This is a genomic window from Trebonia kvetii (assembly GCF_007827045.1).
GTDB lineage: Bacteria > Actinomycetota > Actinomycetes > Streptosporangiales > Streptosporangiaceae > Trebonia > Trebonia kvetii.
Genome location: NZ_RPFW01000003.1, coordinates 115,344 through 172,082 on the forward strand (window position 1 = coordinate 115,344; position 56,739 = coordinate 172,082).

A 56,739-nucleotide genomic window follows, 5' to 3' on the forward strand; every position below is an offset into this window, starting at 1 on the left:
GAGGTGGCCGACCGGATGTGCGCGGGTCCGGGCAGCCGCGTCTACGGCGTGCCGTCGGCCAAGCTCGCCTGGTACGCGGAGGCACGGCCGGCCGGCACGGTGCCGCGCAGCGTCTTCTGGCCGGTGCCGAACGTCGACTCGAAACTCGTCTCGTTCACCAGGCGCGACCATCCCGAGACGAGCGCGAGCCGCGAGGCGGTCTTCGCGGTGATCGACGCCGCGTTCGGGCAGCGGCGCAAGACGCTGCGCGCCGCGCTCGCGGGCTGGGCCGGCTCGCCGGCCGACGCGGAACGCACCCTGCGCGCCGCCGGGATCGACCCGGCGGCCCGCGGCGAGACGCTGGGCATCACCGACTTCGCCCGCATCGCCCAGGCAGCCACGAAGTAGGCTTGGTTTCTCGTGACGAGTGTGACCGTGCGGGTGCCCGCGAAGATCAACCTTCAGCTGGCGGTGGGCCCGCCGCGCCCCGACGGCTATCACGGGCTGGTGACCGTGTTCCACGCCATCTCCCTCTTCGATGAGGTGACCGCGGTCCAGGCGGACACGGACCGCGTGACGGTCAGCGGCGAGGGTGCGGAGCACGTGCCGGAAGACGCGGACAACCTGGCCCTCCGCGCCGTCCGCGCGCTCCGCGCCGAGCAGGAACGCCGCGGTCTTGCCCCCGGTGACGGCGTGGCGGTCGCGATCCGCAAGCGCATCCCTGTCGCGGGCGGCATGGCGGGCGGCAGCGCCGACGCCGCCGCCGCGCTTGTCGCCTGCAACGAACTCTGGGCCGCGGGCCTTTCGCAGTCCGAGCTGTGCGAGGTCGGCTCGGCCGTAGGCAGCGACGTGGCGTTCGCCGTGCTTGGCGGCACCGCGGTCGGCCGTGGCCGCGGCGAGCAGCTCACCCCCGCACTGGTCGCCGCGGTCAGGTACCACTGGGTGCTGGCGCTGGCCGACGGACACCTGTCCACCCCGGCCGTCTACGGCAAGCTCGACCAGATGCGGGCCGGCCGGGACGTAGCCGAGCCCGAGCTGAACACCGAATTGATGAGCGCGCTGCGCTCTGGCGACGCGGAGCGCCTGGGCGCCGCCATCTCCAATGACCTGCAAGCACCTGCGATCGCGCTGTTTCCCGCTCTCGGCGAGACCTTGTCCGCGGGCGAGGATCTGGGCGCCCTTGGCGGGCTTGTCTCCGGCTCGGGCCCGACGTGCTACTTCCTCGCCCGCGACGACATCCACGCCAAGGACCTGGCGGCGAGCCTGTCCGCCGAGGGAGTCTGCCGCGCCGTTGCCACCGCAACGGGACCGGCCGCCGGTGCCTCCGTCATAGCCTTGAACGCGTTATGGCGCATCTTCTGGGGGCCGAGGCCCTGCATCTTGAGTTTCCGACGAAAGTCGTCTTCGGTTCCATCACCCTTGGCCTGAACGACGGCGACCGGGTGGGTGTGGTCGGCAGGAACGGCGACGGCAAGAGCAGCCTGCTCGCCATGCTCGCCGGGCGGCTGCGACCCGACTCGGGGCGGGTGACCGCTCGCGGCGGGCTGCGGATCGGCGTGCTCGACCAGGCCGACACGCTCGATGATTCGCTCACGGTCGAGCAGGCGGTCGTCGGCGACACGCCTGAGCACGTCTGGGCTGGCGATGCCCGGGTGCGCGACGTGATCCGCGGCCTGCTCGGCGACATCGCCTGGGACGCGCAGGTGATCGCGCTCAGCGGCGGCCAGCGCAGGCGGGTCGCGCTCGCCGGTCTGCTCGCGGGTGAGTGGGATGTGCTGCTGCTCGACGAGCCGAGCAACCACCTGGACGTCGAGGCGATCACCTGGCTGGCCGAGCACCTCAAGCGCCGCTGGCCGGCCAACGCCGGCGCGCTGCTCGTCATCACCCACGACCGCTGGTTTCTCGACGAGGTGTGCAACGCCACCTGGGAGGTGCACGACCAGATCGTCGAGCCGTTCGAGGGCGGCTATGCCGCCTACATCCTGCAGCGCGTGGAGCGGGACAGGCTGGCGGCCACGGCCGAGGTGAAGCGGCAGAACCTGGCGCGCAAGGAACTCGCCTGGCTGCGCCGCGGCGCGCCTGCCCGCACGTCGAAACCCAAGTTCCGCATCGACGCGGCCAACGCCCTGATCGCCGACGTACCGGAGATCAGGGACAAGGTGTCGCTGCAGGCGCTCGCCGTCGCTAGGCTCGGCAAGGACGTTGTGGACCTGCTCGACGTTTCCGCGGGCTATGACGGCACCGAGGTGCTGCATCACGTGGAATGGCGGATCGCCCCCGGTGAGCGGACCGGCATACTCGGGGTGAACGGTGCGGGCAAGTCGACCCTGCTCGGCCTGATCGCCGGCGCGATCAAGCCCACCGCGGGCACCGTCAGGCGCGGCAAGACGGTCAGGATCGCCGCGCTCACCCAGCGCCTCGGCGACCTCGAGGACCACATGCACGAGCCGGTCCGGATTATCATCGAGCGGCTGCGCGCCAGCTATACGATCGGCAGCGGCTCCAAGGCCCAGGAACTGACCCCGAGCGCGCTGCTCGAACGGCTCGGCTTCTCCGCGGCGCAACTGTCCACCCCGGTCCGGGACCTGTCCGGCGGGCAGCAGCGGCGGCTGCAACTGCTGCTGATCCTGCTCGATCAGCCCAACGTGCTGATACTCGACGAACCGACCAACGACATGGACACCGACATGCTGGCGGTCATCGAGGACCTGCTCGACTCGTGGCCGGGCACGCTCATCGTGGTCTCCCATGACCGGTACTTCATCGAGCGGGTCACCGACCAGCAGTACGCCATCCTTGTCGGGCGGCTGCGCCACCTGCCCGGCGGCATCGACGAATACCTGCGGATCCGGTCGCAGGCCCCCGCGCCGACGGCGCCCGGGCTTACGGCCGGAGCCGCGAAGGCGCCGGACGCCGCGGCGTCAGCAGGCCAGCCGGTGTCAGGACAGCAAGTGTCCGGCCGGCCCGCGGCCGGGTCCGCCGCGGAGCGCGTCGCCAAGAAGGAACTCGACCGGCTCGACCGGCAGATCGCCCGTGCCGGGGAGCGGGAGACGAAGCTGCACGCCGAGCTTGCCGCAAGCGCCACCGACTACGCGAAATTGACCGAGCTTGGCGCCGAACTGTCCGCAGTTGAAGCCGAGAAGGCGGAACTTGAGGAGCGCTGGCTGGAAGTCGCGAGCGCACTTGAGGGTTAGATCGGCTATTTTTAGGACTTCGTTTAATTTGTAATGTCTTGTTATGCCGAACCGCTTGACCTGTGAGATTACCCGAGAGTAACTTACCGGCCAGTACACCGGTGTGAGGTACCGCACACCGGTGATCAGGCCCGCCAACGGTGACGGCGTCATGAGCTTGGACGCGCGCACCCTTGGACACCCCGGATGGGAGCGTTATGTCGGTCGACAAAAGCAGCAGTTCAGTACGAGGAAAGGTCAAATGGCGGCGCTTCGCCCTCGTCGCGGTACCCGCGGTAGTCGTCGCGGGCACGATGGTCGGGCTTACCGCCGAGGGAGCGCTCGCATCGAGCATCTCCGTTTCCGGCCAGGAGTTCACGATCACCGCTGACCAGCTGACTGGCACCGGATTCGCGCAGTTCGGCGGCGCGCTGCCGAGCTCAAGCGGTGGCCAGACTCCGGTCATCGTCTCCGCTATGCAGAACGCGACAATGACGAATCTGTGCCAGAGCGTCACGGTTCTCGGGCTGACCATCCACCTCACCGCGGGCGGCGGTGGCGGCGATCCGGTCAGCGCCAGCAACCTGGTCGTCGATGCTGACAGCCAGACCGCGAGCTCGGCCGTCTTCAACAACATCAGCATCGGCCAGGACGCCGGCACGATGGGCGGCCCCGCGGGGACCTTCGGCGAGCAGGCGAGCTCTGTCACCATCAACAAGCTCGTGCAGAAGACCTGGTACACCACGGCGGGGACGTTCACCCTGCCGAACCTCAGCCTTGGCTTTGGCGGGAGCTGCTAGCGCCATGACTGCAGACGACGCGGGCACCGTTCCTGAAGCGGGTTCAGGCCCGACACCGGCGGTGCCCGCGCCGCGGCACCGGCGCCCTCGCCTCGCTCGCTGGCGGGCCTGGCGGCGCAGCCGCCCCTTCTGGGGTGGCCTGCTGCTGATCCTGGCCGGCCTCGAGCTGTTCGCCATCCCGCTGAGCGGCGTGCTGATCCACGGCGCGGTCAAGCTCGTTATCTACATCGGAATCGGCGGCGTGTTCGGCGTCCTCATCGGGGCACTGCTGATCTTGGCGGGCCTGATGACCTGGTTCAACGCGACGCACAAGACCTTCTACAGCATCGCGGGGATCGTGCTCGGCATCGTCTCCTTCCCCGCCTCCAACCTCGGCGGGCTCTTCGTCGGCATGCTGCTCGCCATCATCGGCGGAGCGATCGCATTCGCGTGGACGCCCCTCCAGGAGACCCAGGCGGGCGAGGAACCGGCGGCCCCAGAGTCGGCCAGCCCCGGCCCGGAGAGCGGGGCGGCGCTGGCATGAAGCGCCTGGCCGTGCTTTCCCTCGCCGCACTGCTGTTCACCGCCGGAGCCATCGGGCTGGGCGGCGGGCGTGCGGTCGCCGCCGCACAGGCGGGACAGGCAGCCCCGACTCCGACTCAGACCTGCGTCCTGATCATCTTCTGCACCAGCTCATCGCCGAGCCCGAGTCCGTCGCCGACCGACTCCACCGCGCCACCAGTGCCGGCGCCGTCGTCCGACCCCACGGCCACGGCGCCCGCTCCAACGGCCGCACCCACGCCGACCGCGGACCCGAGCACGCCTGGCGACCCGTCGGCCACGCCGAGCGCATCGGCCTCGGCGGGCAGCCCGTCGTCAACGGACAGTCCGTCGCCGTCCGACAGCCCGTCGGCTACCGGCACGGCAAGCCCTGGCGGTAAGAAGAAGAAGAAGGCGGCGGTGACGCCCAAGGACGCCTCCGCGGCCCCGGGCCTCGTGGTGTCCAACGCGACGTGGACGATGTCCGTCGACGCGGCGACGATGACTAACTTCCAGTACAAGGGCAACGTGGACCTGCCGCTGGCCGGCGGCGGGACCGTGACCATGATGGAGTTCACCGTCGACTCGATGAGCATGTCGAATGCCACCACGGTGATCTCCGAGGACGGGCTGACCGGCACGGAGAACGACGCGTCGTTCACCGCGAGCGGCGTCACGATGTACGCGACGAAGCTCTCGGGTTCCATCCTCGGTATTCCTGTCACCTTCACACCGTCGACCGCGAGCGCGGTCCTGCTCGACATCGCGAACGTGGTCACCGGCGTGGTGCCGATCACCATGACAGGCGTCACCGCCGACCAGACGGTGATCCTGGCGGGTCAGGCGCAGAAGACCGCCGTGGGTGTCACCGGGTAGCGTTACCGCCCTCGTCGAACGGGACGAGGAGGGTCCGCAGCAGATCCGCGAGTACCGGGCGCTGCTCGTCGCCGAGGCTGACGAGCAGCGCCTGCTCGCGTTCCAGCAGGTCGGTGAAGGCCGCGTCGACCACGGCCTTGCCCTGCTCGGAGAGCGTGACGAGCACGCCGCGGCGGTCGCGCGGGTCGGGTTCCCTGGATACGAGTCGCGCGGCGGCGAGCCGGTCGATGCGGTTGGTCATGGTGCCCGAGGTGACCAGGGTCGCGCGCAGCAGCGCCCCGGGAGTGAGCTGGAACGGCGGCCCGGCGCGGCGCAGCGCGGAGAGCACGTCGAATTCCCATGATTCAAGGCCGTGCGCGGCGAACGCGCCGCGCCGCGCGATGTCCAGGTGCCTGGCCAGCCGGGAGACCCGGCTCAGCACCTGGAGCGGCGCGACGTCCAGGTCCGGCCGTTGTCGCCGCCACGCGGCGACGAGATCATCTACCTCGTCCCGCTCCTCGCCGGTCACTTGCCTCATCTGCCCAGCTTATCTCTTGACGTCAAGATGCTTGATCTGCTACCAATATCTTGACATCAAGATTCTTTAAGTGGAGGTGAACCATGTGGGACGCGGGTCAGTACCTGAGGTTCGGCGGGGAGCGCGCCCGCCCGTTCTTCGACCTGGTCGCGCAGATCGGCGCGACCGACCCCCGCTCCGTGGTGGATCTCGGTTGCGGCCCGGGCAACCTGACCGCCGCGCTCGCGCAGCGGTGGCCGGGCGCGATGGTGACGGGGATGGACAACTCGCCTGAAATGATCGACGCCGCACGAGCCGCCGCGGTGCAGGGTGCGGAGGGGCGGTCACCGCAGAATCTGGAGTTCGCGATCGGCGACGTGCGGGACTGGCGGCCGGAGCACCCCGTCGACGTGATCGTCTGCAACGCCGTGCTGCAGTGGGTGCCCGGCCACGACGAGCTGCTGCCGCGGTGGGCGGAGCAACTCGCGCCCGGCGGCTGGCTGGCTTTCCAGCTGCCAGGCAACCTCGGCCAGCCGAGCCACGTGATCGTCGCTGAGCTGGCCGACTCGCCCCGCTGGCGTGACCTGCTCGCGGGTGCGGAGCTGAACAGGCAGGCGGGCGACCCGGCGGACTACGTGGCGCTGCTCACACGGCCGGGCTTCGCGGTGGACGCGTGGGAGACCAGCTACCTGCACGTGCTGCACGGGGAGAACCCGGTGGTCGAATGGACGAAGGGGACCACGCTCCGGCCGGTGCTCGCCGAGCTTGACGAGGAGCAGGCCGCCGCGTTCCTTAGCGAATACGGGGCACGGGTACGGGATGCGTACAGCCCGCAACCGTTCGGTACGCTCTTTCCCTTCCGCCGGGTGTTCGCCGTGGTCCACCGCACGGGGCTCAGCTAGCTATCACACTTTTCCTATTGAGTTACTAGGAAAAGACGGTAAGATCGTCGCGTGCAGCAGATCAACACCGCTATTGAGCAGGGGATTCTTACGCCCAGGCAGCTTGCCGCGCGGGTGCGGCGGCTGCTCGAGACGCCGGCCGAGTGGGTGACCAGGGTGCGGCTGGACCCCGAGGGCCGCTGGTACGAGCAGATTCCCGTCGATGAACTCTGCGAGCTGTGGCTGATCAGCTGGCTGCCCGGGCAGTCCACCGGGTTCCACGATCACGGCGGCGCCAACGGGGCGTTCGGCGTGGTGTGGGGCCAGCTCGACGAGCATCTGGTGCCGCGGCGCGGCGCCGGCTCGCCTGCGCGGCCGGTCACCGCGGGGAGCGTGCGGTCATTCGGTCAGCATCACGTGCACGACGTGCGGAATTCCTCCGCGAGCTCCGTCGCGGTCAGCGTCCACGCGTACTCGCCGCCGCTGTCGGCGATGACCAGGTACGATCTCACCCCCGGCGGCCTGGTGCCGATCCGCACGGAAGGGGCTGATGACTGGTGAATAGCAGTAGCCCCATGGTGGGGGGCACGCCAGCGGGCGCCCGGTCCATCGACGAGATCCTGGCGACGGCGCGGTCCCGGCTGACGCGGCTCACCCCGGAGCAGGCATTCGCCGAGTTCGGCGCGGGCGCCACGCTGATCGACATCCGGCCCGCCGCGCAGCGGGCCGCCGCGGGCGAGGTCCCAGGCTCCGTGGTCATCGAGCGCAATCACCTGGAATGGCGCCTCGACCCGGCGAGCGACTCAAGGCTGCCCTGGGTCACCGGCTACGGCCTGCGGCCGATCGTGATCTGCGCCGAGGGCTACACGTCCAGCCTTGCCGCCGCCGCTCTGCAGGACCTCGGGCTGGCCCGCGCCACCGACGTGGCCGGCGGCTACCGGGCCTGGCGGGAAGCGGGCCTGCCGACGGCCCGGCCTGCCGAGCGCGCCGTGGTGATCGCGTACGGCGCGTCGCCCGCCTACGGAGCCCCGACGGAGTTCCCCGCAACCTGCGGCTAGGCCTGGGCGTCGAGGTTGGCCAGGCCGTTCCATGCCAGGTCGATCAGGTTGGCCGCCACCTGCTCGAGCTTCGGCTTGCGCGCGTCGAGCCACCACTGGCCGGTGAACGCCACCATGCCGACCATCATCTGGGAGTACATCGGGGCCAGCTTGGGATCGCGGCCGCGGGACTTCAGGAAGTCGGCCATGATGTTGTCCACCTGGCCCGCGATGTCCGCGAGCAGCGTGCCGTAGGTGCCGCCGTTGGCTCCAGCACTTGAGTCGCGGACCAGAATGCGGAAGCCGTCGGCGTTCTCCTCGATGTAGCGGAGCAGGGAGACCGCCGCCGCCTCGAACCTGGGCTTGGAGTGCGGGCCCTCGAACAGCATCATGGTCACCGTCGTCAGCCGCTCGACCTCGCGGTCCACGACCACCGCGTACAGGCCTTCCTTGCCGCCGAAGTGCTCGTAGACCACGGGCTTGGACACCCCCGCCTGCGCGGCGATCTCCTCGATCGAGGTGCCCTCGAAGCCCCGCTCCGCGAACAGCCGCCTGCCGACGTCAAGCAGCTGATGCCGCCGTTCCTGGCCGGTCATCCGCTTCCTGCTTGTCCGGGGGGTTGGCTGAGTCACCGGAACATCATGACCACTATGCCGCGGCCTTGTCAGCACGATTAACCGGCTTCGCGGTCGTTTCGTTACGCTTCGTCATGCTGCCCATGCTCTTCGCCGCCGCCTCGGCCGTGCGCTTGGCGTTCAGCCGCGCCTCGTCGGGCCAGCGCACGTCATAGGCCCAGCCGAGCTTCTCGAACCACTGGATGACGCGGGCACTCTGGTCGATCTGCCCCTTGAGCGCGCCGTGCCGTGCGCAGGTCGGGTCGGCGTGGTGCAGGTTGTGCCAGGACTCGCCGAACGAGGCGATGGCCAGCCAGGCGACGTTCACCGAGCGGTCGCGGGACTGCCAGTCGGTGTTGCCCCAGGTGTGGCAGATGGAGTTGATCGACCAGGTGACGTGGTGCAGCAGCGTGACCCGGACCAGGCCGGCCCAGAAGAACGCCTCAATGGCGCCGTGCCAGGACCAGACCCCGGTGGAGGTCCACAGGCCCCCGATCACCGCGGGGCCGAGCAGCGTGAACGCGACGATCGCGGGGAACAAGGCGTCGACCCTGCGGATGTTGCGGTCGGCGAGCAGGTCGGGGGTGAACTTCTCCTGCGAGGTCTGGTTGGGGTCGAACAGCCACAGCGTGTGCGCCCAGATCAGGCCCTTGGCGAGCGCTTTCGCGTCGTCGCCGTACCGCCAGGGCGAGTGCGGGTCGCCCTCCTTGTCGCTGTACTTGTGGTGCCGCCGGTGGTCAGCCACCCAGGTGACAACCGGGCCCTGCATCGCCATGCTGCCGGCGATCGCCAGCGCCACCCGCAGCGGGGTCTTGGCCTTGAACGAGCTGTGCGTGAAGTAGCGGTGGTAGCCGACGGTAATACCGAGGCCGGACACCCAGTAGAAGACGGCGCCGATCACGATGTCGTGCCAGCCGAGGCCCCAGCCCCAGGCGAACGGGATCGCGGCGAGCAGTGCCAGCATCGGAACGAAGACGAATACTCCGGTCGTGATCTGCTGTGCCCTGGTGACGGGCTTTTCGTCGATTTCCGATGTTGCCTTGCGCAGCAGCGGCGCGGCGTTCGGATCGAGCGACAGCGCGGTGTCCTCGCTCCCGACGAGCGTTGTGCCCGTCTCACGTGCATCCGGAGTCCTTGCCATGATCTCTCCCGAGGGGTTAGGCGCCCGCAGGCGGCTGCCCAGTACGCTTACGTAACCGTAGCCTACGAAACCGTAGGTTGCGCAAGAGTCCCAGATGAATTCTTGTAAATGCCCAGGTAAATCCCGAGTTTTTGGCCACTACCCAGGGAGCTTCGAGGCACACGTCACAGGGTTCACTGAGTCAACTCCGAGCTAGTGGAGGTGTGCCTCTGAGTGCCGTCTGCACCGCTGCAGCGGTGCGGGGTTCCCGGTAGAGTTGACGCTGCCATCCCGGGTCGTCTAGTGGCAGGACAAGCGGTTTTGGTCCGCTTTACGGAGGTTCGAATCCTTCCCCGGGAGCCTAGCCTTGGTTCGGGTCCTGCCCCGCCTAAGTCACGCGGCGCACATCGCTGCGGATGCCCAGCCTTCGATCCTGCGGTAGAGCGCGCTGCTTCGGTACACCGAGATCCGCAGGCAGCCGTGGTATCCCTCGCCGGTGTTGTTCCTGTTGGTCTTGGGGTTGTGCCGCTTGAGGGTCGGTTTCGTGAACTGACTGCGCGGGGCGGAGCAGACCTCCTCCCAGAACCGCTGGGCCGCCTCGATGTCGGCGCTCTCATGAATGTTGACGTTGTAGGTCAGCTCGGAGCGCAGGACGCCTGCGACAGCAAGGAAGCGCAGGAAGAACCTGACCAGCCCGGGATCGCTGTTCATGAAGATGACCCGCTCGTAGTTGACCGGCGGCCTTCGCTTGCCGCCTTCGCACCAGTACGCGATGGCTCCAGCGATCAGGACCTCCCTGTCGCTCAGATCGCCAACACCTTCCGCGGCACGCGCCACGTCCGCAGCCCTTTGAGCGTCGCGGACTTGCCGTTCCCTCTCCCAGTACCTGCGCGCCCCCTCGATCGACCGCTGCCTGCCCTCGGCGCCGCTCATCCGAGGAGGCTGCGGGAGGTCGCGAACCCACAGGGAGACGGAACTCTTCGAGACACCCAGCTCGGCGACGATCTCGTTGTAGCCGAGTCCTTGGATGCGCAACTCTCTTGCCCTGGCGCGAATCTCGTCTTTGGCATTGGGGCGGCGGGTCCAGGCGGGCGGTGGTGTGCCAGCCAGAGCGTCATTGAGAGTGCTGTTGCTTACCGGGCCGAGGATCTCCTTGATCTCGCGACGGGACTTGCCCGCGAGGCGGAGGGCGATCGCCTGCTCGCGAACCTACGGTCGGTTGTCTATCGTTGTCATGTTCTAATGCTACATCAAATGTAGTCAATTGAATGAGAGACTCGCCGCAGGCGCGGGCAAGGCCGAATGCGGAGGGAGACTCCGGTGAGTTATCGTTGGTTGGGGTTAAGCAAGTACTGATCCCGTGCTGACCCTCAACCATCCGCGACTAGGTGGGGGGCATTCCGTCCATGACGGGTAACACCGAGGTGGCAGGCATGCCGGACAAGCCCGTGCGTGCGCTCGGGCCCAACTACAAGTGGATCGCGCTGTCGAACACCACGCTGGGCGTGCTGATGGCGACCATCAACCAGTCCATCGTGCTCATCGCGCTGCCCGATGTCTTCCGCGGCATTGGCCTGAACCCGCTGGGACCGGGGAACACCAGCTACCTGCTGTGGATGTTCATGGGGTTTCTGGTCGTAAGCGCGGTGCTTGTGGTGGCGTTCGGCAGGCTCGGCGACATGTTCGGCCGGGTGCGGATGTACAACATCGGCTTCGCGGTGTTCTCCGTTGCCTCCATCTTCCTCACCGTGACCTGGATGCACGGTGTGGCCGCCGCGCTGTGGCTGATCATCTGGCGGGTCGTGCAGGGCATCGGCGGCGCGTTCCTGTTCGCGAACTCGACCGCGATCCTCACCGACGCGTTCCCCGCCAACCAGCGCGGTACCGCGCTCGGGCTGAACTCGATCGCGGCCATCTCCGGGTCGTTCATCGGCCTAGTACTCGGCGGCGTGCTCGCCCCGATCAACTGGCACCTGATCTTCCTGGTCTCGGCCCCGATCGGCGCGTTCGGCACCGTCTGGGCCTACTTCATGCTGCGCGATACGGGCGTACGCAAGCGGGCGAAGATGGACTGGTGGGGCAACCTGCTGTTCGCTGTCGGCCTCATCTCCATCCTGGTCGGCATCACCTACGGCCTGCAGCCTTACGGTGGGCACGCGATGGGCTGGACGAGCCCGTTCGTCCTCGGCTCGATGATTGGCGGCGTCGTGCTGCTCGTCGTCTTCGTCTTCGTCGAGACCAAGGTCGAAGACCCGCTGTTCAACATCTCGCTGTTCAAGATCCGCGCATTCGCATTCGGCAACATCGCCAGCCTGATGCTCGCCATGAGCCGGGGCGGCATGCAGTTCATGCTGATCATTTGGCTGCAGGGCATCTGGCTGCCGCTGCATGGCTACAGCTACAGCCAGACCCCGCTTTGGGCGGGCATCTACCTGCTGCCGCTGACGGTCGGCTTCGTGGTGTCCGCGCCGCTGTCAGGCGTGCTTTCCGACAAGTTCGGTCCCAAGGCGTTCACTGTCGGCGGCTCACTGCTCACCGCGGCGACGTTCCTCGTGCTGATCTTCGTCCCGGTGAACTTCTCCTACTGGGAGTTCGCGCTTGTCCTGGCGCTCAATGGCTTCGGAAGCGGCCTGTTCGCCTCGCCGAACCGCGCCGAGATGATGAACTCGGTCCCGGCCAACAGCCGCGGCGCCGCGGGCGGCATGATCGCCACCTTCATGAACTCCGCGGCCGTGCTGTCGATTGGCGTCTTCTTCTCGCTGATGGTGGCCGGCCTGACGAGCAAGCTGCCGACCGCCCTGTTCAGCGGGCTGACCACGAACGGCGTCCAGACCACGGCGGCCACGACGATTTCCCACCTGCCGCCGATCGGCGTGCTGTTTTCCGCGTTCCTCGGCTACAACCCGATGCAGCAGCTGCTTGGCCCGGCGCTCAATGGCCTGTCGCCCGCGCACGTCAGCTACGTCACCGGGCGGGAGTTCTTCCCCCACCTGATCACCGCGCCGTTCCACGACGGCCTAGGCGTCGCCTTCGGGTTCGCGATCGCGGTCGGCGTCGTCGCGGCGATCGCGTCTGCGCTCACCGGCAGGCCCAGCGTGACGGACCGCGCGGAGCCCGAGGCACTCGGCTCCGAGCTTGCCGCGGTTGCGGGCGAGGGCACATTCGAGCCGAGCGAGCTTGTCATCCCGGACAACGTGGCCCAGGACACGTCGCAACCGGCCGACAAGCCAGGCATCTCTGGTTAGGCTTTGCACGAAGCGGGTGGCGTCCCGTCCCAGGCACGTCCCGCGCGGCGAGAACGCGGTGCGGGATGCGGGTCCTTCGGGCGCCCCTGCGGTCTTCCCACGAGGCCCCGCCTCAGCGCTCGCTGAGGCGGGGCCGTCGTGTGCAGGGAAATACCCACACGGTGACCTCAGCATTTGCGACATCCGGACGTTTCATGCCAGGTACGGACAGGTATCCTGCGGATGAGGAGCGGGTTAACAACCGCTCCACGGATTGGGGTTCCCGGAGAAGATGGCCCGGTAGATAATCGGCGCGATACCCGAGGAGATGCACGTACTCGTGAGCGAAACTTCCCCGGCCGCAGTTGTCATCCTCGCCGCGGGCGAAGGCACCCGGATGAAGTCCCGTACCCCCAAGGTCCTGCACACTCTGGCGGGTCGGTCCCTGCTCGGGCATGCCATCGCCACGGTGGACGAGCTCGAACCGCAGCAGCTCGCGGTCGTCGTCGGCCACGACAGGGAGCGGGTGAGCGCGGCGGCGCTTGAGCAGGCGCCAGGCGCGGCCATCGTCGTCCAGGAGCGGCAGCTCGGCACCGGGCACGCGGTCCGCATGGTGCTCGAGTCGGTCGGCACTCTGTCAGGCACCGTCATCGTCACCTACGCGGACATGCCGCTACTGCGCGGTCGCACCCTGGCCGAGCTTGCCGGCCGTCACGCGCAGGCGGGCAATGCCGTCACCGTGCTCACCGCGCGCGGCGACTTTCCCGGCTTCGGGCGCATCGTGCGCGATGCCGGCGGAGCGTTCCTGCGGATCGTGGAGGAGCGGGACGCGACCGAGGCGGAGCGGGCGATCGACGAGCGCAACTCCGGTTGTTACGCCTTCGACGCCGCGTTGCTCGCCGACGCCGTGAAGCGGATCACCACCAACAACAGCCAGCGCGAGGAGTACCTGACCGACGTCGTGGAGATCCTGCGCCACGACGGGCACCCGGTCGGCACCGTCCTCGCCGCCGATCCGGTGGAGATCGTCGGCGTCAACGACCGGGTCCAGCTCGCGCAGGCGCGGCGCGCACTGAACGAGCGGATTCTCGAGGACTGGATGCGCGCAGGCGTCACCGTCATCGACCCCGCGTCCGTCCAGGTCGACGTGACCGTGACCGCCGGCCAGGACGCGGAGATCGGGCCGCAGACCCAGCTCGAGGGCGCCACGGTGATCGGCCCCGGCGCCAAGGTCGGGCCGGGCTGCCTGCTGACCGACACCACGGTGGGCGAGGACGCGGTCGTGCTGCACGCCGTATGCCGGCAGGCGGTGATCGGCCCGCGGGCGACGGTGGGGCCGTTCGCCTACCTGCGGCCAGGCGTCAGGATCGAGGCGGACGCGCACATCGGCACCTACGTCGAGCTCAAGAACGCCGTGGTCGGCCCGGGTGCGAAGGTGCCGCACCTCACCTATGTGGGAGACGCGCACATCGGCACCGGGTCCAACATCGGCGCGGGCACGATCTTCGCCAACTACGACGGCGTGCGCAAGAGTCCCACGACGGTCGGCGAGCACGCGTTCGTCGGCAGCAACTCGGTCCTCGTCGCACCGGTGACCGTCGGCGACGGCGCCTACACGGCGGCGGGATCGGTGATCACGGAAGATGTGCGTTCCGGTGACCTGGGGGTAGCCAGAGGGCGACAGCACAACTCCGACGGATGGGTGCTCAGCAACCGCCAGGAGACGCGGTCGGCGGAGGCAGCGGCACGAACCCGTTCGGATGAAGCCAAATAGTTTGTTGGATTTAAAAGTGCAGACTGAGGGAGAGCAGCACCCGTGAGCGGCATGACAGTGCCCAGCCAGAAGAAGTTGATGTTGTTCGGCGGGCGAGCGTTCCCCGAGCTTGCCGCCGAAGTCGCCGACTGCATGGGGATCGAGGTCGCGCCTGCCCGGCTGTATGACTTCGCCAACGGCGAGATCATGGTGCGGTTCCTCGAGTCGGTCCGCGGTAGTGACGCCTTCGTACTGCAGAGCCACACGGCGCCGATCAATCAGTGGATCATGGAGCAGCTGATCATGGTCGACGCGCTCAAGCGGGCGTCGGCCAAGCGGATCACCGTCGTGATGCCCTTCTTCGGGTACGCGCGGCAGGACAAGAAGAGCCGTGGCAGGGAGCCGATCTCGGCGCGGCTTGTCGCGGACCTGTTCGCCACGGCGGGCGCCGACCGCCTCATGGCGGTAGACCTGCACACGGCGCAGATCCAGGGCTTCTTCGACGGCCCCGTTGACCATCTGTTCGCCCTGCCGATCCTCGCGGGCTACCTGGAAAGCAAGCTGAACGTCAGCAACGTGACCGTGGTCGCGCCCGACGCGGGGCGGGTCCGGGTCTGTGAGCGGTGGACCGACCGGCTCGGCACGCCGCTGGCGATCATCCACAAGCGCCGGGATCCCGACGTGGCCAACCAGGTCAAGGTCTTCGAGGTGGTCGGGCACGTCAAGGGGCGCACCTGCATCCTGGTCGACGACATGATCGACACCGGCGGCACGATCGTGAAGGCGGCGGACGCGCTGTTCGAGCAGGGGGCGGAACGGGTCATCGTGGCCGCCACGCACGGCGTGCTGTCCGGGCCGGCCGTGGATACCCTGAAGAACTCGCGGATCACTGAGGTCGTCATCACCAACACCCTGCCGGTGTCGCAAGAACAGCGCTTCGACAAGTTGACCGTGCTGTCGATCGCGCCGCTGCTCGCCAGGGCGATCAACGAGGTGTTCAGCGACGGCTCGGTGACAAGCCTGTTCGACGGGCAGAGCTAGCTGGGCTTTGTCGCGGCACGCGACATCGGGGGGTACGGGGGGTCGTCCCCCCGGGAGACATGCTCTTTTTCGCGCCCGGTACGGTGGCGGTTTTTGCCACCGGGCGCGAAAAAGAGCGCCCCGTCTCGCCATTCCCCGGTTTGGCGAGACGGGGCTTCTGTGACGCCCGGGACCGCCACCCCTGGGTCCCGGCCGCCAGCTCCGCTGGCCCGGGAAAGCGTCGCGGCGGCTGTGTCCCGCTTCGTAGCGGACGGCGCCCCGGTTGAACCGTCCAATACGGAGCGGGACACAAGCCCCGCGGCCCCCGCTGCTTTCCTGGTGCCAAGATGAGCTTCGCAGGGACCCATTGAGTGCCGATTGAGTCGAAATGCGGCCCCGGATTAATTCGCCTGTGACGCCACGGCGGAAGAGCGAAACTCATTACACTCCGTGTTGGGGCGGGCTCAAGTGCGCCACATCATGCCGTGTCCGATTTACCCCGCGCTTGAGTCGTGATTGAGTAGATCCACAACACCACCCGAAAGACATCCACGGCCCGGAACATCCGGCGGGCGCGGCGTACTTGCCGGCGGACTCGCGGCCGAACGGGAGCGGAGGAGAGCGTGCGTTCGGACGGACGGGTCTGATGCGCTTCCGCGTGCTTGGACCGCTGGAAGTGCAGTCCGCGGACGGCTGGACGGCGATCAGCGCCGCCAAGTGGCGGCAGCTGCTTGCCTGTCTGCTGCTGCGCTCAGGACAGCTCGTCCCGACCGACAGCCTCATACTCGAGCTGTGGGGTGACGTCCCGCCGAGCACGGCGAACAACCTCGTCAGCATCTACGTGCACCGGCTGAAGAAGGTCATCGGCGACACCGAGGGCAAGATGCTCGTCTACCGGGCCCCCGGGTACGTGCTGCGGGTCGGGCCTGGCGATGTGGACATCGAGCACTTCGAATCGCTCGCCGCTGACGGCAGGACCGCGCTCGCCGCCGCCGACGCGGAGCGGGCTTCGGCACTGCTCGGCGAGGCGCTCAGGCTGTGGCGCGGCCCGCTGCTCGCCGACGTGCCGCCGTCACCGCTGATCGCCTCGCGCGCCGACCGGATGGCCGAGCTCTGGCTCACCGTCACCGAGCTGCGCGTCGAGGCGGACATCGCCTGCGGCCGGGCGGTCCAGGCGGTACCCGGGCTGCGCGGGCTCGTGACGGAACACCCGCTCCGGGAGCGACTGTGGGCGCTGCTGATGCGGGCACTCGAGGCGGCGGGCCGCCGGGCGGAAGCGCTCGAGATCTACGCGCAGGCGCGCCAGGTGATCGCGGATGAGCTCGGCGTGGATCCTGGCAGCGAGCTGCAGCGGCTGTACGCGGACCTGCTCGCGGCCGACGCTTCCGCTGTGGCGCCTGCGCCGTCGGTGCCGCAGCGTCCGCGGCGCCCGTCGCGCCCCGGCCAGCGGCCTGCGCCGCTCGAGCCCGACGACGATGCCCTTGCCGCCGTCGTCGCGGGTGCCATCGCGGAATCCAGGACGGCCGGCGTCCCCCGCGAAGCGGCCGGCGCCTCCGACGTGGAGTCCGGCGAGCCGCCGTCGGGCGAGATCGGCGGCGCGATCGCGATCGGCACCTTCGCCGATCCGTCGGCGGCCTCCGCGGCGCAGCAGGCCGACGGCATGGCGCACGTGCCGCTTGCCGCACGGCCGACGCAGCTTCCCGCGGACATCGCGGACTTCACCGGCCGTGAGACGCACGTCGATCACCTGTGCGGACTGCTGCTCGGCGGCAATGCGGCGCGCAGCCCAGGCGCGGTCCGTGTCGTTGTCGTGAACGGGGCGGCGGGCCTCGGCAAGACCGCGCTCGCCGTGCACGCCGCGCACCAGGTAAGCCAGCAGTTCCCCGACGGTCAGCTCTACGTGGACCTGCTCGGGGCAAGCTCGCAGCCGGCCAGCCCCGGTGAAGTGCTCGCCAGGTTCTTGCGCGACCTCGGCATCGAGGGCGACAAGGTGCCGGCCAAGGACGATGAGCGCGCCGCGCTGTACCGTACGACGCTCACCGGCCGGCGAGTGCTTATCCTGCTCGACAACGCCAAGGATGCGGCTCAGGTCAGGTCGCTGCTGCCGGGCAGTTCGTCGTGCGCGGTCCTTGTCACGACCCGGAACAGGACGTCGGACCTGGCAAGCACGCGGTTCCTCGACCTGAACGTGCTTGAGGACACCGAGGCCCTCGCGCTGTTCGCCAGGATCGTGGGCGAGGAACGGGCCGCCGCCGAGCCCGACGCCACCGCCGAGATCCTCGTCGCCTGCGCCGGGCTGCCGCTCGCCATCAGGATCTGCGCCGCCCGGCTGGCGGCGCGCAGCTCATGGCGGATCGCGACGCTGGCGGGCCGCCTGCGCAACGTGCACCGCAGGCTTGACGAGCTCAAGACCGGCGACCTCGCCGTCCGGGCCAGCTTCCAGGTGAGCTACGACAGCCTGCGGACGGCGAGCAACGGTATCGATCCGGCCCGCGCGTTCCGGCTGCTCGGCCTCTGGGCGGGGACGTGGATCAGCCTGTCTGCCGCCGCGGCACTGCTCGGCGAGCCGGAAGACGACGTGGCTGACGTGCTCGAGGCGCTTGTGGATATCAACCTCCTCGAGTCTCCCGCCCCCGACCAGTACCGATTCCACGACCTGCTCAGGGTTTACGCCATGGAGCGTGCGTCGGCTGAGGAATCCGACGACGCGCGCGACGCCGCGGTGGACAGGCTCCTGTGGTGGTATCTGGACTCGGCACAGGCGGCCGCGGACCGGGTATCACCCCAGCGGTACCAGATCTCCCGCCCGCCTGACGAAGCGGGCTACCCGGCGCTGGCGTTCGGCACCGTCGACGCCGCGCTTGCCTGGTACGACGACGAGCGCGCCAACCTCGTCGCGGCGACCCGGCAGGCCGCGGGCGCCGGCTTGCAGGAGGTTGCGTGGCGGCTGCCGCCGACCCTGTTCCCGTTGTTCAACCGCCGGGGTAACTGGGCGGACTGCGTGACCACGCACCGCGTCGGTGCGGACAGCGCGCAGAAAGCCGGCGACAGGCTCGGCGAGGCGTGGGCGCTCAACCAGCTCGGCTTCGCGCTGGTGAGCCTGCGCGATCCCGATGCGTTCGGATACCTCGAGCGGGCACTGGAGATCAGGCAGCAGCTCGGTGACACGCGAGGCGAGGCGCAGACGGCCATCGTGCTCGGGCTAGGGCACCTGCAGATGCACGGGGCGGGCGAGGACGCGCTCCGCTACCTCAAGCACGCCGCAGAACTGCTTGAGCCGATGGGTGCCACCTCGCACCGCAGCGTCGCCTTGAACAACCTCGGCGAGGTGTACTTCGCCCTCGGAGATCTTGACGCGGCCGCCCAATGCTATCTGCAGGCACTTGAGATCGCCCGCGAATTCGGCAGCAACGCTGAGGGGCACGCGCTCCATAATCTCGGGCTTGTCTACTTGCGTCAGCGTCGGCTTGCCGAGGCGACCGCCAGGCTTGAGGAAGCGCTTCTCAAGCACCGCGCGTCGGGCGCCCTGGACGGGGAGGCGTGGACGCTCAAGAGCCTGGGTACCGCGCAGGCGGAGGCGGGCAGCGTGGCCGCCGCGAGAAATTCGCTGGCCGGCGCGTTGCGGATCTTCGAGCAGATCGGCTACCGGGATGACGCGGCGGAGACGGAAGCGCTGCTCGCATCGCTGGCTACCGGGCAGGGCGACGGGACCGGCAGGCGGTAAGCCGCGGCGTCGCCGGGCTTCGCGACGCGTCGAGAAATTAGCGAGATTAGCGGCTTGCATGTCACTAAAATCGCCAGTGCGCGATAGCGCACGGGGAATCCTTTGCAGGCAGGAAATGTGGGTAAGCCTTGGCGTTTACCTGGAAGGACGGGAAGAAAATGACCGAAGATAACCCGGAGAAGCCGGCCACTCCAGAGACGATCGCCGCTCCCGAGGCGATCGCGGCTCCCGAGGCGATCGCGGCTCCGGAGACGATTGCGGCTCCCGAGACGATCGCGGCACCTGAGACGATCGCGGCTCCAGAGACGATTGCGGCTCCCGAGACGATTGCGGCACCTGAGACGATCGCGGCTCCCGAGACGATCGCGGCTCCCGAGACGATCGCCGCTCCCGAGACGTCCGTCGAGAGCGAGTAAGCGGGCTGAGATAGCCCTGAGCCTCCCGGTCGAGTGCGTGTGCGGGTACGCGGCATCGCGACCCGCACACGCGCATAAGGAGCGGATGCGGAATGCTCCCGTCCGCGCGCGCACTGCTCATGGGCTAGACTTTGCGGGCGCAACGAACACCCAACAAGGAGTGACAGACCGTGCCTGAGGTCCGTATTGAAGCCGAGCCGCGCACCGAGTTCGGCAAGGGAGCTGCCCGCGCTACCCGCCGGGCGGGTCGTGTGCCCGCCGTCATGTACGGCCACGGCGCGGAGAACCGCCACTTCACGCTGCCGGGCCACGATCTCATGATCGCGCTGAAGACGCCCAACGCGCTCTTCGGCATCGCGGGCCTTCCCGGCAAGCCCCTGCTCGCCCTGCCGAAGGCCGTGCAGCGCAACCCGATCACCGGCTTCATCGAGCACGTGGACCTGATTGAGGTCCGCCGCGGCGAGAAGGTCACCGTGGAAATCCCGGTCCGGGTGAGCGGCGAGGTGTTCTCCGGCGGCCTACTCGACCAGCAGCTCGTGCAGATCGCGGTCGAGGCCGAGGCCACCCACCTGCCCGATGGCGTGGACATTGACGTCGAGGGCATGGAGATCGGCACCGCCGTCTACGCCAAGGACATCGCACTGCCGTCTGGCGCGACGCTGGTGACCGACCCGGACGCGCTCGTGCTGCACGTGCTCGCCGAGCGGACGGCGGAAGAGGTCGAGGCCGAGCTTGGCGAGACGCCTGCCGAGGCTGAAGTGGGCGAGGGCGCCGAGGCCCCGGCCGCCGAGGCCGAGCCCGAGGCCGAGTAAGACCTGCGTTTCCTGCGGGGCGCGGTCCGATGGCCGCGCCCCGCAGGCACGCGTGGAGTCCCGCCATGGCTGACGAACGCTGGATCATCGTGGGCCTCGGCAACCCGGGCCCGGAGTACGCGGGCAACCGCCACAACGCGGGCGCCATGGTCCTCGCCCTGCTTGCCGAGCGGATGGGCGCCAGATTCAAGGCGCATCGCACCCGCAACGACATCGTCGAGGGCCGCCTGGCGGGCCAGCCGGTCACCCTGGCCCGGCCGCATTCGTACATGAACCTGTCCGGCGGTCCCGTCAACGCCCTGCTCGGCTTCTACAAGGTTCCGCCGGAACGGGTTGTGGTCATCCACGACGAGCTCGACATCTCTTTCGGCGCGGTACGGCTCAAGCTGGGCGGCGGCGACAACGGCCACAATGGCCTGCGCTCGATCACCTCGGCGCTCGGCACCCGCGATTACTACCGCGTCCGCTTCGGCATCGGGCGCCCGCCGGGCCGGATGGACGCCGCCGCCTTCGTGCTGAAGGATTTCTCGGCGGCCGAGCGCAAGGAACTGCCCTTCGCCATCGACCGCTGCGCCGACGCGACGGAAGCCCTTCTCACCAAGGGCCTCATCGAGGCACAGAACCAGTTCCACACCGACCCGGCCTAGGCCGTCCGCCACCTCCTGGCGAACGCGCGTCGCAGCCGGTCCATGGTCGGCTGGGGTTCGTGGTAGATCTCGTGCCAGGTGAAGTGGAAGGTCTCCCACCCGGCATCGCGAAATTTCTCGTCCCGAGCCAGTTGCGCGCGGGCGCGTTCCCTGCCGCGTTCCCCCTACTTCAGCGCGCCGTCCGCCTCCCCGATCGTCCGGTATTCGTGCCAGCAGAAGTCTGCCGGCCGATGAATCCCTGTGTCCCGCTGATGTTTGCCTGCAGGGCCGGTGCCGGGATCTTGAACTGGGCGAACCTGACCCGGGCGACGGACTCAAGAGCCGACTCGGCGCGCACGTCGGCGAAACCGATCACCCGGCGCGCGCGCACGACCCCGCGCCACTGCGCGCAACTCTCCAGGACCACCGCGAACTCAAGGTATACCGCGTTTGGGGGAAGATTTGTCCGGTTTAATACGCTTTGATCCCCCCAAACTCAGTACATGTTGAATCGGGGGAGGCCGGGCGGCGCGGCGGGGCGGAGCGGGGGACGCGCTTACCGGATCTGAAGGGTGTGGAAGATCGTGGGGGACGCTGACGTTGGCTGTTACGTGCCTCTCACCGATGATCACGCCCTCGCGGCGGACCTGGCCGAACGCGCGGGCCACCTGCTAGTGACGCTGCGCGCGAACGGCGGCGACCCGGATGAGCTGCGGAAGGCCGGTGACCGGCAGTCCCACGAGTTCCTGATGGCCGAGCTGGCCCGGGAACGGCCGGGCGACGCCGTTCTTTCCGAGGAGGGAATTGACGACAAGGCCCGGCTGACGGCCGAACGGGTGTGGATCGTCGATCCGCTCGACGGCACCCGCGAGTTCGGCGAGGAGGGCAGGTCCGACTGGGCGGTCCACGTGGCGCTGTGGTCACGGGGCGCGGACGGCGGCCGCGGAGACGTGATCGCGGGCGCGGTGGCGCTGCCGGCCCGGGGGCGCGTGCTGTCCACGGCAGCTCCGGTGCCGAGCGCCGGAGACGAAAGTGCCGGCCGCCCGCTGCGCATGGTGGTCAGCAGGACCCGGGCAAGTCAGCTGGTCAGGGACGTGGCCGCGCGGATCGGCGCCGAACTCGTGCCCTGTGGTTCAGTTGGCGCCAAGGTTGCCACGGTACTCATGGGCGAGAACGACGTGTATCTCCACTCGGGGGGCTTCTACGAGTGGGACACGGCGGCTCCGGTGGCGGTAGCGCGCGCCGGCGGCTTCCATGTGTCCCGGATCGACGGAGCTCAAGTCCGGTATAACCAGGACAACCCGCTGCTGCCAGATATCCTGATTTGTCGGCCGGCAAACGCCGACGTACTGCTCAACGCCATCAGGGAAGCTACGCATGCGATCTGATTACCTGCTGTCCCAGCTCGACGTGCTCGAGGCCGAGTCGATCCACATCATGCGTGAGGTCGCCTCGGAGTTCGAGCGCCCGGCGCTGCTGTTCTCTGGCGGCAAGGACTCCATCGTGATGCTTGCCCTCGCGGAGAAGGCGTTCAAGCCGGCGAACATCCCGTTCCCCGTCATGCACGTGGACACCGGGCACAACTTCCCCGAGGTACTCGATTTCCGCGACAAGCGGGCGGCGGAGCTTAACGTCAGGCTCGTGGTGGCCAGCGTCCAGGACTCCATCGACCAGGGCCGGGCCGTGGAGGAGACCGGCCGCTGGGTGAGCAGGAACCGGCTGCAGACCGTGACGCTGCTCGACGCGATCGAGGAGCACCGCTTCGACGCCCTGTTCGGCGGCGCCCGCAGGGACGAGGAGAAGGCCCGCGCCAAGGAGCGCGTGTTCTCCTTCCGCGACGACTTCGGCCAGTGGGACCCGAAAAACCAGCGCCCCGAGCTGTGGAACCTCTACAACACGCGGATCAAGCGCGGCGAGCACATCCGGGTGTTCCCGCTGTCCAACTGGACCGAGCTCGACGTCTGGGCGTACATCGAGCGGGAGAACCTGGAGATCCCGAGCATCTACTACGCGCACGAGCGCGAGGTGTTCGAGCGGGACGGCATTCTGCTGGCCGTCAACGAGTACCTGCCGCGCGCCGAGGGCGAGGAGTCCTTCACCGCCACCGTCAGGTACCGGACGGTGGGCGACATGACGATCACCGGCGCGGTGCTGTCCACGGCCACGACGGTCGGTCAGGTGATCGATGAGGTTGCCGCGACCCGGATCACCGAGCGCGGCGCGACCCGCGCCGACGACCGGACAAGCGAGGCAGCGATGGAAGACCGCAAGCGGGAAGGCTATTTCTAAGACTCATGGATATCTTGCGGTTCGCCACCGCCGGCTCGGTTGACGACGGTAAGTCCACGCTGATCGGGCGGCTGCTCTACGACTCCAAGGCGATTTTCGAGGACCAGCTCGCCGCCGTCGAGCGGACGTCACGCGAGCGGGGCGAGGAGACCACGAACCTGGCGCTGCTCACCGACGGCCTGCGGGCCGAGCGGGAGCAGGGCATCACGATCGACGTCGCCTACCGCTACTTCGCCACGCCGCGGCGCAAGTTCATCATCGCCGACACTCCCGGGCACATCCAGTACACCAGGAACATGGTGACCGGCGCCTCGACCGCCGACCTGGCCATCATCCTGGTCGACGCGCGCAACGGGCTGAACGAGCAGTCGCGGCGGCACGCCTTCCTCACCACGCTGCTCCGGGTGCCGCACCTGGTGCTCGCGGTGAACAAGATGGACCTCGTCGGCTACGACCAGCAGGTCTTCGATGACATTTGCGACGAATTCTCCAAGTTCGCCACCAAGCTCGAGATCCAGGACCTGACCTTCATCCCGATCTCCGCGCTCAACGGCGACAACGTGGTCGAGCGGTCTGGCAACATGCCCTGGTACGACGGGCCGTCGCTGCTGCATCACCTGGAGCATGTGCACATCGCGTCCGACCGGAACCTTATCGATGTGCGCTTCCCCGTCCAGTACGTGATCAGGCCGCACGCGAGCAGCGACCCCGAGCTGCACGACTACCGGGGATACGCGGGCCAGGTGGCGGGCGGCGTGCTCAAGCCCGGCGACGAGGTGGTGCACCTGCCGTCCGGTTTCAGCACCAGGATCAGCCGGATCGACCTCGCGGGCAAGGAGGTCGCCGAGGCGTTCCCGCCCATGTCGGTGACCCTGCTGCTCGAGGACGACGTGGACATCTCGCGCGGCGACATGATCTGCCGCCCGAACAACCGGCCCAAGCCGGCCCAGGACATCGAGGGCATGGTCTGCTGGATGAGCGCAGAGCGGCCGCTGACCCCGCGGTCGCGGCTGATCGTCAAGCACACCACGCGCACCGTCAAGGGCATCGTCGGCGAGCTGCTTTACCGGATCGACGTCAACACCCTGCACCGCGACGAGTCCGCCACCCAGCTCGGCCTCAACGAGATCGGGCGGATCAGGATGCGGGTGACGCAGCCGCTTTTCGTCGACGCGTACTCGCGCAACCGGCTCACCGGCGGCATGATCCTCATCGACGAGGCGACCAACACCACAGTCGGCACCGTAATGATCACTGGTTTCCCCCCGGGGGGATGACCCTTTTTCCCCCGGGGGGATGACCCCCCCGGTGACCCCCCCAAAGCATGGGGGAGTCCCTCCCCCATTGCCCCCTCGCCGGGGGCAAGCCCCGGGACGGCGCCTCCGGCGCCGAGCACGTATTCAGTGGTTGCGGTTGCTGGGCCGCTAACCAGGGTGGTTCCCACTGGGGCGGGATGGGGTTTCAGTGCCGCGGCCATAGGCTAGCCGCATGACGCGCGCGGATCTTGAGAAGAAGCCGGCCGAGGTGGCCGCGATGTTCGACGCCCTGGCGGGGCGCTACGACCTGATGAACGACGTCCTGTCGATGGGTCAGGTCCGGCTGTGGCGCAGGCGCGTCCAGCGCATCCTGCGGGCGGGCCCCGGCGACCGGATCCTCGACCTGGCCGCGGGGACGGGCACCTCGTCGGTGACCTTCGCGGCGGCCGGGGCCGACGTGGTGGCGTGCGACTTTTCACTCGGCATGCTCCAGGCGGGCCAGGCGAGGCAGGTGAAGAGCGACCCGCTTGGCACCAAGAGCAGGGGCCGGATCGCGTTCGCGGCGGGCGATGCCCTGCGGCTGCCGTTCAAGGACGGCGCCTTCGACGCCGTGACCATCTCGTTCGGCCTGCGCAACGTGCACGGAACGCGCGACGCGCTCGCCGAGATGCGCCGCGTGACACGGCCGGGCGGCCGGCTGGTGGTGTGCGAGTTCAGTGAGATCAAGATCGCGCCGCTCGATATGCTCTACAGGCGTTACCTGACCGGTGTCCTCCCGGCGATCGCCCGCCGCGCTGCGCGTAACCCCGCCGCCTACGAATATCTCGCCGAGTCGATCAGCGACTGGCCCCCCCAGCGGGAGCTTGCCGACGTGATCAGCGCGGCAGGCTGGTCGTCGGTCCGGTGGCGTGACCTGACGCTTGGCATCGTGGCGGTCCACGTCGCACGCAACCCCTAGACAAGCCGGCAAGTCGTCCACCTCTGTTAACGCTCTGACCAAGGGCCCGCTAGGGTAGGGGCGGCGAATCGTCCCGTTCGGGGCGAGGATTAAACTAACGGCAAAGAATTTGTGAAGCTGTTCACAAGAAACCCAGGATTGCGCCAAGTGACAGAGCACGTGCCAGCCCATCGGGATCCAGGCCAGCGGGACGACGACGCCGACGTGATTGTGGTCGGCGCCGGTCCTTCGGGTTCCGCCGCCGCGTACTACCTTGCGCAGGCAGGCCTGGACGTGCTGCTGATCGAGAAGTCCAGGTTCCCGCGGGACAAGGTGTGCGGCGATGGCCTCACCCCGCGCGCGGTCAAGGCCCTGGTCGCGATGGGCGTCGACGTCAGCGAGGAAGCGGGCTGGCTGCGCAACAAGGGTCTGCGCGTCATCGGCGGCGGCATGCGCCTCGAGCTGGACTGGCCGGAGCTGAGCAGCTACCCGGGCTACGGCCTGGTGCGCACCCGGGCCTCACTTGACGAGCAGCTCGCCCGCCGCGCTCAGGCCGCCGGCGTCAAGCTTCTCGAGGGGACCACGGTCACCGGCCCGGTGCTCGATGACGACGGCCGCATCGTTGGCGTGCAGACGCAGGCTGAAGCCGAGGAAAAGCCAAGGTCAACGGATAACGCGGAACGGTTGCGTGGTGCCAGTCCGCCGCCCGGTGGGACGACCCCCGGCGGGAGGACGTTGCGCGCGCGCGTAGTCGTGGCGGCAGACGGTAACTCGTCGCGGCTGTCGATCGCGATGGGCCTGCGCAAGCGGGACGACCGGCCGATGGGCGTCGCGGTGCGCACCTACTACACCTCGCCGCGGCACAAGGACGACTACCTGGAATCCTGGCTCGACCTGTGGGATGGCGACCGGCTGCTGCCCGGCTACGGCTGGATCTTCGGCATGGGCGACGGCACCTCCAACGTGGGGCTCGGCATGCTGAACACGTCGACGGCGTTCGGCAACACCGATTACAAGGCACTCCTGCGCCGCTGGCTACGGTCCATGCCTGACGAGTGGGGCTACACCGAGGAGAACCGCACCGAGCCCGTCAGGGGCGCGGCACTCCCGATGGGCTTCAACAGGACCCCGCACTACCACCGCGGCCTGCTGCTCGCGGGCGACGCGGCAGGCATGGTGAACCCGTTCAACGGCGAGGGCATCGCCTACGCGATGGAGTCGGGCGAGATCCTGGCCCGCGTGGTCGCCCAGGCCCTCGCCCGGCCGACGGCCGCCGAGACCGAGCGGGTGCTTCGCGGCTACCCCGAGATTCTTCAGGACGCGTACGGACGGTACTACACGCTCGGCAGGATCTTCGTGCAGCTGATCGGCCGTCCGAAGCTGATGCGCTACGCCACCGCGCGCGGCATGCACCACCCCCAGCTGATGAAGTTCGCGCTCAAGCTGCTCGCCAACCTGTCCGACCCGATGGACGGCGACGCGAGCGACCGCATCATCAGCGCCATGACCCGACTCGCACCGGCCTCCAGGTGACCCGATGCCTAGGATGAATGACCACAGGAAGGGGGCGATTACACGGTGAAGCTGTATATACCGATCTTGGTGCTCATGGTTCTCGCCGCCGGATTCGCCACGTTCTCAGTCGTAGCGGGGACCTTGATGGGCCCGAAGCGCTGGAACAAGGCGAAGCTCGACGCGTACGAGTGCGGCATCGAGCCCACCCCGGTCCCGCTTGGCGGTGGCAAGATCCCGGTCAAGTACTACCTGACCGCGATGCTGTTCATCGTCTTCGACATCGAGATCGTCTTCCTTTACCCCTGGGCGGTGACCTTCGGCAAGCTCGGCGCGTTCGGCCTTGTCGAGATGGTCGCCTTCGTGATCACTGTGCTCGTCGCGTACGCCTACGTCTGGCGGCGCGGCGGCCTGGAATGGGATTAGCAGATGGGCATCGAAGAGAAGCTGCCGAGCGGCGTCCTGCTCACCTCGGTGGAGAAGATCGCCGGATGGGCCCGGGCCCGCTCGGTGTGGCCGGCCACCTTCGGCCTCGCCTGCTGCGCGATCGAGCTGATGATGACCGGCGGCCCGCGGCATGACCTGGCCCGGTTCGGCATGGAGAAGACCGGTTCGACCCCGCGTGAGGCCGACCTGATGATCGTCGCCGGGCGGGTGAGCCAGAAGATGGCCCCGGTCCTCCGGCAGATCTACGACCAGATGCCCGAGCCCAAGTGGGTCATCTCGATGGGTGTCTGCGCCTCGAGCGGCGGCATGTTCAACAACTACGCGATCGTGCAGGGCGTGGACCACATCGTGCCGGTGGACATCTACCTGCCCGGTTGCCCACCGCGGCCGGAGATGCTGATGGACGCGATCTTCAAGCTGCACGACAAGATCCTGAACATGAAGCTCGGCCCGGATAGGGACAAGGAGATCACCGAGCTCGAGGAAGCGCGGCTCAACCTGAGCCCGCTGCGGGTCAGCGCGGGGATCAATGACTTGGGGAGTGAGCTGTGACGACCCCTGGCGGGGACGAGTCTGGGCTGCCGGCCCGGCAGGGCGATGAGGACGGCGAACGGCCGGTAGTCCGCACCGGCATGTTCGGCGTGCACGGCACCCCGGACACCTCCGGGTACGGCCAGCTCCAGGTGCACCGGCAGCCGCTCCTCGTCTCCGAGCCCCCCTACGGCGGCTACTTCGACGCGGTGGCGCAGGCGCTCGGCGCCGCGCTCACGGCCGATGGCAGCGGCTTCGCCGAGGCCGTTGAGCGGGTCGTGGTGGACCGCGGCGAGCTGACCTTCTATGTACGCCGCGAGCACCTGCTCGTGGTCGCGGACAAGCTGCTGCACGACCCGGCGCTGCGTTTCGAGATCTTCTCAGGCGTCTCAGGCGTGCACTACCTGGACGAGCCGGGGCGCGAACTGCGCGCCGTCTACCACCTGCTGTCGATCACCCACAACAGGCGGCTGCGGCTCGAGGTGTCCGCCCCTGACGCCGACCCGCACATCCCGTCGGTGACCCCGGTGTACCCGGCGGCCAACTGGCACGAGCGGGAGACCTGGGACTTCTTCGGGATCGTCTTCGACGGGCACCCGGCGCTGACCAGGATCGAGATGCCCGACGACTGGCGGGGTCACCCGCAGCGCAAGGATTACCCGCTGGGCGGCATTGCCGTCGAGTACCGCGGCACCAAGGTGCCGCCGCCGGATGAAAGAAGGGCGTACTCGTAATGAGCGAGACTACGCACGCGACCCCTGGTGCGAGCGACGCCGAGGCGGATGCCACCGAGGGCCGCGTCTACAACGTGGCTGGCGGCGACTGGGACGAGCTGGTCGCCGGCGACGATGAGCGCGGACCGAACGAGCAGATCGTTGTCAACATGGGCCCGCAGCACCCGTCCACGCACGGTGTTCTCCGGCTGGTGCTGACCCTGGAGGGCGAGACGGTCACCGACGCCCGCGCGTCGATCGGCTACCTGCACACCGGTATCGAGAAGAACATGGAATACCGGACGTGGACGCAGGGCACCACGTTCGTCACGCGCGCCGACTACCTGATGCCGCTGTTCAACGAGGCGGCGTACTGCATGGCGGTCGAGCGCCTGCTAGGCATCGAGGACAAGCTGCCCGAGCGCGCCACGCTCATCCGGGTGCTCATGCTCGAGCTGAACAGGATCGGCTCGCACCTGGGCGGCATCGGCCCGTTCGGCCTTGAGCTTGGCGCGACCACGATCTTCCTGCAGGGCGTCCGAATGCGGGAGAACGTCCTCGACCTGCTTGAGCTGATCACCGGGCTGCGGATGAACCACGCGTTCATCCGGCCAGGCGGCGTGGCGCAGGACCTGCCGGCCGGCGGCATCGAGGCGATCCGCGACTTCCTGCGCAAGGCTCCGGCCTGGGTGCACGACCTGCGCAAGCTGATCGACGCCAACCCGGTATTCAAGGCGCGGACGCAGGGCATCGCCTACCTGGACCTGGAGGGCTGTATGGCCCTCGGCGTTACCGGGCCGATGCTTCGCGCGACCGGACTGCCCTGGGACCTGCGCAAGTCCCAGCCGTACCTGGGTTACGAGACCTACGAGTTCGACGTCCCGACCCAGGACACGTGTGACACTTACGGTCGCTACCAGGTCCGGATGGCAGAGATCGACGAGTCACTCCGGATCATCGAGCAGGTTCTCGACCGTCTCGCAGACCGGGCGGGCGTCCCGAACGACCCGTATCTCATCCAGGACAAGAAGATCGGCTGGCCGGCCCGGCTGTCCCTCGGCCCGGACGGCCTCGGCCCGTCGCCCGAGCACATAGCGCACATCATGGGCCAGTCCATGGAGGCACTCATCCACCACTTCAAGCTGGTGACCGAGGGGTTCCGGGTGCCGGCCGGCCAGGCGTACGTGCCGATCGAATCGGCCAAGGGCGAGCTCGGCTGCCACGTGGTGAGCGACGGCGGCACCAGGCCGTACCGCGCGCACCTGCGCGACCCCTCGTTCCACCACTTGCAGGCCGTCTCCGTGCTGTGCGAAGGCGGCAACCTCGCGGACGTGATCCCGGCGATCGCGTCGATTGACCCGGTGATTGGAGGCGTTGACCGGTAATGCCGTTCAGTGAGGAAACGCTGACCCGGCTGAAGGCGGACGCCGCGGAGATCACCGGAAGGTACCCGCGGGCCCGTTCCGCGCTGCTGCCGCTGCTGTACCTGGTGCAGGCGGAAGAGGGGTACGTCTCCGACGAAGGCATGGCGTTCTGCGCCGAGGTGCTCGGCATCACGCAGACCGAGGTGCGCGGCGTGGCGACCTTCTACACCATGTACAAGCACGAGCCTGCCGCCGAGTACCAGGTCGGGGTGTGCATCAACACCACCTGCGCGATCATGGGCGGCGACCAGATCTATGCCGAGCTCGCCGGGCACATCGCCGGCAACGCAGGGCACGAGGACGCGGAGCACGGCGACGCGCTCGGCGGCACCCACGACCACGGCGACATCAAGTCCCCGGACGGCAAGGTCGCCCTGGAGCGCCTGGAGTGCAACGCGGCCTGCGACTACGCCCCCGTGGTCATGGTCAACTGGGAGTTCTTCGACAACCAGACGCCGCAGTCGGCGAAGAAGCTGGTCGACGACCTCCAGGCGGGCCAGGACGTGACGCCGACCCGCGGCCCGAACAAGCTGTGCACCTGGAAGCAGGCCAACCGGATCCTCGCCGGATTCGGTGACGGCCACGCGGCCGAGGGTCCCTCGGCGGGGCCGGCCAGCCTGGTCGGGCTCAAGCTGGCCAAGGAACGCGGATGGAAGGCTCCTAACCCGTCATGACGGACACCCTCACCCCGGTCCTTACCGCCAACTGGGACCAGCCGGACTCCTTCACGCTCGACGGCTACAGCCGCGACGGCGGGTACAAGGCGCTGCCCAAGGCGCTGGCGATGGACCCGGACGACGTGATCGCCACGGTGAAGAGCGCGGTGCTCCGCGGGCGCGGCGGCGCCGGCTTCCCGACCGGCATGAAGTGGTCCTTCATCCCGCAGAACGACGGCAAGCCGCACTACCTGACGGTCAACGCCGACGAGTCCGAGCCGGGCACGTGCAAGGACATCCCGCTGATGATGGCCAACCCGCACGTGCTCATCGAGGGCATCATCATCACCTGCTACGCCATCAGGGCTAGCCACGCGTTCATCTACGTGCGCGGCGAGGTGCTGCACGTGATCAGGCGGCTGCAGCTCGCGGTCGCCCAGGCGTACGAGGCGGGTTACCTCGGCGAGGACATCCTCGGCACCGGCTTCAAGCTCGACGTGGTGGTGCACGCGGGCGCGGGCGCCTACATCTGCGGCGAGGAGACGGCGCTGCTGACCTCGCTCGAGGGCTATCGCGGCCTGCCGCGGAACCGGCCGCCGTTCCCCGCCGTCGAAGGCCTCTACGCGAGCCCGACGGTGATCAACAACGTCGAGTCGATCTCGAGCGTGCCGTCGATCATCGACAAGGGGTCCGACTGGTTCTCCGGCCTCGGCACCGAGAAGTCCAAGGGCTACGGCATCTTCTCGCTGTCTGGGCACGTGAAGAACCCCGGACAGTACGAGGCGCCGCTCGGCATCACGCTGCGCGAGCTGATCGATCTGGCAGGCGGCATGCTCCGGCCGGGCCACCCGCTGAAGTTCTGGACGCCTGGCGGCTCGTCCACCCCGCTGCTCACCCACGAGCACCTGGACATCCCGCTTGACTTCGAGGGGGTGGGCGCCGCCGGGTCGATGCTCGGCACCCGGGCGCTGCAGCTCTTCGACGACACGACCTGCGTGCTGCGCGCGGCGCTGCGCTGGACGGAGTTCTACCAGCACGAGTCGTGCGGCAAGTGCACGCCGTGCCGTGAGGGCACCTACTGGCTGGTGCGCGCCGTGGAGCGGCTCGAGCAGGGCGAGGGTACTGACGAAGACCTGGAGACGATCCTCGACGTCGGCGACAACATCGTGGGCCGCGCGTTCTGCGCCCTCGGCGACGCCGCGCCGGTGCCGATCAGCTCCGCCATCAAGTACTTCCGCGACGAGATCATCCTGCACTCCAAGAATGGCGGCTGCCCGTTCGATCCGGCCGCTTCGACCGCGTGGGCGGTGTGAGGGAATGACAGTAGAGCCAACCACTAGCCGGCCGAAGGTCGACACGGTGAACGTCACCATCGACGGCTACCAGGTCTCGGTGCCTAAGGGCACCCTGGTGATCCGGGCGGCGGAGGAGATCGGGATCAGCATCCCAAGGTTCTGCGACCACCCGCTGCTCGACCCGATCGGCGCCTGCCGTCAGTGCCTGGTGGACATCGAGGGGCAGCGCAAGCCGCTCGCCTCCTGCACCACGGTCTGCACGGACGGCATGGTGGTCAAGACGCAGTTCACCTCGCCGGTGGCCGACAAGGCGCAGCAGGGCGTGATGGAGCTGCTGCTGATCAACCACCCGCTCGACTGCCCGATGTGCGACAAGGGCGGCGAGTGCCCGCTGCAGAACCAGGCGATGTCGAACGGCCGGGGCGAGTCCCGCTTCCGCGAGCCCAAGCGCGAGTTCGACAAGCCGGTCGCGATCTCGACCGAGGTGCTGCTCGACCGCGAGCGGTGCATCTCCTGCACCCGCTGCGTGCGGACCTCGGAGGAGATCGCGGGCGACGACTTCATCGAGTTCCTTGAGCGCGGTCCGCGGCAGTACATCGGCACCGCCAACGGCAAGCCGTTCAACTCCTACTTCTCCGGCAACACGGTGCAGGTCTGCCCGGTCGGCGCGCTCACCGGCGCGGCCTACCGGTTCAAGTCCCGCCCGTTTGACCTGGTGTCCACGCCGAGCATCTGCGAGCACTGCGCCTCCGGGTGCCACCTGCGCACCGACCACCGGCGCGGCAAGGTGATGCGCCGCCTGTCGGGCGATGAGCCGCTGGTCAACGAGGAGTGGAACTGCGACAAGGGCCGCTGGGCGTTCAACTACGCGACTCAGCCCGACCGGCTGACCACTCCGCTCGTCCGCGACGCCGAGGGCGTGCTGCGGCCTGCCTCCTGGGCCACCGCGTACGCGGCGGCGGCGCGCGGCCTGGCGGCGGCGCGGGACGCTAGGGATGCGGCGGGGGCGGGCGGGCCGGGAGGAAGCAGCCCGGCCGGGGTCGGCGTGCTGGCCGGCGGCCGGCTGACACTCGAGGACGCCTACGCCTACGCGAAGTTCACCAGGCTCGCGCTGAACACCAACGACATCGACATGCGGGCACGGGCGCACTCGGCGGAGGAGGAGCAATTCCTCGCCGCCCGGGTGGCCGGGCGCGGCATCGAGGTCAGCTACGCCGACCTTGAGGTGGCGCCCGCGGTGCTGCTGGCCGGCTTCGAGCCGGAAGACGAGTCCCCGATCGTGTTCCTGCGACTGCGCAAGGCGGCGCGCAAGACCGGGCTCAGGGTCTTCTCCGTCGCGGCGCTCGCCTCGCCCGGCCTGGAGAAGGTCTTCGGCACGCTGCTGCCGACCGTGCCTGGCGCCGAGCCTGCCGCGCTGACCGCGCTCGCCGCGGGCGGTGGGACCGACCCCGACATCGAGGCCGCGGCGGATCTGCTCGCCAGGCCCGGCGCGGTGATCCTCGTCGGCGAGCGGCTCGCCGAGGTGCCTGGCGCGCTCGCGGCCGCGGTGCGGCTAGCGGACGCGAGCGGCGCGAGGCTGGCCTGGGTTCCCAGGCGAGCCGGAGAGCGCGGCGCCGTCGAGGCGGGCGCGCTGCCCGGCCTGCTGCCGATCGGCCGCTGGGTCGGCGACCCGAAGGCGCGCGCCGAGGTGGCGCTTGCCTGGAACAAGGCCTCGCTGCCCGCCACACCTGGCCGCTCCACCGCGGCGCTGCTCGCGGCCGCCGAAGCCGGCGAGCTCGGTGCTCTTGTCGTCGCAGGCGTCGACGTCGCCGACCTGCCCGACCCGGCGGGCGCGCTGCGCGCGCTGGAGCGGACGCCGTTCATCGTCTCGCTCGAACTGCGGGCAAGCGACGTCACCGACCGCGCGGACGTGGTGTTCCCCGTCGCCGCGGTGGCGGAGAAGTCGGGCACGTTCGTGAACTGGGAGGGCCGCGGCGGCTCGTTCGCCGCGTCGCTCAGCGTGCCGGGCATCCGCTCCGACCTGTACGTGCTCGCCGCGATCGCCGAGGAGCTCGACGTGCACCTGGGGCTGCCCGACGCGGCCGCCGCACGCGCCGAACTCGTCGCGCTCGGCGCGTGGCAGGGCGCCCGCCCGGCCGCGCCGGCCGTGGTCGCCACGCCGCCCGCCTCGTCGGCACCCGGCGAACTCAGGCTGGCGACCTGGCACCAGCTCATCGACGCCGGGCGGATGCAGGACGGAGAGCCGTACCTGGCAGGCACCGCGCGTCCCGTCGTGGCGCGGGTGTCCGCCGCCACCGCGGCGGACGCCGGCCTGGCCGACGGCGACAAGGTGACCGTGACGACTCAGGCAGGCTCGCTGACCGTCCCGCTCGCCGTCACCGACATGGCCGACGGCGTGGTGTGGCTGCCCGCCAACAGCTCCGGCTCCGCGGTCCGCACGGACCTCGGCGCAGGCCACGGGAGCAGGGTTACCCTGAGGAGGGCTGAATGACCGGCGTGCTCGCGGCGGATCCGACGCTGAGCGACTTCAACCAGATCATCTGGTGGATGGTGCTGCTCAAGGTCGGCGTCGTCTTCGTCTTCCTGCTGCTTACCACGATCTTCATGATCTGGTTCGAGCGCCGCGTGATCGGCCGGATGCAGAACCGGCCCGGCCCCAACCGGGCCGGTCCCTGGGGCCTGCTGCAGCCGGTGGCCGACGCGCTCAAGCTGCCGCTCAAGGAGGACATCGTCCCCACCAAGGTGGACAAGCTGGTGTTCTTCATCGCGCCGATCATCGCCGCCTCGACGTCGTTCGTCGCCTTCGCGATCATCCCGGTGGGCCCGGTGGTGTCGATCTTCCACCACCTGACGCCGCTTCAGGTCACGGACCTGCCGGTAGCGGTGCTGCTTGTGCTCGCGATGAGCTCGGTCGGCGTCTACGGCATCGTGCTGGCCGGCTGGGCCTCGCGCGGACCATACTCGATCCTCGGCGCGCTCCGCTCGACCGCACAGGTGATCAGCTACGAGATCGCCATGGGCCTGTCGTTCGTCGCCGTCTTCCTTGACGCCGGGTCGCTGTCCACCACGGCGATCGTCTCCGCCCAGGAGCACTTCTGGTACTTCTGGGTGCTCGCCCCGTCGTTCATCATCTACCTGGTGACGATGGTCGGCGAGACCAACCGGATCCCGTTCGACCTCCCCGAGGGAGAGGGCGAAATCGTCGCCGGCCACATGACCGAGTACTCCTCGATGAAGTTCGCCATGTTCTTCCTCGCCGAGTACATCAACATGACGACAGTCTCGGCGCTCGCCGTAACGCTGTTCCTCGGCGGCTGGCGGGCACCGTGGCCGATCTCGCTGTGGTCGGGCGCGAACAGCGGCTGGTGGCCCGTCCTGTGGTTCCTCGGCAAGGTCTTCTTCCTGCTGTTCTGCTACGTGTGGCTGCGCGGCACGCTGCCGCGGACCAGGTACGACCAGCTGATGGCGCTCGGGTGGAAGATCCTCATCCCGTTCTCCATCGTGTGGCTGCTGCTTGTCGCCACCGTGCGGGCGCTGCGCGAGGACAACCACTCGCCGGTCGTCTATGCGGTGGCCGGCGTGGTGCTCATCCTGTTCGTGCTGCTGATCACGTTCTGGGACAACGGGTACCAGAAGCACCTCGCCCGGATCGCGCCGGAGGGCACAGCCGCGGATGCGGAAGAGGACGAGTGGGACTACGACGAGGACGGCGAGCTGGTCAAGGTCGAGAGGCCGGCGGTGGAGCCGAGGTTCCCCGTGCCGCCGCTCGACCTGCCGCACTATCACGGCCTTGAGCTTGACGCCGCGGGCGGCTTGGTGCGCGGCGACGCCACCGGCGTTACGAAGGAGGTCACCGGTGCCGGTTCTTGACTTCCTCAACCCCGTCAAGGGGTTCGGGGTTACCTTCCGGGAGATGTTCAAGAAGGTTGACACCGTGATGTACCCGGAGGACAAGCGGCCGACAGCGCCGCGGTTCCACGGCCACCACCAGCTCAACCGCTGGCCCGACGGCCTCGAGAAGTGCATCGGCTGCGAGCTGTGCGCCTGGGCGTGCCCCGCCGACGCGATCTACGTCGAGGGCAGGGACAACACTCCCGAGGAGCGCTACTCGCCCGGCGAGCGGTACGGGCACGTCTACCAGATCAACTACCTGCGCTGCATCCTGTGCGGACTGTGCATCGAGGCGTGCCCCACCCGGGCGCTCACGATGACCAACGAGTACGAGCTCGCGGACGACGACAGGGAAAAGCTGATCTGGACCAAGGAACAGCTGCTCGTTCCGCTGCTCGAGACCATGGAAGCCCCCCCGCATGCGATGCGGCTTGGCAAGGACGAGAAGGACTACTACCGGCTCGGTGGCGCCGGGGTGTCACCCACCGGCCGCGCCCCCGGCATGTCCGGTCCAGGCGGACCGAGCGGGCCCGCGGTGCCCGCCACCGCCACGGACGAGGACGTGCCGGGACAGGACGAGGTCAAGCCCGGCGGCGAGCAGGCCACCTACAGCGGCCAGGAGGCGGAGCTATGATCAACGCTCTGGCGGCAGGCGGCAGCGGGACCAACCTGGATCCGATCTACGCCGAGGTGCTGTTCTGGATCCTCGCGGTCCTGGCGGTCTCCTCTGCGCTGATGATGATCATCGTGCGGCAGGCCGTGCACTGCGCGCTGTTCCTCGCGGTCGTGATGCTGTCGCTCGCGGTCATGTACGCGATGCAGGGCGCCCCGTTCCTTGCCTTCGTGCAGGTGATCGTCTACACCGGCGCGGTGCTGATGCTGTTCCTGTTCGTGGTCATGCTGATCGGCCTCACCTCGGCGGAATCGCTGGTGGAGACCATCAGGGGCCAGCGGCTGTGGGCGGGCCTGGCCGGCATCGCCTTCGCGGTGCTGCTCACGGTCGGCATCGGTCACGCGGCGATCGCGAACGCGGCGCCGAAGACAAGCGCCTTCGGCAATGACAACCTCACCGGGCTGGCGAAGCTGATCTTCACCACGTACGTGTTCCCGTTTGAAGTCACCAGCGCCCTGCTGATCACCGCCGCCCTGGGGGCGATGGTCCTGGCGCACCGGGAGCGGACGTCGCCCAAGCCGACCCAGCGGGAGGTGGCCCGCCGCAAGATCGCCAGCGGCCAGGTCGCACCCGAGCCGCCGCCCGGTGTCTACGCGCTGCACAACGCCGTCGACATGCCGGCCATGCTGCCGGACGGTACCACCACAACCCGTTCCGTATCGAGTGCCGTGGTCCAGCGCGACCTGCAGCTCGGTCGCGACCCCGAGGGGGACGTGGCCTCCGACATCGCCGCGGGCGAGCGCGTCGAAAAGGAGCGGCAGATCGAGGCAGCCGCCCGCGGGAGGGAAGACCAGTGAGCCCAGCGGCCTATGTGTTCCTTGCGGTCATCCTGTTCGTCATCGGCTCCGTCGGCGTGCTGATTAGGCGCAACGCGATCCTGGTGTTCATGAGCATCGAACTCATGCTGAACGCGTGCAACCTGGCGTTCGTCTCGTTCGCCCGGCTGCACGGAAACCTGGACGGTCAGGTGGTCGCCTTCTTCGTGATGGTCGTCGCCGCCGCCGAGGTCGTCGTCGGGCTCGCCATCCTGATGGCCATCTACCGGGCCCGCAGGTCCGCGTCGGTTGACGACGCGAACCTGCTCAAGAACTGAGGGGATAACTCGCGATGACGACGCTCGCCGCTACCGGCGTGCTCCGCTACTCGTGGCTGCTGCTCGCCTTCCCGGTCTTCGGCGCGGCGGTCCTGCTGATCGGCGGCCGGCGCACCGACAAGTGGGGGCACCTGCTCGGCGTTTTGATGTCCCTCGCGTCCTTTGTCTACGGCGTGATCGCATTCTTCACGCTGCTTGGCTACGCGGCGCCGGACCGCAGCCGCGACCTGCACATGTACTCCTGGATCCCGGTCGCCGGGTTCCAGGCGAACATCGGGATCCTGATCGACCCGCTGTCCGCCTGCTTCGTGCTGCTGATCACCGGGGTCGGCTCGCTGATCCTCATCTACGCGGTCGGCTACATGGCGCACGACACCGACAGGCGCCGGTTTTTCGGCTACCTGAACCTGTTCATCGCGGCCATGCTGCTGCTTGTCCTGTCGGACAACTACGTGGCCCTGTACGCGGGCTGGGAGGGCGTTGGTCTCGCCTCCTACCTGCTCATCGGGTTCTGGCAGTTCAAGCCGACGGCGGCGGTGGCGGCCAAGAAGGCGTTCATCGTGAACCGGGTCGGTGACGTCGGCCTGTCGCTGGCGATCATGCTGATGTTCGCGGAGTTCGGCTCGGTCAGTTTCACCGGGGTGTTCTCCGCGTTCTCCTCGGGCCACTTCGGTGGCAGCGGAGTCGCCTCGGCTCTCGGGCTGCTGCTGCTGCTCGGCGCCTGCGGCAAGTCCGCGCAGGTGCCGCTGCAGTCCTGGCTGCTCGACGCGATGGAGGGCCCGACGCCTGTGTCGGCCCTTATCCATGCGGCGACGATGGTCACGGCTGGCGTCTACCTCATCGTGCGTTCCAACCCGATCTTCAACGCCGGGCCGACCGCGCAGCTCGCGGTCACCGTCGTCGGCGCGGTGACGCTGCTGTTCGGCGCGATCATCGGTTGCGCGAAGGACGACATCAAGAAGGCGCTCGCCGGGTCCACGATGTCGCAGATCGGCTACATGACGCTCGCCGCTGGCCTCGGCCCGGCCGGGTACGCGTTCGCCATCGCGCACCTGCTCGCCCACGGCTTCTTCAAGGCCGGACTGTTCCTCGGCGCCGGCTCGGTGATGCACGGCATGGACGACGAGGTCGACATGCGCCGGTACGGCGGGCTGCGCAAGCTCCTGCCGATCACCTACGTGACATTCGGCCTTGGCTACCTGGCCATCATCGGGATTCCGCCGTTCTCCGGGTTCTTCACCAAGGACAGCATCATCGACGCCGCCTGGGAGAAGGGCGGCACCTCCGGATGGATCCTGGCGGCCTGCGCCATCATCGGCGCCGGCATCACGGCGTTCTACATGTCGCGTGTCATGCTGATGACCTATTTCGGCCCGAAGCGCTGGGAAGAGAACGGCGTGCTCGGCGGCGCGGGCGCGTCCCCCGCCTACAAGGAGCCGCACGTACCGCACCCGCACGAGTCCCCGCTCGTGATGACCGTGCCGATGATCCTGCTCGCGATCGGCTCCGTCGCGGCCGGCGGGTTCCTGATCATCAACTCACGGCTTGTCGACTTCCTGGCGCCGGTGGTCGGGGTTCCGCCGACATCGCATGGCATCTGGACGGTGCCGGGCATCATCGCCCTCGTCCTCGCCCTGATCGGCGTCGGGATCGCCTGGGCGATGTACGGGCGGGTGCCGGTGCCCGCGGTCGCGCCGCGCGGCTCGGTGCTCACCCACGCCGCGCGCGCCGACCTGTACGGCGACGCCCTCAACGAGTCGGTGCTCATGCGCCCCGGCCAGTGGCTCACCCGGCTGTCGGTGTACTTCGACAGCCGCGGCGTGGACGGCCTGGTGAACGGGCTCGCGGCGACCATCGGCGGGACGTCGGGACGGTTGCGGCGGCTGCAGAACGGCTTCGTGCGCTCTTACGCGCTGTCCATGCTCATCGGCGCCGTGCTGCTGGTAGCCGGCCTACTGGTGGTGAGGCTCTAATGAACACTGCTGCGATAACGGTGGCAGCGGCGAACAGCGGGACGCCCTGGCTGACCGTTGCGGGCGCGATTCCGCTGGTCGGCGCGATCGTGGTGGCGCTGCTGCCGGTGCGGCTCGCCAAGGTGACCGCGCTCGCGTTCGCCGTGGCCGACCTGATCTGGGTGATCGTGATGGCTGCCCAGTTCAACACCTCGGGACCGACGTACCAGCTGACCGAGCAGTACTCCTGGATCCCGCAGTTCGGCGTGCACTATGCGCTCGGCGTGGACGGGATCGCGCTCGTGCTCATCGGCATGACCGCGGTGCTGATGCCGGCGGTCTTCCTGGCCTCCTGGCACGACGCGGACGGCACGGGCGTCCAGCGCTCGCCCAAGACGTACTTCGCGCTGATGCTCGCGCTCGACACGATGATGATCGGGGTCTTCGCGGCCACCGACGTCTTCCTGTTCTACGTGTTCTTCGAGGCCATGCTGGTCCCGATGTACTTCATGATCGGGTCGTTCGGCGTCGGGCCGCGGCAGTACGCGGCGGTCAAGTTCCTGCTGTACAGCCTGCTCGGCGGCCTGCTGATGCTGGTCGCGGTGATCGCCCTCTACGTGTACTCGAGCGAGTCGGCATCCACCGGGCACCACGGCACGTTCATGTTCTACTCGCTGGTGCACCTCGCGCTGTCTCCCACGGTGCAGAAGTGGCTGTTCCTCGGCTTCTTCGTGGCGTTCGCGATCAAGGCGCCGCTATGGCCGTTCCACACTTGGCTGCCCGACGCCGCCTCGTCCGCGCAGCCGGGCGCCGCGGTGCTGATGCTCGGCGTGATGGACAAGGTCGGCACCTTCGGCATGATCAGGTACTGCCTTGAGCTGTTCCCCGACGGCTTCCACTACTTCACCCCGCTGATCCTGGTGCTGGCGGTGATCTCGATCATCTACGGCGCGATCGTGGCGATCGGGCAGACCTCGATGAAGCGGCTGATCGGGTACACCTCGATCTCCCACTTCGGCTTCATCGTGCTCGGCATCTTCGCGCTGACCTCCCAGGGCCAGTCAGGCGCCACGCTCTACATGGTCAACCACGGGTTCGCCACCGGGGCGCTGTTCCTGCTCGCCGGGTTCCTCATCGTCCGGCGCGGCTCGGACCGCATCGCCGACTACGGCGGCGTGCAGAAGGTCGCGCCGCTGCTGGCCGGGCTGTTCCTCGTGTCCGGTCTGGCAGGCCTGTCGCTGCCCGGCCTGTCCACCTTCGTCTCTGAGTTCCTCGTGCTCGTCGGCACGTTCTCCAGGTACAAGGTGGCCGGCTCGTTCGCCGTGGCGGGCATCGTGCTCGCCGCGATCTACATCCTGTGGATGTACCAGCGGACGATGAACGGGCCGACGGCCGAGTCAGTCGCCGCCATGCCGGACCTGAGGGTCAGGGAACTGCTCGCGGTGGTGCCGCTCGTGGCACTGATCATCGCGATGGGCGTGTACCCCAAGCCCGTGCTCGATGTGATCAACCCGGCTGTCAAGGCCACAATGTCCCAGGTGGGCTCCGTTGATCCGGTGCCCGCCCATCCGGCAGCCGCCCAGAATGGAGCCCAGCCGTGAGCCTCGCCGCTGTCGCAGGCACTGCTGCTGTCGCCGCTGCGGTGCCCGGCGCCATCAAGGCGCCGAGCATCGAGTACAGCCAGCTCGCGCCGATGCTCGTGGTGTTCGCCGCCGCGATCGTCGGGGTGCTCGTCGAGGCCTTCGTGCCGCGCGAGCTGCGCCGTGCCGTCCACCTGCTTGTCACCTTCGGCGCGCTGGTGGCGGCGTTCATCTGGACGTGCGTGATCGCCGCGTCTTCGACGCTGTTCGCGCACGGCGCCTCCGGTCACAACGCGGCGATGGGCGCGGTGGCCGTCGACCGGCCGACGCTGTTCATCCAGGGCACGATCCTGGTGCTCGCCGCGGTCTCCGTGCTGCTGATCGCCGACGCGTCGCACGACGTCTCGACGTTCGCCGGGCAGGCGGCCGCCGTTCCCGGGTCCACCGAGGAGCGCGAGAGCCTGCTGGCGGGCCTGGTGCACACCGAGATCTACCCGCTGACCCTGTTCGCGGTCGGCGGCATGCTGCTCTTCCCGGCCGCGAACGACCTGCTGACGATGTTCGTCGCCCTTGAGACGCTGTCGCTGCCGCTGTACCTGCTGTGCGGTCTTGCCCGCAGGCGCCGGCTGCTCTCGCACGAGGCGGCCATGAAGTACTTCCTGCTCGGCTCGTTCTCCTCGGCCTTCTTCCTGTTCGGCGTCGCCATGCTGTATGGATACTCCGGCTCGGTCTCGCTCGCCACGATCTCCGCCGACGCGTCGGCGGGCACCGGCTCCGACACCCTGCTGTTCGCCGGGGTGGCGCTCACCGGCATCGGGCTGCTGTTCAAGATCGGCGCGGTGCCGTTCCAGGCCTGGAAGCCCGACGTCTACCAGGGCGCGCCGACCCCGATCACCGCCCTGATGGCGTCCTGCACCGTGGTGTCGGCCTTCGGCGCCCTGCTGCGCGTCTACTACGTCGCGTTCGGCACGCTGACCTGGGACTGGCGGCCCGCGTTCTGGGTTGTCGCGATCCTCACCATGGTCATCGGGGCGATCATCGCAGTCACCCAGACGGACGTGAAGCGGCTGCTCGCCTACTCGTCCATCGCGCACGCCGGGTTCATCCTCACCGCGGTGATCGCGTCCTCGGCTCAGGGCCTGTCCGCCTCGCTTTTCTACCTGGCGACCTACGGACTGACCACGATCGGCGCGTTCGCGGTGATCACGCTGGTCCGCGACTCCGGCGGCGAGGCCGACCACCTGTCCCGCTGGGCCGGGCTCGGGAAGCGCTCCCCGTGGGTGGCAGGCGTGTTCGCGCTGTTCCTGCTCACCTTCGCCGGCATTCCGCTGACGTCCGGGTTCACCGGAAAGTTCGCCGTATTCTCGGCCGCGATCGCGGGCGGCGCCACGCCGCTCGTCATCGTCGGCGTGGTGTCCTCGGCGATCGCCGCCTTCTTCTACGTCCGCATCATCGTGCTGATGTTCTTCAGCGACCCGGTGCCCGACGGCCCGGTGGTCGCGGTGCCCTCGGTGTTCACCGGCACGGCGGTCGGCCTTGGCGCGCTGTCCGCCGTGGTGTTCGGCATCGTGCCGGCGCCGCTGCTCCAGCTGGCAAATCACGCGGCGAACCAGTTGTTCGTCCGCTGACCCGCTTTTCCTGACGATGGCCGCCTGTCGCTTGCCTCGTGATCCCGTCCCGGATCCCGGTGCGACGGCGGCCATCGGCTACCCTGGGGATTTGGGTATTCACGACGACATGGAGTTGGTGTGAGCATCGCAGTTCCCGTCGACCTCGCCGACGCCGCCCTGAGCGCGGAGATGGCCGAGGACCTCGCCGTCGTCGAAGCCGCACTCCGGGACACCTCCTTCGGCGGTGACGAGATGTTCGCCGACGTCTCCAGGCACATGATGGAGGCGGGAGGCAAGCGGTTCCGTGCCATGCTCGTTCTGCTCGCGGCGCGGTTCGGCGACTTCCGTGACAAGCGGCTGGTGCCCGCCGCCGTGGCGATCGAGCTGACCCACCTGGCGACCCTGTTCCACGACGACGTCATGGACGAGGCGGCTATCAGGCGCGGCCACGCCTCGGCGAACTCTCGCTTCGGCAACTCCGTCGCCATCCTGGCCGGCGACTACCTGTTCGCCCGGGCGTCCCGCATCCTGTCCGACCTCGGTCCCGAGGCGATCAGGATCCAGGCGGAGACGTTCGGCCGTCTCGTCGACGGCCAGCTGCTCGAGACCGTCGGAGTCCGCCCAGGCGAGGACCCGCTCGACCATTACATGCACGTCATCACGGAGAAGACCGGGTCGCTCATCGCCACCTCGGGACGGTTCGGCGCGATGTTCTCCGGCCTGCCCGACGAGACGGCCGACCTGATCTCCGACGCCTGCCTGCGGATCGGCGTGGCTTGGCAGCTCTCCGACGACGTGCTTGACGTCGCCTCCACCTCCGCGGAGTCAGGCAAGGAGCAGGGCACCGACCTGCGCCAGGGTGTGCGCACGCTGCCCGTGCTCTACGCGCTGCGCGGCGCGGCGGCCGACGCGGACGCGGTGCGGCTGCGCGAGCTGCTCACCGAGGCTGACCTTACCGACCCGGAGCTGCACGCGGAGGCGCTCACCCTGCTTCGCAAGTCCCCCGCGCTCGAGGAGGCGCGGGAGACGGTCAGGACCTGGGTGCGCGAGGCGCGCGACCTGCTCGCACAGCTCCCCGACGTCCCGGCCCGTGCCGCCTTCGAGTCCCTCTGCGACTTCGTCCGCACCCGCACCGCATAGCCGGTTCCGCTGCGCCTGTAACGCGGAACAGACGTACTCGTACTGTGGTTGTGTGAGGCGGATTCCCCGGCGAGCCAAAGCGCGGCGGCGAGCGGGAAAGCACTGAAGGAGGCACGGTGAGCATTTTCGGGTTCCGTAAGACGCAGATGGTCAGCGCGGAGGACGCCCTGCCGGGCCGGCCGGAGTCGATGCCAGTGCCGGCGCTGCACGAGATCCTGCACACGCCGCTGCAGGGGCCCTACCCGGAGGGCACCGAGATCGCGGAGTTCGCGCTCGGCTGCTTCTGGGGCGAGGAGCAGAACTTCTGGCGGGTGCCGGGCGTCTACACGACCGCCGTTGGCTATGAGGGCGGCTTCACGCCGAACCCCACCTACGAGGAGGTCTGCACGGGGCGTACCGGGCACGCCGAGGCCGTGCGGGTCGTGTACGACCCGGCCAAGGTGTCCTACGCCCAGCTGCTCAAGGTGTTCTGGGAGTCGCATGACCCAACCCAGGGCATGGGGCAGGGCAACGATATCGGCACGCAGTACCGGTCGGTGATCTTCTACCACGGCGAGGAGCAGCGGGCGGCCGCCGAGCAGTCGAAGGCCGAATTCCAGAAGCGGCTGAGCGAGCGCTACTTCGGCGAGATCACCACGGAGATCGTCCCCGCGGGCGAGTTCTACTTCGCGGAGGACTACCACCAGCAGTACCTGTACAAGGTGCCGCACGGTTACTGCCCAGACCACAGCACCGGCGTGAGCTGCCCGATCGGCCTGAAGCTGGACTGACTGGGCTGGCGCGGCCGGCCAGCGAACGCTGGCCGGCCGCTTGGCGTTTCGGCTACTTGCCGGTGACCTTGTTCTTGACCGCGTTCAGGTCGGTCCAGTGCCTCGCCAGGGTCTTCTTGACGATGCCGCCGTCCTCGGGAGCCCACGAGGTCGTGCGCGCCTTGAGGCTGCCGACCGGGATGAGCTCCTAGGCGTACCCCGCGATGGACTTACGGGTTACCCCCGGCGGTTCCCCCTCATAAGGAGACTCTGGCTGGGCTTATAGGTTGCGTGAATCCATCGAATTTTGTCGAAATCGTTTGCAGCCGTTGAGCCACTTTGCCAGTGCGGGCACCCCCGGCCTCGCTAAATACGGGCGGTGCCGCGGGGGTTAGCCTGGTGGCGGCCTCGGAAGACTGAAGCTATGAGCCGGGGGAGCGTCGTCACTGCCGTCACGCAGGCAGCCCGGCGCCGTCGGGCCGCCAGGTCCCGGACGGCCCGGCAGACCGCGGAGACCCGCACCAGGGTCCGGCTGATGATCGAGATCACGGCCAGGGACGGCGACTACCGGAAGGGGCTGCTTGAGGCGGCACGGCACCTCAGCCCGGAGGAAGCCGTCATCATTGCGGACCTGGAGAAGCGCGGGCTGCAGGTTCCGCAGCTGCGCGACATGCTGCGCGGCGGGCACGTCATCGTGGATGACCCGGACCTGTACGAGAGCTGGAGCTTTCCCCGGGTCAGCCATCAGCGGCTGTCCAGCCATCACCGGGACATCGACAAGAAGGTCTACCCGGATCTCGGGATGCGCGGCCTAGTGGTCAGGGAGAAGCTGCACGGGCGGACGGCGCACGGCACGTGGGTCCAGCTGGAGAAGACCCCCGCCGCGTTCGGCAAGCGAAAGCTTCCTGGCCCGGACGACGTTCGCCACCTGATGGATTACGTCATTTACCGGGTGACGCGCAGCAACGTCGGCCCGTGGGGTCTGTCGCGGTGGACCGAGCGCCGTCCGATCTACCTGTCGCCCGACTTGGCGGTGCCCACCCCGCTGGCGCCGCCGGTGGCCGCGTTGCTTGCGACGTCACTGCGCCGGATCGAAGCGGAGGACGACGTGACGGCGGCCTCGGCGGACCTGGCGCGGCGGTTCGCGCCGCCGGAGCGGGCGGACCCGGCGCGGGAGCTCGGCCAGTCGCTGCAGGGTCGGGCGGGGCGGGGCCTGTTCGGCAATTCCGAGGTGTGGGTCACCAAGTCGCCGTCCCCGGTCGCCGCGACGATGCTGCGGCCGCAGCAGCCGCCCCCGCCAGCCTGGGTGCCGTCGGCGGGGACAGCGCACGAGGAGCCAGGCCAGCCGGAAGCGGAAGGAGATCCTGGTGAGCGGTGACGGACAGCCGGCCAGGCCGGGTTCGGCGCAGGCGCCGGTGACCGTGCCCGCGGGCCTGGTCACGCAGATCGTAAACCTGGTCGGCACCGGTCCGGTCGAGCTTGGCGCGTACACCGTCGCCGAGCTCACCGTGGTGGACGCGATCGTGGACTTCCTCGCCGCCCGGCCGTCGGACGAGGTGCTGGCCGAGGCGGTCCGCTCGCTGGCGGCGCGGAAGCTGCTGGTCGCCGGGTCCGCGACGGGAGAGTTTGAGGTGCGGGGCGACCTCGGTATCACGGCGGCGTTCCAGCAGCGGGCCCGGATGGTACTCGACGCCCGCGCGACCGGGACCGAGCCTGGCGAGCCGTGGCGAATCCTGCTGCTGCCGCAGCCGGAGCCGATCACGATGATGGTCCGCATCGACGCCCTCGGCATTCACGAGATCAGCCTGCGCAAGCTGGGCGAGGCGCTGAAGCTGCTCGCCGCCTGGCTGCCGCGGGGACGGGCGGCCGACCCGGACGCCGGGCGGGACGCCGATGCGCTGCTGACGACGGCCGAGCGCTCCGCGCTGGTCACCGTCACCAGGTACGACACACAGGGATCGGCCGAGGTGGCCGGCAGCAGTACCGACCTGGTGCTGGCGCGCCACGGCGGCCAGTTGCACGCCTTCGCCCGCGACGCGCACGATGCGGCGAAGCTGCGGCCCGGCGCCCTGGGCGGCAAGGACGTGCCCGAGGCACTGGCCGGACTGCTTGCGCGGGGAGCGCCCGCACAGCGATAGGGCGGGAAGGCTCAGCGCCAGCCACTCGCGAGGAGTGGCTGGCGCTCGTTCGTGCCAGCGGGAAGCGTTAAACGACTTCCCAGGTGTCGTTGCCTGACAGCAGCTTGGCGAGGTCGCCTTCGCCCGTGGCGCGGGCGGTGGCGATCTGGGCGGCCATCGCGTCGTCGTAGGACGGGCGCTCGACCGAGCGGAACACGCCGATGGGGGTGTGCGCGAAGTCGTAGCCGTCGAGGCGGGACAGCGCGAACGCGTAGGACGGGTCCGTCCGCGCCGCGTCGTGCACGATCAGGTCGGACTCGGGCACCGATGCGGCCTCCACGGCCTCGATCGAGCCGTAGGGGCCGTAGACCAGGCCCATCGACCCCTCGGGGCCGAACCGGACCCGCTCGCCGTGCACCAGGCGGATAAGGCCGGGCGCGCCCGCCTCCTTGACGGGCGCGAACGCGTCGTCATTGAAGATCGGGCAGTTCTGGAAGATCTCGATGAACGCCGAGCCCTTGTGGTCGGCAGCCGCGCGCATCACCGACTGCAGGTGCTTGCGGTCGGAGTCGATCGACCGGGCCACGAACGACGCCTCGGCGCCGAGCGCCAGCGAGACCGGGTTGAACGGGAAGTCCAGCGAGCCGTACGGGGTGGACTTGGTGACCTTGCCCTGCTCGGAGGTGGGCGAGTACTGGCCCTTGGTCAGCCCGTAGATCCGGTTGTTGAACAGCATGATCTTGATGTTCACGTTCCGGCGCAGCGCGTGGATCAGGTGGTTGCCGCCGATGGACAGCGCGTCGCCGTCGCCGGTGATCACCCAGACCGACAGGTCCTGCCGCGAGGAGGCGAGCCCGGAAGCGATCGCCGGCGCGCGGCCGTGGATGGAGTGCATGCCGTAGGACGAGACGTAGTACGGCAGTCGCGACGAGCAGCCGATGCCCGAGACCACGACCACGTTCTCCCGCGGCACCTCCAGCTCGGGGAGGAACGCCTGGAACGCGGCGAGGATCGCGTAGTCACCGCAGCCCGGGCACCAGCGGACTTCCTGGTCCGACTTGAAGTCCTTCGTCGCCAGGCCCTCCGCCTTAGGGACGAGGGTGAGGGAACGGAGGCGGCCGCTGCCGTTCGGGATAATCGCTGGGTTCTCACTCATGGGAGAGCACTTCCTCGATCGCCTCTGCGAGCTCGGCCGCACGGAACGGCAGGCCGCGGACGCGGTTGTAGGAGATCACGTCGACAAGGAACTTGCCGCGAAGCAGCAGGGCGAGCTGGCCGAGGTTGATCTCCGGGACGAGCACCTTGTCGTAGCGGCGCAGCACGTCGCCCAGGTTCGACGGGAACGGGTTCAGGTGCCGCAGGTGCGCCTGCGCGACCTCGTACCCCTCGCGGCGGGCGCGGCGGACCGCTGCGCCGATCGAGCCGTAGGTGGAGCCCCAGCCGAGGACGAGCAGCTTCGCCGTGCCCGACGGGTCGTCGACCTCGAGCGGCGGGATCGAGGCCGCGATGCCCTCGATCTTGGCCGCGCGGGTGCGGACCATCAGGTCGTGGTTGTCCGGGTCGTAGTCGATGTTCCCCGAGCCGTCGGCCTTCTCGATGCCGCCGATGCGGTGCTCGAGGCCGGGGGTGCCGGGGATCGCCCACGGGCGGGCCAGGGTCTTCGGGTCGCGCTTGAACGGCTGGAAGTCGCCGGATTCCGGCTTGTCGGCCGGCGTCGCGAAGGCGAACTCGGCCGACAGGTCGGGCAGGTCCGCGACATCCGGAATCCGCCACGGCTCCGAGCCATTGCCCAGGTAGCCGTCGGAAAGCAGGATCACCGGGGTCCGGTAGGTGATCGCGATCCGCGCCGCCTCGATCGCGGCGAAGAAGCAGTCGGACGGGCTCTGCGCGGCGACGACCGGGATCGGGGACTCGCCGTTGCGGCCGTACAGCGCCATCAGCAGGTCGGTCTGCTCGGTCTTGGTCGGCATGCCGGTCGACGGGCCGGCCCGCTGCACGTCGACGACGAGCAGCGGCAGTTCGACGGAGACCGCGAGGCCGACCGTCTCCGCCTTCAGCAGCATGCCGGGGCCGGAGGTGGTGGTCACCGCGAGCGAGCCGCCGAACGCCGCGCCGAGCGCCGAGCTCGCGGCGGCGATCTCGTCCTCGGCCTGGAACGTCCGCACGCCGAACTTCTTGTGCTTGCTCAGTTCGTGCAGGATGTCCGAGGCGGGGGTGATCGGGTAGGAGCCGAGGAACAGAGGCAGCTTCGACAGCTGGCCGGCCGCGATGAGGCCGTAGGCGAGCGCGAGGTTGCCGGTGATGTTCCGGTAGCGGCCCGGCGTGATCTTGGCCGGCTTGACCTCGTAGCGGACCGCGAAGTCCTCCGTGGTCTCGCCGTAGTTCCAGCCCGCGTGGAAGGCGGTCACGTTGGCCTTGTAGATCTCCGGCTTCCTGCCGAACTTCGCCTCGAGGAAGCTCAGCGTGCCCTCGGCCGGGCGGCCGTAGAGCCAGGACAGCAGGCCGAGCGCGAACATGTTCTTCGCCCGTTCCGCGTCCTTGCGTGAGATGTCCTGGTCTTCGAGTGCCTTGACGGTCAGCGACGTCAGCGGCACTGGGTGCAGCTGGTAGCCGTCGAGCGACCCGTCCTCGAGCGGATTCGCGGCGTAGCCGACCTTGGTCAGGTTCCGCTTGGTGAACTCGTCGGTGTTGACGATCAGCTCGGCGCCGCGCGGCAAATCCTTGAGATTGGCCTTGAGCGCGGCCGGGTTCATCGCCACCAGCACGTCTGGTGCGTCACCGGGAGTAAGGATGTCATGGTCCGCGAAATGCAGCTGGAAGCTGCTGACGCCGGGGAGCGTTCCGGCGGGTGCGCGGATTTCGGCTGGGAAGTTTGGGAGAGTGGACAGGTCGTTCCCGAAGACCGCCGTCTCCTGGGTAAACCTGTCACCGGTGAGCTGCATGCCGTCACCGGAGTCTCCCGCGAACCGAATTATTACGTGGTCAAGCTCCTGGACCTGCTTGGTCACAGCGCTAAGCCTCCTCCGCACGCCGGGCCGGCGCCCTTGTTCAGCACCACCGCATCGGCCGGGGGCGTGTATGCAAGACGCGTTAAAGTCTATGCGGCCCGCCATCCCGGCGCGCCGGTGTGTGGTCCGCGTCACATGCCACTTATTTCTTACGTTTGAAGATTCAAATGTAGAACAATTCTGGCGGGTCAGCCAGATGGTACAGCGGTGACATGCTTATGACATGCGGAAACTTAACAGCACGCTGGCCCGTTGATACAGACATACCGGTCGATAGGTGATCCAGCGGAGACGCCTGAGACACCCGTGCCGGATGACGTGCGCGTCATGGAGGGAGGGCCGCGATGCGTTGTTACGGCTTGCGCGCGGCGCTGCCCGCTGTCGTGCTGTGCGCCGCACTGCTCGCCGTCGCCTCGGTCTGGCTCGGGCTGGCCGGCGCCGCCGTGGTCAGCGCGCTGCTGATCGCGCTCGGCTGGATCATCTACTTCCATTCGGAACGGATGGTGCTTACCGCACTCCGCGCGCGTCCCGTCAGTGAGGTGGAGCGCCCCGACCTCTACCGGATCGTCAGGGAGCTCGCCCGCGCGGCCCGGCTGCCGGGGCCGCGGCTTTTCGTGTCGCCCGCGGCGCAGCCGAACATCCTCACCGTCGGCTACAGCGCTCGTTCCGCGGCGGTGTGCTGTACCGAGGGCCTGCTGCGCATCCTGTCGCCCGCCGAACTGCGCGCCGTGCTCGCGCACGAGCTCGCGCACATCAGCCGCAGGGATGTCGCCGTGTCCTCCTGGTCGGCCGGCCTCGCGTCGCTCGTCGCGACCTGCCCGCTGATCGCCGTGCTGCTCCACCTCGCGGCGCCGACCGGCCGCGAATACGAGGCGGACATGTCGGGGGCCCTGCTCACCGGCGACCCGCTGGCCCTGGCGAGCGCGCTGCGCAAGATCGACACCGCCGCTTCTGCCCAGCCGCTGCGCCCGCGCGGCACGCTTGCCGCGGCGAGCCACCTGATGATCGCCCACCCGTTCCCGTCGGACGGCCTCGGCGGCATGCTCAGCACCCACCCGCCCACCAGCGAGCGAGTCCGCCGCCTTGAGGCCCTGACCGGCGGCCCCGGCCCCGCGGCGCTCTAGCGGTAATTGACGAACTGCAGGGCGAAGTCGAGGTCCTTGCCCTTGAGCAGGCTGATCACGGACTGCAGGTCGTCACGGCTCTTCGACGTCACCCGGAGTTCCTCGCCCTGGACCTGGGCCTTGATGCCCTTCGGGCCCTCGTCCCTGATGATCTTGGACACCTTCTTGGCGTTCTCCTGGGAGATGCCCTCCTTGAGGGCGATCGCGATCCGGTACTCCTTGCCCGACACCTTCGGCTCGGCGGAGTCGAGGTGCTTGAGGGAGACGCCGCGCTTGACGAGTTTCTCCTTGAACACGTCAAGGACGGCGCTCGCGCGCTCCTCGCTGTTGGCGCGGATCTCCACGCCGTTCTCGCCGGACCAGGCGATGGACGCACCGACGCCGCGGAAGTCGAACCGGGTACTGATCTCTTTCGCGGCCTGGTTGAGCGCGTTGTCGGCCTCTTGCCGGTCGATCTTTGACACGATGTCGAAGCTGGACTCAGAAGGCATGACCCACAGCGTAGACGGGTAGGGTGCGGATCGTCACGTTGGAGGCGACCGAGAGTCCCGGACGGGTCTGCGCGCGGGGATCCACGTCGCAAGCACTCGCGATGTCCGCTATATTTCTCTCTGCTGCCTTGATACGGCGGCGCTAGGCAGGTTGCCCGAGTGGCCAAAGGGAGCGGTCTGTAAAACCGTCGGCTCAGCCTACGATGGTTCGAACCCATCACCTGCCACTACCAGCGGAAACGGTCCGTTAGCTGCGAATTCTCGCGCTGGGCGGGCCGTTTTGCTTGTCCCGGGGTGTGTCATCTCGTATCGCCGTGGACCGTCGTGTTGCGGTGTCCACGGACGCATGACGGACGGCGTCCGGGGCGTGCGGACGGTCGGTGTGCACCGTCGGCTTTTCACGGACGGCCACGCGCCGGTGGTCAGCACTGTCTGGGCGCCAGCTGCCCGAGGTCCGCAGGGCGGTTGTGCCGTGCGCCACCAATGGGGGACTGCGACGCCGGGATTGCGGGCGCCGACAATCTGGCTGGTTCTACTGGTTTGACACTAGAGTTGGCTTGGTTCATGTCCCGGTGATATCTGAGCGGACAGGTGGCGACGATCCTGAAGCCTCCTCGACGACTAGGGCATCACCGCCGCTTACCCGGCCCTCCACACCTATTTCGTCAGCCACTGCGCGGCCAGCCGCCGGGAAGCCAGCGCGGCCAGCAGAGTCAAGCTGGACGCGCGCGGCACGATGACCGCCGGACGTCGCCGCCTCGCGAGGTACGCGCGGCGGCGCGGAAGGGGCCGAATCCCGATGAGCACAATCAACACAGCAGCCACGAAGGCCAGGGCTTACTCGCCATCGTGGCGGCTGGCCTCGGTTATCGTGCTGCGCTCCCTCGTCCATGCGCTGATCAGGAACAAGTGGGGCGGCCGGGAGAACGTCCCCGGAAGCGGCGGTGTGATCCTGGCGGTGAACCACCTGTCCTACCTCGACTTTGCGCCCGACGGCGTGTTCTTCCACTCCTGCGGCCGCTATCCGGTGTTCATGATCAAGGCGTCGGCATTCGAGGTGAAGGGCATAGGCGGGTTCCTGCGCAAGGCGGGGCAGGTGCCGGTGTACCGCGGCAGCAGTGATGCGGCGCTGGCGCTCAGCGAGGCAGAAGAGCGGCTGGCCGAAGGCGCGGCTGTGGTTTTCTACCCGGAAGGGACCACGACCCTCGACCGCGACTGGTGGCCGATGGCCGCCAGGACAGGTGTCGCCCGGCTCGCCCTAGCCACGGGCGTGCCCGTGATCCCGGTCGCGCACTGGGGCACCCAGGACATCGTCCCCTTCGGCGGGAAGGTACCGAGGCTGTTCCCGCGCAAGACCGTGCACGTGGTGGCCGGCTGCCCAGTGGACCTGTCGCGGTGGGCCGGGCAGCAGGATTCCGCGAAGGCGCTGCGCGCGGCTACCGACGCGATCATGGCACAGCTCACGGAGTTGGTCGGCCAGCTGCGCGGAGAGACCCCGCCCTCCGTCCCGCACGACCCTAGGAACCCGGCTGGCTGAGGTAGTGGTCGCGACGCTGCCTGCAGGACTTGGAAGTCGGGCAGACTGAAGTTTTTCGAACGTCCGTACGCTAGCTCAGCCGGTAAGCCGCGCTATCGCCGCGTACTGGCAGGCCGCAGCGACGCAGACGTAAATGTGAAAGGCCTCGTGATAGCCGAATACCGACGGGTAGGGGTCTGGCCAGCGACGATGGTAGAAAAGCGCGCCGGCGATGTAGAGCAGGCCGCCGGCCAGCAGCAGGATCCCGGATACGGTGCCGGCGTGGATCCACACCCATGGCAGTGCGAGGCCGCCTGTGCAGCCGAGCCCGATGAACAGCGCACCAGCTACAAACTCCGGCGTGCTCGCCCGCGCCAGGCGGGCGGCTACCGCAGCGAGCGTTAGCGCCCACATCACGACCAGACAGGCCAGGCCGGCGCCGACGGGTGCGGAAAGCAGGAAGGCGGGAGTCGCCGTGCCGGCGATGAGGAAGAAGATCATCGCCTGGTCCAGGTGCCGGAGCCGCAGCCGCCAGGAGGCCCTCCAGTTACCGCGGTGGTAGAGCGCGCTGGTCCCGAACAGGGCACTTAGGCTTACCGCGTAGACAGCGGTGGCCGTGACCTGCGCGGCACCGTGCGCACGGGCAAGCAGCAGCGCGCCGCCAGCCAGCGAGGCCAAGAAGCAAAGCAGGTGCAGCCAGCCGCGAAGCGTCGGCCTGGCGTAGTAGACACCGCGACGAGCGTCGTAAAGCAGGGCTGCCTCTGTGTGGCCCGCGTCTGTCGCCGCCTGTCCGGTCACGTACCTACCGACCGTATAAGCATGAAAAACTCCAGTTCCTGCCGCTGCCCCGCGATTGCGCGGGCTCAGCTGCCGGGGACCGGAGCAGCGCAATCAGCCTACACTCTGTCGCGCCCCGTGAGTATGCGGGTGCTAAGCCTGTGGGAGGCGACTGAGTTTGGGCCGGCCCAGGCGATCGATCCCTCGGACGGCGATCGACGAGCGCCGACAGGCGCCTGAGAGCGGCACGGGAACCACGCATCCGTTCGGGATGACCCGGTGAATGATCCCGAATGGCTGCGGCGTTCTGGCAATTCAATTCAGCCCCGCTGGTTACGACGCCGGGGGCGAGCATCCGCGCGCCTGTCAGGGAAGCGCATGGAACGCGTCAGGGAAGCTCACGCGACCGTGACTGCGGCCGTGGCCGGTGTTAGAACGGATTTGACAGGCCGGCCGAGGGCCAGGACGACGGTACGGCGATCCCGTGATCTAGTCACACCGGACCCTGGTCACTCACGCTTGTGAAAACTTTCACAAGCGTCTGCCGTGTCCGCACACCGCGATAAGAAGAGGAGCACCATCATGCACTCGACCATCCACCCAGCGCTGGGCCACGGCGGCTACGAGCCTCCCCGCCCCGCCTGGAAGTTCCGGAAGCGTACCGTGGCGCAGGCCGAGCCGGCGGAGGCAGACGAGCCGCCGGAAACCGCCGCGGCCGGGTCAGCGGTCACCCCGGAGCTGGTGGAGCTGGGCGAGGCTCATTTCTGGCCGCATGCCCGGGTGGCCGGCGACCTGTCATCGCCTGGCGCGGTGAAGATCGTGACTCGCGGGGACGGGGTCTGGGTGTACGACGACAAGGGCCGCCGCTACCTCGACAGCCTGTCCGGCATGTGGCTCAGCAACATCGGGCATGGCCGACGTGAGATCGCCGACGCCGTAGGCGCCCAGGTCCGCGAGCTCGGGTACGCGCCAGACGGCACCGTCCACCCGGCGACCCTGCGGCTAGCCGCCCGGGTCGCCGCCCTGGCCCCTGACCCGGCCTCGCGCGTGTTCTTCGTCAGCGGCGGCTCGGAAGCCGTGGAGACCGCGATGAAGATGGCGAAGAAATACCACCGCAGCCGCGGTGAGGCGGGACGCTACAAGTTCATCAGCCGCCGTGGTTCCTACCACGGCGCGCGGTGATCGGCGAGCCGATCTCCGCCGCCGCCGGCGTGCACATCCCGCACCCGGGATACTGGCCCATGGTGCGCGAGATCTGCGACCGCTACGGTGTCCTCCTCATCTGCGACGAGGTGATCACCGGGTTCGGCCGCACCGGCCGGATGTTCGCAACCGAGCACTGGGGCATCGTCCCGGACATCACCGTGGCCGCGAAGGCCCTGACGAGCGGTTACGTTCCGATCGGCGCCGTCATCGCGAGCAGGCACGTCGCCGACGCCTTCACCGGCCCCGCCGGCACCGCCTTCGACCACCGCATCACCTTCGGCGGGAACCCGGTGTCGTGCGCCGCGGGGCTCGCGAATCTGGACGTGATCGAGCGCGAGCTCCTGGTGCGGAACGCGGCGGACACGGGCGGCTACCTTTTCAGCCGCCTGCAGGAGTTGTACCGCTACGACGAGGACCGCCCGGTGACCGAGGGCATCGTACGGCCGGGCTTCAGCTACTGCACATTCGGCTACCTGCTCAGCGCGTCCGGCCTGCGAAAGGTCCTCAGCTGCGGCTTCGAACGCGCGCTGATCCCCGTCGACGAGCTCCTCCCAGCCCTCTGCATGGACCACCCGCGGGAAGACATCCGGTTGCTGTATCCCAAACGGCTCAGTGCGCACGCCCTCGAGCCTGCCCTCATCACGCAGCTGCCCAAGCGGGAGGCGGGAAGCGACACGGAGTCAAGTGCCTTCGTGGTGAACAAGAAGGCGTCAGCCGAGCGGGACCGTCCGGTGACCGCGCTCGCGAAGCATATGGATGCCGTTTGGAGTTCGGCAGAAACCGCTTAGGGCCTGTTAGCATCCCGAGGGCCCCGAGCTCCCGGCGTAGCGTCCTAACTGCAACGTTTTCCCTGTTCAGGGAGCTGGAGTAGCAATGACCGTTGTTGAGGGAATCCTCCTCGCCGTCTCCGCCGTCACCTTCGTCTACCTCGGCATCGCGATGTTCAAGCCGGAATGGTTCTGAGGGGCGAAACCATGGAGGATGCACTTCTTACCGCCATCCTGGTGGCGTCCTTCGCGTTCGTGATCGGGCTCATCCAGGTCATCAACCGGATGCTTGAACGAGACACCGACCGGGGCGAACTCGCCGACCAGCCACCTGATACTGGCATGTCCCACCGCGGCAACCCCGGCAACGGACTGGCCGGCCCCACGGGCTGGCGACCATGACCGCGCCGGCGCTTTCCGCACGGCCGGAGGAGGACCGCCCCCCGAAGGTCCGCATCCGAAGCGCCGCGGCCCTGTTCGAGCCCGCGATCCTCCGCCGCGCCGCCGTCGCGGCCTTCGCGAAGCTCGACCCCCGGGTGATGATCCGCATCCCCGTCATGTTCGTGGTCGAGATCGGCTCGGTGATCACCACCGTCGACTTCTTCGCCCGCCCAGACCTGTTCGTCGGCCTGGTGGCCCTGTGGCTATGGGCGACCGTGCTGTTCGCCAACTTCGCCGAGGCGGTGGCCGAAGGCCGCGGCAAGGCCCAGGCGGACACCCTTCGCAAGGCCCGCAAGGACACCGTCGCCTGCCGGCTCAGAACCAACGGCACGACCGAGGAGATCCCCTCCACTCAGCTCAAGGTCGGCGACCGCTGCGTAGTCAGCGCGGACCAGGTCATCCCGGGCGACGGCGACGTCATCGAGGGGATCGCCGTCGTCGACGAGTCCGCGATCACTGGCGAGTCCGCCCCGG

General features: G+C 68.6%; 55 protein-coding genes, 2 tRNA genes and 1 pseudogene (2 of these 58 running past the window's edge). 48 read left to right on the forward strand and 10 right to left on the reverse strand.

Annotation, left to right across the window (positions count from 1 at the left end; genetic code table 11):
* The 5 genes from EAS64_RS15290 to EAS64_RS15310 form a co-directional block, all read left to right on the forward strand.
* Positions 1-387: the end of a ribosomal RNA small subunit methyltransferase A gene (locus tag EAS64_RS15290; RefSeq protein WP_145853692.1), read on the forward strand. Its footprint begins 576 nt before the window's first position; 387 of the gene's 963 nt are visible here — the last part of the coding sequence; its start codon lies beyond the left edge, outside the window; it ends in the stop codon at positions 385-387.
* 12 nt (positions 388-399) lie between these two features.
* Positions 400-1,407 carry a 4-(cytidine 5'-diphospho)-2-C-methyl-D-erythritol kinase gene (locus tag EAS64_RS15295; RefSeq protein WP_145853693.1) on the forward strand — a complete coding sequence of 336 codons (1,008 nt, stop codon included), beginning with the start codon at positions 400-402 and terminating at the stop codon, positions 1,405-1,407.
* Positions 1,326-3,173, forward strand: a complete 1,848-nt coding sequence (locus EAS64_RS15300) for an ABC-F family ATP-binding cassette domain-containing protein (RefSeq protein WP_145853694.1) — start codon at positions 1,326-1,328, stop codon at positions 3,171-3,173. The genes EAS64_RS15295 and EAS64_RS15300 overlap by 82 nt, the downstream gene beginning before the upstream one ends.
* Before the next feature lie 197 nt (positions 3,174-3,370).
* Positions 3,371-3,952: a DUF6230 family protein gene (locus tag EAS64_RS15305; RefSeq protein ID WP_145853695.1), complete on the forward strand. Its 582-nt coding sequence runs from the start codon at positions 3,371-3,373 to the stop codon at positions 3,950-3,952.
* Between the two features lie 4 nt (positions 3,953-3,956).
* Entirely contained in the window at positions 3,957-4,475 is a 519-nt protein-coding gene (locus EAS64_RS15310) for a DUF6114 domain-containing protein (protein ID WP_145853696.1), read from the forward strand.
* Between the two features lie 115 nt (positions 4,476-4,590).
* Here EAS64_RS15310 and EAS64_RS15315 read toward each other — a convergent pair whose 3' ends face one another.
* Entirely contained in the window at positions 4,591-4,902 is a 312-nt protein-coding gene (locus EAS64_RS15315) for a hypothetical protein (RefSeq protein ID WP_145853697.1), read from the reverse strand.
* Here EAS64_RS15315 and EAS64_RS15320 point away from each other — a divergent pair.
* Complete coding sequence (locus tag EAS64_RS15320; protein WP_145853698.1) at positions 4,892-5,347, forward strand: hypothetical protein; 456 nt, start codon at positions 4,892-4,894, stop codon at positions 5,345-5,347. The genes EAS64_RS15315 and EAS64_RS15320 overlap by 11 nt on opposite strands.
* On the opposite strand, the gene EAS64_RS15325 is transcribed toward EAS64_RS15320, so the two are convergent.
* Positions 5,337-5,864 (reverse strand): MarR family winged helix-turn-helix transcriptional regulator, encoded by a 528-nt coding sequence (locus EAS64_RS15325; RefSeq protein ID WP_145853699.1) that lies wholly within the window; start codon positions 5,862-5,864, stop codon positions 5,337-5,339. The two genes, EAS64_RS15320 and EAS64_RS15325, sit on opposite strands and share 11 nt — an antisense overlap.
* 83 nt (positions 5,865-5,947) lie before the next feature.
* Here EAS64_RS15325 and EAS64_RS15330 point away from each other — a divergent pair, with 83 nt between their 5' ends.
* From EAS64_RS15330 to EAS64_RS15340, 3 genes are read left to right on the forward strand one after another with little or no spacing between them, the layout of a single operon-like run.
* A complete protein-coding gene (locus tag EAS64_RS15330) occupies positions 5,948-6,745 on the forward strand; it encodes a trans-aconitate 2-methyltransferase (protein WP_145853700.1) in 798 nt (265 codons plus the stop codon).
* Positions 6,746-6,796: 51 nt separating this feature from the next.
* Complete coding sequence (locus EAS64_RS15335) at positions 6,797-7,285, forward strand: cupin domain-containing protein (RefSeq protein WP_145853701.1); 489 nt, start codon at positions 6,797-6,799, stop codon at positions 7,283-7,285.
* A 14-nt stretch (positions 7,286-7,299) separates the two neighbouring features.
* Positions 7,300-7,782, forward strand: a complete 483-nt coding sequence (locus tag EAS64_RS15340) for a rhodanese-like domain-containing protein (protein ID WP_145854770.1) — start codon at positions 7,300-7,302, stop codon at positions 7,780-7,782.
* Here EAS64_RS15340 and EAS64_RS15345 read toward each other — a convergent pair.
* Both EAS64_RS15345 and EAS64_RS15350 read right to left on the reverse strand, forming a co-directional pair.
* Complete coding sequence (locus EAS64_RS15345; RefSeq protein WP_246115705.1) at positions 7,779-8,393, reverse strand: TetR/AcrR family transcriptional regulator; 615 nt, start codon at positions 8,391-8,393, stop codon at positions 7,779-7,781. The two genes, EAS64_RS15340 and EAS64_RS15345, sit on opposite strands and share 4 nt — an antisense overlap.
* A 16-nt stretch (positions 8,394-8,409) precedes the next feature.
* Positions 8,410-9,516: an acyl-CoA desaturase gene (locus EAS64_RS15350; RefSeq protein ID WP_145853702.1), complete on the reverse strand. Its 1,107-nt coding sequence runs from the start codon at positions 9,514-9,516 to the stop codon at positions 8,410-8,412.
* A 268-nt stretch (positions 9,517-9,784) separates the two neighbouring features.
* On the opposite strand from EAS64_RS15350, the gene EAS64_RS15355 reads away from it, so the two are divergent.
* Positions 9,785-9,855: transfer RNA gene (locus tag EAS64_RS15355), tRNA-Gln, on the forward strand.
* Positions 9,856-9,888: 33 nt separating this feature from the next.
* Here EAS64_RS15355 and EAS64_RS15360 read toward each other — a convergent pair.
* A complete protein-coding gene (locus tag EAS64_RS15360; RefSeq protein ID WP_222849337.1) occupies positions 9,889-10,530 on the reverse strand; it encodes a hypothetical protein in 642 nt (213 codons plus the stop codon).
* A 398-nt stretch (positions 10,531-10,928) separates the two neighbouring features.
* On the opposite strand from EAS64_RS15360, the gene EAS64_RS15365 reads away from it, so the two are divergent.
* The 7 genes from EAS64_RS15365 (at position 10,929) to pth (ending at position 21,091) form a co-directional block, all read left to right on the forward strand.
* Positions 10,929-12,740, forward strand: coding sequence for an MFS transporter (locus EAS64_RS15365; protein ID WP_145854771.1), 1,812 nt, complete (start codon positions 10,929-10,931; stop codon positions 12,738-12,740).
* A 319-nt stretch (positions 12,741-13,059) separates the two neighbouring features.
* On the forward strand, positions 13,060-14,493 hold the full coding sequence (gene glmU / locus EAS64_RS15370) for a bifunctional UDP-N-acetylglucosamine diphosphorylase/glucosamine-1-phosphate N-acetyltransferase GlmU (RefSeq protein ID WP_145853704.1): 1,434 nt from the start codon (positions 13,060-13,062) through the stop codon (positions 14,491-14,493).
* A gap of 51 nt (positions 14,494-14,544) precedes the next feature.
* The gene (locus EAS64_RS15375) at positions 14,545-15,513 is read left to right on the forward strand and encodes a ribose-phosphate diphosphokinase (RefSeq protein WP_222849430.1); all 969 of its coding nucleotides are present in this window, start codon (positions 14,545-14,547) and stop codon (positions 15,511-15,513) included.
* A 637-nt stretch (positions 15,514-16,150) separates the two neighbouring features.
* Complete coding sequence (locus EAS64_RS15380) at positions 16,151-19,216, forward strand: AfsR/SARP family transcriptional regulator (protein WP_222849338.1); 3,066 nt, start codon at positions 16,151-16,153, stop codon at positions 19,214-19,216.
* Positions 19,217-19,374: 158 nt separating this feature from the next.
* Positions 19,375-19,632, forward strand: a complete 258-nt coding sequence (locus EAS64_RS43590; protein ID WP_187365947.1) for a hypothetical protein — start codon at positions 19,375-19,377, stop codon at positions 19,630-19,632.
* 170 nt (positions 19,633-19,802) lie between these two features.
* A complete protein-coding gene (locus tag EAS64_RS15390; RefSeq protein WP_145853707.1) occupies positions 19,803-20,444 on the forward strand; it encodes a 50S ribosomal protein L25/general stress protein Ctc in 642 nt (213 codons plus the stop codon).
* Between the two features lie 65 nt (positions 20,445-20,509).
* A complete protein-coding gene (pth, locus tag EAS64_RS15395) occupies positions 20,510-21,091 on the forward strand; it encodes an aminoacyl-tRNA hydrolase (RefSeq protein WP_145853708.1) in 582 nt (193 codons plus the stop codon).
* Positions 21,092-21,260: 169 nt separating this feature from the next.
* Here pth and EAS64_RS15400 read toward each other — a convergent pair whose 3' ends face one another.
* Complete coding sequence (locus tag EAS64_RS15400; RefSeq protein WP_145853709.1) at positions 21,261-21,497, reverse strand: hypothetical protein; 237 nt, start codon at positions 21,495-21,497, stop codon at positions 21,261-21,263.
* Positions 21,498-21,681: 184 nt separating this feature from the next.
* On the opposite strand from EAS64_RS15400, the gene EAS64_RS15405 reads away from it, so the two are divergent.
* The 23 genes and pseudogenes from EAS64_RS15405 to EAS64_RS15515 all read left to right on the forward strand — a co-directional run bounded on the left by EAS64_RS15405 (position 21,682) and on the right by EAS64_RS15515 (position 46,956).
* The gene (locus EAS64_RS15405) at positions 21,682-22,458 is read left to right on the forward strand and encodes a 3'(2'),5'-bisphosphate nucleotidase CysQ (RefSeq protein ID WP_145854773.1); all 777 of its coding nucleotides are present in this window, start codon (positions 21,682-21,684) and stop codon (positions 22,456-22,458) included.
* Entirely contained in the window at positions 22,448-23,359 is a 912-nt protein-coding gene (gene cysD / locus EAS64_RS15410) for a sulfate adenylyltransferase subunit CysD (protein ID WP_145853710.1), read from the forward strand. The genes EAS64_RS15405 and cysD overlap by 11 nt, the downstream gene beginning before the upstream one ends.
* A gap of 5 nt (positions 23,360-23,364) precedes the next feature.
* The gene (locus EAS64_RS15415) at positions 23,365-24,636 is read left to right on the forward strand and encodes a sulfate adenylyltransferase subunit 1 (RefSeq protein ID WP_145853711.1); all 1,272 of its coding nucleotides are present in this window, start codon (positions 23,365-23,367) and stop codon (positions 24,634-24,636) included.
* Positions 24,637-24,847: 211 nt separating this feature from the next.
* Positions 24,848-25,573: a demethylmenaquinone methyltransferase gene (locus EAS64_RS15420; RefSeq protein ID WP_145853712.1), complete on the forward strand. Its 726-nt coding sequence runs from the start codon at positions 24,848-24,850 to the stop codon at positions 25,571-25,573.
* A 147-nt stretch (positions 25,574-25,720) separates the two neighbouring features.
* The gene (locus tag EAS64_RS15425; RefSeq protein WP_222849339.1) at positions 25,721-27,085 is read left to right on the forward strand and encodes a geranylgeranyl reductase family protein; all 1,365 of its coding nucleotides are present in this window, start codon (positions 25,721-25,723) and stop codon (positions 27,083-27,085) included.
* 45 nt (positions 27,086-27,130) lie between these two features.
* Entirely contained in the window at positions 27,131-27,490 is a 360-nt protein-coding gene (locus tag EAS64_RS15430) for an NADH-quinone oxidoreductase subunit A (RefSeq protein WP_145853713.1), read from the forward strand.
* 3 nt (positions 27,491-27,493) lie between these two features.
* Positions 27,494-28,063, forward strand: a complete 570-nt coding sequence (locus tag EAS64_RS15435; protein WP_145853714.1) for a NuoB/complex I 20 kDa subunit family protein — start codon at positions 27,494-27,496, stop codon at positions 28,061-28,063.
* Positions 28,060-28,776: an NADH-quinone oxidoreductase subunit C gene (locus tag EAS64_RS15440; protein WP_145853715.1), complete on the forward strand. Its 717-nt coding sequence runs from the start codon at positions 28,060-28,062 to the stop codon at positions 28,774-28,776. The genes EAS64_RS15435 and EAS64_RS15440 overlap by 4 nt, the downstream gene beginning before the upstream one ends.
* Positions 28,776-30,140, forward strand: a complete 1,365-nt coding sequence (locus EAS64_RS15445; RefSeq protein WP_145853716.1) for an NADH-quinone oxidoreductase subunit D — start codon at positions 28,776-28,778, stop codon at positions 30,138-30,140. Before EAS64_RS15440 ends, EAS64_RS15445 begins: the two co-directional genes overlap by 1 nt.
* A complete protein-coding gene (gene nuoE / locus EAS64_RS15450) occupies positions 30,140-30,853 on the forward strand; it encodes an NADH-quinone oxidoreductase subunit NuoE (RefSeq protein ID WP_145853717.1) in 714 nt (237 codons plus the stop codon). Before EAS64_RS15445 ends, nuoE begins: the two co-directional genes overlap by 1 nt.
* Positions 30,850-32,148 (forward strand): NADH-quinone oxidoreductase subunit NuoF, encoded by a 1,299-nt coding sequence (gene nuoF / locus EAS64_RS15455; RefSeq protein ID WP_145853718.1) that lies wholly within the window; start codon positions 30,850-30,852, stop codon positions 32,146-32,148. Before nuoE ends, nuoF begins: the two co-directional genes overlap by 4 nt.
* Before the next feature lie 4 nt (positions 32,149-32,152).
* Positions 32,153-34,621, forward strand: a complete 2,469-nt coding sequence (locus EAS64_RS15460) for an NADH-quinone oxidoreductase subunit G (protein ID WP_145853719.1) — start codon at positions 32,153-32,155, stop codon at positions 34,619-34,621.
* Positions 34,618-36,000, forward strand: a complete 1,383-nt coding sequence (gene nuoH, locus EAS64_RS15465) for an NADH-quinone oxidoreductase subunit NuoH (protein ID WP_145853720.1) — start codon at positions 34,618-34,620, stop codon at positions 35,998-36,000. Before EAS64_RS15460 ends, nuoH begins: the two co-directional genes overlap by 4 nt.
* 43 nt (positions 36,001-36,043) lie before the next feature.
* Positions 36,044-36,487, forward strand: a pseudogene (gene nuoI, locus EAS64_RS15470) (NADH-quinone oxidoreductase subunit NuoI); the annotation flags it as partial.
* A gap of 164 nt (positions 36,488-36,651) precedes the next feature.
* Positions 36,652-37,491, forward strand: a complete 840-nt coding sequence (locus EAS64_RS15475) for an NADH-quinone oxidoreductase subunit J (protein WP_145853722.1) — start codon at positions 36,652-36,654, stop codon at positions 37,489-37,491.
* Positions 37,488-37,787 (forward strand): NADH-quinone oxidoreductase subunit NuoK, encoded by a 300-nt coding sequence (nuoK, locus tag EAS64_RS15480; protein WP_145853723.1) that lies wholly within the window; start codon positions 37,488-37,490, stop codon positions 37,785-37,787. Before EAS64_RS15475 ends, nuoK begins: the two co-directional genes overlap by 4 nt.
* Positions 37,788-37,801: 14 nt before the next feature.
* On the forward strand, positions 37,802-39,760 hold the full coding sequence (gene nuoL / locus EAS64_RS15485) for an NADH-quinone oxidoreductase subunit L (RefSeq protein WP_145853724.1): 1,959 nt from the start codon (positions 37,802-37,804) through the stop codon (positions 39,758-39,760).
* Entirely contained in the window at positions 39,760-41,340 is a 1,581-nt protein-coding gene (locus EAS64_RS15490) for an NADH-quinone oxidoreductase subunit M (RefSeq protein ID WP_145853725.1), read from the forward strand. The genes nuoL and EAS64_RS15490 overlap by 1 nt, the downstream gene beginning before the upstream one ends.
* A 41-nt stretch (positions 41,341-41,381) precedes the next feature.
* Positions 41,382-42,947 carry an NADH-quinone oxidoreductase subunit NuoN gene (nuoN, locus tag EAS64_RS15495; protein ID WP_145854776.1) on the forward strand — a complete coding sequence of 522 codons (1,566 nt, stop codon included), beginning with the start codon at positions 41,382-41,384 and terminating at the stop codon, positions 42,945-42,947.
* Positions 42,948-43,067: 120 nt separating this feature from the next.
* Positions 43,068-44,069 carry a polyprenyl synthetase family protein gene (locus tag EAS64_RS15500; RefSeq protein WP_439333600.1) on the forward strand — a complete coding sequence of 334 codons (1,002 nt, stop codon included), beginning with the start codon at positions 43,068-43,070 and terminating at the stop codon, positions 44,067-44,069.
* Between the two features lie 122 nt (positions 44,070-44,191).
* Positions 44,192-44,839 (forward strand): peptide-methionine (S)-S-oxide reductase MsrA, encoded by a 648-nt coding sequence (gene msrA / locus EAS64_RS15505; RefSeq protein ID WP_145854780.1) that lies wholly within the window; start codon positions 44,192-44,194, stop codon positions 44,837-44,839.
* Positions 44,840-45,242: 403 nt separating this feature from the next.
* Positions 45,243-46,196, forward strand: a complete 954-nt coding sequence (locus EAS64_RS15510; protein ID WP_145853726.1) for a hypothetical protein — start codon at positions 45,243-45,245, stop codon at positions 46,194-46,196.
* On the forward strand, positions 46,186-46,956 hold the full coding sequence (locus tag EAS64_RS15515) for a hypothetical protein (RefSeq protein WP_145853727.1): 771 nt from the start codon (positions 46,186-46,188) through the stop codon (positions 46,954-46,956). The genes EAS64_RS15510 and EAS64_RS15515 overlap by 11 nt, the downstream gene beginning before the upstream one ends.
* A 67-nt stretch (positions 46,957-47,023) precedes the next feature.
* Here the strand turns inward: EAS64_RS15515 and EAS64_RS15520 are convergent, their stop codons facing one another.
* A complete protein-coding gene (locus tag EAS64_RS15520) occupies positions 47,024-48,091 on the reverse strand; it encodes a 2-oxoacid:ferredoxin oxidoreductase subunit beta (RefSeq protein ID WP_145853728.1) in 1,068 nt (355 codons plus the stop codon).
* Positions 48,084-49,943, reverse strand: a complete 1,860-nt coding sequence (locus EAS64_RS15525; protein ID WP_145853729.1) for a 2-oxoacid:acceptor oxidoreductase subunit alpha — start codon at positions 49,941-49,943, stop codon at positions 48,084-48,086. Before EAS64_RS15525 ends, EAS64_RS15520 begins: the two co-directional genes overlap by 8 nt.
* A gap of 344 nt (positions 49,944-50,287) precedes the next feature.
* Between EAS64_RS15525 and EAS64_RS15530 the strand changes: the two genes are divergently transcribed.
* The gene (locus EAS64_RS15530) at positions 50,288-51,067 is read left to right on the forward strand and encodes a M48 family metalloprotease (protein WP_145853730.1); all 780 of its coding nucleotides are present in this window, start codon (positions 50,288-50,290) and stop codon (positions 51,065-51,067) included.
* Here EAS64_RS15530 and EAS64_RS15535 read toward each other — a convergent pair.
* The gene (locus tag EAS64_RS15535; RefSeq protein WP_145853731.1) at positions 51,064-51,558 is read right to left on the reverse strand and encodes a YajQ family cyclic di-GMP-binding protein; all 495 of its coding nucleotides are present in this window, start codon (positions 51,556-51,558) and stop codon (positions 51,064-51,066) included. The two genes, EAS64_RS15530 and EAS64_RS15535, sit on opposite strands and share 4 nt — an antisense overlap.
* Positions 51,559-51,703: 145 nt before the next feature.
* Between EAS64_RS15535 and EAS64_RS15540 the strand changes: the two genes are divergently transcribed.
* Positions 51,704-51,785: transfer RNA gene (locus tag EAS64_RS15540), tRNA-Tyr, on the forward strand.
* Positions 51,786-52,357: 572 nt separating this feature from the next.
* Positions 52,358-53,095 carry a lysophospholipid acyltransferase family protein gene (locus EAS64_RS15545; RefSeq protein ID WP_145853732.1) on the forward strand — a complete coding sequence of 246 codons (738 nt, stop codon included), beginning with the start codon at positions 52,358-52,360 and terminating at the stop codon, positions 53,093-53,095.
* A 75-nt stretch (positions 53,096-53,170) separates the two neighbouring features.
* On the opposite strand, the gene trhA is transcribed toward EAS64_RS15545, so the two are convergent.
* Complete coding sequence (gene trhA, locus EAS64_RS15550) at positions 53,171-53,872, reverse strand: PAQR family membrane homeostasis protein TrhA (protein WP_187365948.1); 702 nt, start codon at positions 53,870-53,872, stop codon at positions 53,171-53,173.
* A 561-nt stretch (positions 53,873-54,433) separates the two neighbouring features.
* Between trhA and EAS64_RS15555 the strand changes: the two genes are divergently transcribed.
* From EAS64_RS15555 to EAS64_RS15575, 5 genes are all read left to right on the forward strand, one after another.
* Positions 54,434-55,033 carry an aminotransferase class III-fold pyridoxal phosphate-dependent enzyme gene (locus tag EAS64_RS15555; protein ID WP_145853734.1) on the forward strand — a complete coding sequence of 200 codons (600 nt, stop codon included), beginning with the start codon at positions 54,434-54,436 and terminating at the stop codon, positions 55,031-55,033.
* Positions 55,030-55,845: an aminotransferase class III-fold pyridoxal phosphate-dependent enzyme gene (locus EAS64_RS15560; RefSeq protein ID WP_145853735.1), complete on the forward strand. Its 816-nt coding sequence runs from the start codon at positions 55,030-55,032 to the stop codon at positions 55,843-55,845. The genes EAS64_RS15555 and EAS64_RS15560 overlap by 4 nt, the downstream gene beginning before the upstream one ends.
* A gap of 85 nt (positions 55,846-55,930) precedes the next feature.
* A complete protein-coding gene (locus EAS64_RS15565; RefSeq protein ID WP_145853736.1) occupies positions 55,931-56,020 on the forward strand; it encodes a potassium-transporting ATPase subunit F in 90 nt (29 codons plus the stop codon).
* 11 nt (positions 56,021-56,031) lie between these two features.
* Complete coding sequence (locus EAS64_RS15570; protein ID WP_145853737.1) at positions 56,032-56,226, forward strand: hypothetical protein; 195 nt, start codon at positions 56,032-56,034, stop codon at positions 56,224-56,226.
* Positions 56,223-56,739, forward strand: partial view of an HAD-IC family P-type ATPase gene (locus tag EAS64_RS15575; RefSeq protein ID WP_439333601.1) — the start only. It continues 593 nt past the right edge of the window; the window shows 517 of its 1,110 coding nt (coding positions 1-517); its start codon is at positions 56,223-56,225; its stop codon lies off the right edge, out of view. Before EAS64_RS15570 ends, EAS64_RS15575 begins: the two co-directional genes overlap by 4 nt.

Bases quoted from the DNA above. Each gene is read 5' to 3' on its own strand.
- EAS64_RS15530 (WP_145853730.1), top strand. From the start codon at position 50,288: ATGCGTTGTTACGGCTTGCGCGCGGCGCTGCCCGCTGTCGTGCTGTGC.
- EAS64_RS15435 (WP_145853714.1), top strand. From the start codon at position 27,494: ATGGGCATCGAAGAGAAGCTGCCGAGCGGCGTCCTGCTCACCTCGGTG.
- EAS64_RS15375 (WP_222849430.1), top strand. From the start codon at position 14,545: ATGACAGTGCCCAGCCAGAAGAAGTTGATGTTGTTCGGCGGGCGAGCG.
- EAS64_RS15445 (WP_145853716.1), top strand. From the start codon at position 28,776: ATGAGCGAGACTACGCACGCGACCCCTGGTGCGAGCGACGCCGAGGCG.
- EAS64_RS15570 (WP_145853737.1), top strand. From the start codon at position 56,032: ATGGAGGATGCACTTCTTACCGCCATCCTGGTGGCGTCCTTCGCGTTC.
- EAS64_RS15565 (WP_145853736.1), top strand. From the start codon at position 55,931: ATGACCGTTGTTGAGGGAATCCTCCTCGCCGTCTCCGCCGTCACCTTC.
- EAS64_RS15415 (WP_145853711.1), top strand. From the start codon at position 23,365: ATGGATATCTTGCGGTTCGCCACCGCCGGCTCGGTTGACGACGGTAAG.
- EAS64_RS15310 (WP_145853696.1), top strand. From the start codon at position 3,957: ATGACTGCAGACGACGCGGGCACCGTTCCTGAAGCGGGTTCAGGCCCG.
- EAS64_RS15545 (WP_145853732.1), top strand. From the start codon at position 52,358: ATGAGCACAATCAACACAGCAGCCACGAAGGCCAGGGCTTACTCGCCA.
- EAS64_RS43590 (WP_187365947.1), top strand. From the start codon at position 19,375: ATGACCGAAGATAACCCGGAGAAGCCGGCCACTCCAGAGACGATCGCC.
- nuoH (WP_145853720.1), top strand. From the start codon at position 34,618: ATGACCGGCGTGCTCGCGGCGGATCCGACGCTGAGCGACTTCAACCAG.
- EAS64_RS15520 (WP_145853728.1), bottom strand. From the start codon at position 48,091: ATGAGTGAGAACCCAGCGATTATCCCGAACGGCAGCGGCCGCCTCCGT.
- EAS64_RS15475 (WP_145853722.1), top strand. From the start codon at position 36,652: ATGATCAACGCTCTGGCGGCAGGCGGCAGCGGGACCAACCTGGATCCG.
- EAS64_RS15305 (WP_145853695.1), top strand. From the start codon at position 3,371: ATGTCGGTCGACAAAAGCAGCAGTTCAGTACGAGGAAAGGTCAAATGG.
- nuoF (WP_145853718.1), top strand. From the start codon at position 30,850: ATGACGGACACCCTCACCCCGGTCCTTACCGCCAACTGGGACCAGCCG.
- pth (WP_145853708.1), top strand. From the start codon at position 20,510: ATGGCTGACGAACGCTGGATCATCGTGGGCCTCGGCAACCCGGGCCCG.
- EAS64_RS15460 (WP_145853719.1), top strand. From the start codon at position 32,153: ATGACAGTAGAGCCAACCACTAGCCGGCCGAAGGTCGACACGGTGAAC.
- EAS64_RS15510 (WP_145853726.1), top strand. From the start codon at position 45,243: ATGAGCCGGGGGAGCGTCGTCACTGCCGTCACGCAGGCAGCCCGGCGC.
- EAS64_RS15420 (WP_145853712.1), top strand. From the start codon at position 24,848: ATGACGCGCGCGGATCTTGAGAAGAAGCCGGCCGAGGTGGCCGCGATG.
- EAS64_RS15535 (WP_145853731.1), bottom strand. From the start codon at position 51,558: ATGCCTTCTGAGTCCAGCTTCGACATCGTGTCAAAGATCGACCGGCAA.
- nuoL (WP_145853724.1), top strand. From the start codon at position 37,802: ATGACGACGCTCGCCGCTACCGGCGTGCTCCGCTACTCGTGGCTGCTG.
- EAS64_RS15330 (WP_145853700.1), top strand. From the start codon at position 5,948: ATGTGGGACGCGGGTCAGTACCTGAGGTTCGGCGGGGAGCGCGCCCGC.
- EAS64_RS15490 (WP_145853725.1), top strand. From the start codon at position 39,760: ATGAACACTGCTGCGATAACGGTGGCAGCGGCGAACAGCGGGACGCCC.
- EAS64_RS15300 (WP_145853694.1), top strand. From the start codon at position 1,326: ATGGCGCATCTTCTGGGGGCCGAGGCCCTGCATCTTGAGTTTCCGACG.
- EAS64_RS15340 (WP_145854770.1), top strand. From the start codon at position 7,300: ATGGTGGGGGGCACGCCAGCGGGCGCCCGGTCCATCGACGAGATCCTG.
- EAS64_RS15325 (WP_145853699.1), bottom strand. From the start codon at position 5,864: ATGAGGCAAGTGACCGGCGAGGAGCGGGACGAGGTAGATGATCTCGTC.
- EAS64_RS15555 (WP_145853734.1), top strand. From the start codon at position 54,434: ATGCACTCGACCATCCACCCAGCGCTGGGCCACGGCGGCTACGAGCCT.
- cysD (WP_145853710.1), top strand. From the start codon at position 22,448: ATGCGATCTGATTACCTGCTGTCCCAGCTCGACGTGCTCGAGGCCGAG.
- EAS64_RS15350 (WP_145853702.1), bottom strand. From the start codon at position 9,516: ATGGCAAGGACTCCGGATGCACGTGAGACGGGCACAACGCTCGTCGGG.
- EAS64_RS15365 (WP_145854771.1), top strand. From the start codon at position 10,929: ATGCCGGACAAGCCCGTGCGTGCGCTCGGGCCCAACTACAAGTGGATC.
- nuoE (WP_145853717.1), top strand. From the start codon at position 30,140: ATGCCGTTCAGTGAGGAAACGCTGACCCGGCTGAAGGCGGACGCCGCG.